This is a genomic window from Janibacter corallicola NBRC 107790 (genome assembly GCF_001570965.1).
GTDB classification, from domain to species: Bacteria; Actinomycetota; Actinomycetes; order Actinomycetales; family Dermatophilaceae; genus Janibacter; species Janibacter corallicola.
Genome location: NZ_BCSR01000005.1, coordinates 56,828 through 111,757, shown reverse-complemented (window position 1 = coordinate 111,757; position 54,930 = coordinate 56,828). Strand labels below are relative to the sequence as shown.

58 protein-coding genes and 1 tRNA gene (2 of these 59 only partly in view) are annotated in these 54,930 nt (G+C 71.6%); 17 read left to right on the top strand and 42 right to left on the bottom strand.

Translation table 11 applies throughout. The annotated features are described in order from the left end of the window. Nucleotides 1-676, top strand: the 3' portion of a protein-coding gene (locus tag JCO01S_RS03890; RefSeq protein ID WP_068250990.1) for an NYN domain-containing protein. The gene continues 176 nt to the left of window position 1, outside the view; only the last 676 of its 852 coding nucleotides appear in the window; its start codon lies off the left edge, out of view; it ends in the stop codon at nt 674-676. Nucleotides 677-709: 33 nt separating this feature from the next. On the opposite strand, the gene JCO01S_RS03885 is transcribed toward JCO01S_RS03890, so the two are convergent. Beyond that, a complete protein-coding gene (locus JCO01S_RS03885; protein WP_068250987.1) occupies nt 710-2,065 on the bottom strand; it encodes an MFS transporter in 1,356 nt (451 codons plus the stop codon). Between the two features lie 257 nt (nt 2,066-2,322). On the opposite strand from JCO01S_RS03885, the gene JCO01S_RS03880 reads away from it, so the two are divergent. Beyond that, nucleotides 2,323-2,679, top strand: a complete 357-nt coding sequence (locus JCO01S_RS03880) for an RNA polymerase-binding protein RbpA (protein ID WP_068250984.1) — start codon at nt 2,323-2,325, stop codon at nt 2,677-2,679. A gap of 63 nt (nt 2,680-2,742) precedes the next feature. Here the strand turns inward: JCO01S_RS03880 and JCO01S_RS03875 are convergent, their stop codons facing one another. Genes JCO01S_RS03875 through JCO01S_RS03860 form a run of 4 tightly spaced genes read right to left on the bottom strand, consistent with a single transcriptional unit; the run spans nt 2,743 to nt 6,017 of the window. After that, nucleotides 2,743-3,252, bottom strand: coding sequence for an FxsA family protein (locus JCO01S_RS03875; RefSeq protein ID WP_068250982.1), 510 nt, complete (start codon nt 3,250-3,252; stop codon nt 2,743-2,745). Beyond that, nucleotides 3,249-4,037, bottom strand: coding sequence for a polyprenol monophosphomannose synthase (locus JCO01S_RS03870; protein WP_068250979.1), 789 nt, complete (start codon nt 4,035-4,037; stop codon nt 3,249-3,251). Before JCO01S_RS03870 ends, JCO01S_RS03875 begins: the two co-directional genes overlap by 4 nt. Continuing rightward, nucleotides 4,030-5,598, bottom strand: coding sequence for an apolipoprotein N-acyltransferase (gene lnt / locus JCO01S_RS03865; protein WP_068250977.1), 1,569 nt, complete (start codon nt 5,596-5,598; stop codon nt 4,030-4,032). Before lnt ends, JCO01S_RS03870 begins: the two co-directional genes overlap by 8 nt. After that, nucleotides 5,595-6,017, bottom strand: a complete 423-nt coding sequence (locus tag JCO01S_RS03860; RefSeq protein WP_068250973.1) for an Lrp/AsnC family transcriptional regulator — start codon at nt 6,015-6,017, stop codon at nt 5,595-5,597. Before JCO01S_RS03860 ends, lnt begins: the two co-directional genes overlap by 4 nt. 36 nt (nt 6,018-6,053) lie before the next feature. On the opposite strand from JCO01S_RS03860, the gene JCO01S_RS03855 reads away from it, so the two are divergent. Then, on the top strand, nt 6,054-6,989 hold the full coding sequence (locus JCO01S_RS03855) for a 5'-3' exonuclease (RefSeq protein ID WP_068250970.1): 936 nt from the start codon (nt 6,054-6,056) through the stop codon (nt 6,987-6,989). 24 nt (nt 6,990-7,013) lie between these two features. Here JCO01S_RS03855 and JCO01S_RS03850 read toward each other — a convergent pair whose 3' ends face one another. The 12 genes from JCO01S_RS03850 to dop form a co-directional block, all read right to left on the bottom strand. After that, entirely contained in the window at nt 7,014-9,800 is a 2,787-nt protein-coding gene (locus JCO01S_RS03850; RefSeq protein WP_068250967.1) for a DEAD/DEAH box helicase, read from the bottom strand. Between the two features lie 35 nt (nt 9,801-9,835). Next, nucleotides 9,836-10,624 (bottom strand): twin-arginine translocase subunit TatC, encoded by a 789-nt coding sequence (gene tatC, locus JCO01S_RS03845; RefSeq protein WP_068251050.1) that lies wholly within the window; start codon nt 10,622-10,624, stop codon nt 9,836-9,838. A gap of 66 nt (nt 10,625-10,690) precedes the next feature. Beyond that, the gene (gene tatA / locus JCO01S_RS03840; protein ID WP_068250965.1) at nt 10,691-10,954 is read right to left on the bottom strand and encodes a Sec-independent protein translocase subunit TatA; all 264 of its coding nucleotides are present in this window, start codon (nt 10,952-10,954) and stop codon (nt 10,691-10,693) included. 65 nt (nt 10,955-11,019) lie between these two features. Beyond that, nucleotides 11,020-11,982, bottom strand: a complete 963-nt coding sequence (locus JCO01S_RS03835; RefSeq protein ID WP_068250961.1) for a helix-turn-helix transcriptional regulator — start codon at nt 11,980-11,982, stop codon at nt 11,020-11,022. Further along, entirely contained in the window at nt 11,982-12,968 is a 987-nt protein-coding gene (locus tag JCO01S_RS03830) for a helix-turn-helix transcriptional regulator (RefSeq protein ID WP_068250958.1), read from the bottom strand. Before JCO01S_RS03830 ends, JCO01S_RS03835 begins: the two co-directional genes overlap by 1 nt. Before the next feature lie 51 nt (nt 12,969-13,019). Further along, on the bottom strand, nt 13,020-13,406 hold the full coding sequence (locus JCO01S_RS03825) for an FKBP-type peptidyl-prolyl cis-trans isomerase (RefSeq protein WP_068250955.1): 387 nt from the start codon (nt 13,404-13,406) through the stop codon (nt 13,020-13,022). A 47-nt stretch (nt 13,407-13,453) separates the two neighbouring features. Beyond that, the gene (locus JCO01S_RS03820; RefSeq protein WP_157074465.1) at nt 13,454-14,467 is read right to left on the bottom strand and encodes an FKBP-type peptidyl-prolyl cis-trans isomerase; all 1,014 of its coding nucleotides are present in this window, start codon (nt 14,465-14,467) and stop codon (nt 13,454-13,456) included. A gap of 92 nt (nt 14,468-14,559) precedes the next feature. Then, the gene (gene pafA, locus JCO01S_RS03815; RefSeq protein WP_068250949.1) at nt 14,560-15,948 is read right to left on the bottom strand and encodes a Pup--protein ligase; all 1,389 of its coding nucleotides are present in this window, start codon (nt 15,946-15,948) and stop codon (nt 14,560-14,562) included. Nucleotides 15,949-15,957: 9 nt separating this feature from the next. Beyond that, nucleotides 15,958-16,671, bottom strand: a complete 714-nt coding sequence (gene prcA / locus JCO01S_RS03810) for a proteasome subunit alpha (RefSeq protein WP_084342599.1) — start codon at nt 16,669-16,671, stop codon at nt 15,958-15,960. After that, nucleotides 16,668-17,492, bottom strand: a complete 825-nt coding sequence (prcB, locus tag JCO01S_RS03805) for a proteasome subunit beta (RefSeq protein ID WP_068250947.1) — start codon at nt 17,490-17,492, stop codon at nt 16,668-16,670. Before prcB ends, prcA begins: the two co-directional genes overlap by 4 nt. Continuing rightward, complete coding sequence (locus JCO01S_RS03800; protein ID WP_068250945.1) at nt 17,489-17,686, bottom strand: ubiquitin-like protein Pup; 198 nt, start codon at nt 17,684-17,686, stop codon at nt 17,489-17,491. The genes prcB and JCO01S_RS03800 overlap by 4 nt, the downstream gene beginning before the upstream one ends. A gap of 31 nt (nt 17,687-17,717) precedes the next feature. After that, nucleotides 17,718-19,214, bottom strand: coding sequence for a depupylase/deamidase Dop (dop, locus tag JCO01S_RS03795; RefSeq protein ID WP_068250941.1), 1,497 nt, complete (start codon nt 19,212-19,214; stop codon nt 17,718-17,720). A gap of 43 nt (nt 19,215-19,257) precedes the next feature. Between dop and JCO01S_RS03790 the strand changes: the two genes are divergently transcribed. Genes JCO01S_RS03790 through JCO01S_RS03780 form a run of 3 tightly spaced genes read left to right on the top strand, consistent with a single transcriptional unit; the run spans nt 19,258 to nt 21,616 of the window. Next, the gene (locus JCO01S_RS03790; RefSeq protein ID WP_169796891.1) at nt 19,258-20,217 is read left to right on the top strand and encodes an alpha/beta hydrolase; all 960 of its coding nucleotides are present in this window, start codon (nt 19,258-19,260) and stop codon (nt 20,215-20,217) included. After that, nucleotides 20,214-21,209 (top strand): alpha/beta hydrolase, encoded by a 996-nt coding sequence (locus tag JCO01S_RS03785; RefSeq protein WP_068250937.1) that lies wholly within the window; start codon nt 20,214-20,216, stop codon nt 21,207-21,209. The genes JCO01S_RS03790 and JCO01S_RS03785 overlap by 4 nt, the downstream gene beginning before the upstream one ends. Next, nucleotides 21,206-21,616, top strand: coding sequence for a DUF3054 domain-containing protein (locus tag JCO01S_RS03780; RefSeq protein WP_084342597.1), 411 nt, complete (start codon nt 21,206-21,208; stop codon nt 21,614-21,616). Before JCO01S_RS03785 ends, JCO01S_RS03780 begins: the two co-directional genes overlap by 4 nt. 244 nt (nt 21,617-21,860) lie before the next feature. On the opposite strand, the gene arc is transcribed toward JCO01S_RS03780, so the two are convergent. The 3 genes from arc to JCO01S_RS03765 are packed head-to-tail and all read right to left on the bottom strand — an operon-like array spanning nt 21,861 to nt 25,712. After that, entirely contained in the window at nt 21,861-23,519 is a 1,659-nt protein-coding gene (arc, locus tag JCO01S_RS03775; protein ID WP_068250934.1) for a proteasome ATPase, read from the bottom strand. 58 nt (nt 23,520-23,577) lie between these two features. Continuing rightward, nucleotides 23,578-24,594 (bottom strand): tRNA (adenine-N1)-methyltransferase, encoded by a 1,017-nt coding sequence (locus JCO01S_RS03770; protein WP_068250933.1) that lies wholly within the window; start codon nt 24,592-24,594, stop codon nt 23,578-23,580. A gap of 11 nt (nt 24,595-24,605) precedes the next feature. Further along, the gene (locus JCO01S_RS03765; protein WP_068250932.1) at nt 24,606-25,712 is read right to left on the bottom strand and encodes a site-2 protease family protein; all 1,107 of its coding nucleotides are present in this window, start codon (nt 25,710-25,712) and stop codon (nt 24,606-24,608) included. Nucleotides 25,713-25,863: 151 nt separating this feature from the next. Between JCO01S_RS03765 and metH the strand changes: the two genes are divergently transcribed. The 3 genes from metH to JCO01S_RS03750 are packed head-to-tail and all read left to right on the top strand — an operon-like array spanning nt 25,864 to nt 31,204. Continuing rightward, nucleotides 25,864-29,511 (top strand): methionine synthase, encoded by a 3,648-nt coding sequence (gene metH / locus JCO01S_RS03760; RefSeq protein ID WP_084342605.1) that lies wholly within the window; start codon nt 25,864-25,866, stop codon nt 29,509-29,511. Next, nucleotides 29,512-30,381, top strand: a complete 870-nt coding sequence (locus JCO01S_RS03755; protein ID WP_084342596.1) for a RecB family exonuclease — start codon at nt 29,512-29,514, stop codon at nt 30,379-30,381. After that, entirely contained in the window at nt 30,347-31,204 is an 858-nt protein-coding gene (locus tag JCO01S_RS03750) for a PAC2 family protein (RefSeq protein ID WP_068250921.1), read from the top strand. The genes JCO01S_RS03755 and JCO01S_RS03750 overlap by 35 nt, the downstream gene beginning before the upstream one ends. Nucleotides 31,205-31,238: 34 nt before the next feature. Here JCO01S_RS03750 and mshC read toward each other — a convergent pair whose 3' ends face one another. Genes mshC through JCO01S_RS03730 form a run of 4 tightly spaced genes read right to left on the bottom strand, consistent with a single transcriptional unit; the run spans nt 31,239 to nt 34,523 of the window. Next, nucleotides 31,239-32,480, bottom strand: coding sequence for a cysteine--1-D-myo-inosityl 2-amino-2-deoxy-alpha-D-glucopyranoside ligase (gene mshC / locus JCO01S_RS03745; RefSeq protein WP_068250918.1), 1,242 nt, complete (start codon nt 32,478-32,480; stop codon nt 31,239-31,241). Between the two features lie 23 nt (nt 32,481-32,503). Then, nucleotides 32,504-33,271, bottom strand: a complete 768-nt coding sequence (locus JCO01S_RS03740) for an SCO1664 family protein (protein WP_281189166.1) — start codon at nt 33,269-33,271, stop codon at nt 32,504-32,506. Nucleotides 33,272-33,291: 20 nt separating this feature from the next. After that, the gene (locus JCO01S_RS03735) at nt 33,292-33,810 is read right to left on the bottom strand and encodes a DUF3090 domain-containing protein (RefSeq protein WP_068250917.1); all 519 of its coding nucleotides are present in this window, start codon (nt 33,808-33,810) and stop codon (nt 33,292-33,294) included. After that, the gene (locus JCO01S_RS03730; RefSeq protein ID WP_068250915.1) at nt 33,807-34,523 is read right to left on the bottom strand and encodes an MSMEG_4193 family putative phosphomutase; all 717 of its coding nucleotides are present in this window, start codon (nt 34,521-34,523) and stop codon (nt 33,807-33,809) included. Before JCO01S_RS03730 ends, JCO01S_RS03735 begins: the two co-directional genes overlap by 4 nt. A 49-nt stretch (nt 34,524-34,572) precedes the next feature. Between JCO01S_RS03730 and JCO01S_RS03725 the strand changes: the two genes are divergently transcribed. Beyond that, complete coding sequence (locus JCO01S_RS03725) at nt 34,573-35,574, top strand: magnesium and cobalt transport protein CorA (RefSeq protein WP_068250913.1); 1,002 nt, start codon at nt 34,573-34,575, stop codon at nt 35,572-35,574. A 7-nt stretch (nt 35,575-35,581) separates the two neighbouring features. Here JCO01S_RS03725 and JCO01S_RS03720 read toward each other — a convergent pair whose 3' ends face one another. Continuing rightward, on the bottom strand, nt 35,582-35,872 hold the full coding sequence (locus JCO01S_RS03720; RefSeq protein WP_068251038.1) for a primosomal protein: 291 nt from the start codon (nt 35,870-35,872) through the stop codon (nt 35,582-35,584). A 38-nt stretch (nt 35,873-35,910) separates the two neighbouring features. Here JCO01S_RS03720 and JCO01S_RS03715 point away from each other — a divergent pair, with 38 nt between their 5' ends. Continuing rightward, nucleotides 35,911-36,111, top strand: a complete 201-nt coding sequence (locus tag JCO01S_RS03715) for a DUF5703 family protein (protein ID WP_439645687.1) — start codon at nt 35,911-35,913, stop codon at nt 36,109-36,111. A gap of 12 nt (nt 36,112-36,123) precedes the next feature. Here JCO01S_RS03715 and JCO01S_RS03710 read toward each other — a convergent pair whose 3' ends face one another. The 4 genes from JCO01S_RS03710 to JCO01S_RS03695 form a co-directional block, all read right to left on the bottom strand. Further along, entirely contained in the window at nt 36,124-37,449 is a 1,326-nt protein-coding gene (locus tag JCO01S_RS03710) for a M20/M25/M40 family metallo-hydrolase (protein WP_068250908.1), read from the bottom strand. A gap of 33 nt (nt 37,450-37,482) precedes the next feature. Beyond that, entirely contained in the window at nt 37,483-38,265 is a 783-nt protein-coding gene (locus tag JCO01S_RS03705; RefSeq protein ID WP_084342595.1) for an alpha/beta hydrolase family protein, read from the bottom strand. Between the two features lie 70 nt (nt 38,266-38,335). Further along, nucleotides 38,336-38,421, bottom strand: a tRNA-Leu gene (locus JCO01S_RS03700). Nucleotides 38,422-38,524: 103 nt separating this feature from the next. Beyond that, complete coding sequence (locus tag JCO01S_RS03695; RefSeq protein ID WP_068250901.1) at nt 38,525-38,926, bottom strand: VOC family protein; 402 nt, start codon at nt 38,924-38,926, stop codon at nt 38,525-38,527. A 112-nt stretch (nt 38,927-39,038) separates the two neighbouring features. Between JCO01S_RS03695 and JCO01S_RS03690 the strand changes: the two genes are divergently transcribed. Beyond that, nucleotides 39,039-39,575: a YbhB/YbcL family Raf kinase inhibitor-like protein gene (locus JCO01S_RS03690; protein WP_068250899.1), complete on the top strand. Its 537-nt coding sequence runs from the start codon at nt 39,039-39,041 to the stop codon at nt 39,573-39,575. Nucleotides 39,576-39,587: 12 nt separating this feature from the next. Here JCO01S_RS03690 and JCO01S_RS03685 read toward each other — a convergent pair whose 3' ends face one another. The 5 genes from JCO01S_RS03685 to JCO01S_RS03665 are packed head-to-tail and all read right to left on the bottom strand — an operon-like array spanning nt 39,588 to nt 43,069. Next, nucleotides 39,588-40,448, bottom strand: coding sequence for a TrmH family RNA methyltransferase (locus tag JCO01S_RS03685; RefSeq protein ID WP_068250897.1), 861 nt, complete (start codon nt 40,446-40,448; stop codon nt 39,588-39,590). A gap of 11 nt (nt 40,449-40,459) precedes the next feature. Beyond that, on the bottom strand, nt 40,460-41,185 hold the full coding sequence (locus tag JCO01S_RS03680; protein ID WP_068250894.1) for a sulfite exporter TauE/SafE family protein: 726 nt from the start codon (nt 41,183-41,185) through the stop codon (nt 40,460-40,462). Continuing rightward, nucleotides 41,182-41,955 carry a sulfite exporter TauE/SafE family protein gene (locus JCO01S_RS03675; protein WP_068250892.1) on the bottom strand — a complete coding sequence of 258 codons (774 nt, stop codon included), beginning with the start codon at nt 41,953-41,955 and terminating at the stop codon, nt 41,182-41,184. The genes JCO01S_RS03680 and JCO01S_RS03675 overlap by 4 nt, the downstream gene beginning before the upstream one ends. 49 nt (nt 41,956-42,004) lie before the next feature. Continuing rightward, nucleotides 42,005-42,265 (bottom strand): hypothetical protein, encoded by a 261-nt coding sequence (locus tag JCO01S_RS03670; RefSeq protein ID WP_068250889.1) that lies wholly within the window; start codon nt 42,263-42,265, stop codon nt 42,005-42,007. 18 nt (nt 42,266-42,283) lie between these two features. Beyond that, nucleotides 42,284-43,069, bottom strand: coding sequence for an ABC transporter ATP-binding protein (locus tag JCO01S_RS03665; RefSeq protein WP_068250885.1), 786 nt, complete (start codon nt 43,067-43,069; stop codon nt 42,284-42,286). Between the two features lie 38 nt (nt 43,070-43,107). Here JCO01S_RS03665 and JCO01S_RS03660 point away from each other — a divergent pair, with 38 nt between their 5' ends. Next, nucleotides 43,108-43,863: an Rv1486c family protein gene (locus JCO01S_RS03660; RefSeq protein ID WP_068250882.1), complete on the top strand. Its 756-nt coding sequence runs from the start codon at nt 43,108-43,110 to the stop codon at nt 43,861-43,863. A gap of 78 nt (nt 43,864-43,941) precedes the next feature. Beyond that, nucleotides 43,942-44,697, top strand: coding sequence for a phosphoserine phosphatase SerB (gene serB, locus JCO01S_RS03655; RefSeq protein WP_084342593.1), 756 nt, complete (start codon nt 43,942-43,944; stop codon nt 44,695-44,697). A 10-nt stretch (nt 44,698-44,707) separates the two neighbouring features. Here the strand turns inward: serB and fabI are convergent, their stop codons facing one another. Then, nucleotides 44,708-45,463, bottom strand: coding sequence for an enoyl-ACP reductase FabI (gene fabI / locus JCO01S_RS03650; protein WP_068250876.1), 756 nt, complete (start codon nt 45,461-45,463; stop codon nt 44,708-44,710). A gap of 23 nt (nt 45,464-45,486) precedes the next feature. After that, nucleotides 45,487-46,197 carry a 3-oxoacyl-ACP reductase FabG gene (gene fabG, locus JCO01S_RS03645; RefSeq protein ID WP_068250870.1) on the bottom strand — a complete coding sequence of 237 codons (711 nt, stop codon included), beginning with the start codon at nt 46,195-46,197 and terminating at the stop codon, nt 45,487-45,489. Between the two features lie 155 nt (nt 46,198-46,352). On the opposite strand from fabG, the gene JCO01S_RS03640 reads away from it, so the two are divergent. The 3 genes from JCO01S_RS03640 to JCO01S_RS03630 are packed head-to-tail and all read left to right on the top strand — an operon-like array spanning nt 46,353 to nt 47,640. After that, complete coding sequence (locus tag JCO01S_RS03640; RefSeq protein ID WP_068250867.1) at nt 46,353-46,634, top strand: DUF3099 domain-containing protein; 282 nt, start codon at nt 46,353-46,355, stop codon at nt 46,632-46,634. Next, nucleotides 46,631-46,852 (top strand): hypothetical protein, encoded by a 222-nt coding sequence (locus JCO01S_RS03635; protein WP_068250864.1) that lies wholly within the window; start codon nt 46,631-46,633, stop codon nt 46,850-46,852. Before JCO01S_RS03640 ends, JCO01S_RS03635 begins: the two co-directional genes overlap by 4 nt. Further along, nucleotides 46,852-47,640, top strand: coding sequence for an SURF1 family cytochrome oxidase biogenesis protein (locus tag JCO01S_RS03630; RefSeq protein WP_068250862.1), 789 nt, complete (start codon nt 46,852-46,854; stop codon nt 47,638-47,640). Before JCO01S_RS03635 ends, JCO01S_RS03630 begins: the two co-directional genes overlap by 1 nt. A gap of 36 nt (nt 47,641-47,676) precedes the next feature. On the opposite strand, the gene JCO01S_RS03625 is transcribed toward JCO01S_RS03630, so the two are convergent. The 6 genes from JCO01S_RS03625 to JCO01S_RS03600 form a co-directional block, all read right to left on the bottom strand. Further along, nucleotides 47,677-49,557 (bottom strand): ABC transporter ATP-binding protein, encoded by a 1,881-nt coding sequence (locus tag JCO01S_RS03625; protein ID WP_084342603.1) that lies wholly within the window; start codon nt 49,555-49,557, stop codon nt 47,677-47,679. Between the two features lie 74 nt (nt 49,558-49,631). Continuing rightward, nucleotides 49,632-50,300 (bottom strand): sirohydrochlorin chelatase, encoded by a 669-nt coding sequence (locus JCO01S_RS03620; RefSeq protein WP_068250857.1) that lies wholly within the window; start codon nt 50,298-50,300, stop codon nt 49,632-49,634. A 64-nt stretch (nt 50,301-50,364) separates the two neighbouring features. Further along, nucleotides 50,365-51,102 carry a phosphoadenylyl-sulfate reductase gene (locus JCO01S_RS03615; RefSeq protein ID WP_068250854.1) on the bottom strand — a complete coding sequence of 246 codons (738 nt, stop codon included), beginning with the start codon at nt 51,100-51,102 and terminating at the stop codon, nt 50,365-50,367. Further along, nucleotides 51,099-52,787 carry a nitrite/sulfite reductase gene (locus tag JCO01S_RS03610; RefSeq protein ID WP_068250851.1) on the bottom strand — a complete coding sequence of 563 codons (1,689 nt, stop codon included), beginning with the start codon at nt 52,785-52,787 and terminating at the stop codon, nt 51,099-51,101. The genes JCO01S_RS03615 and JCO01S_RS03610 overlap by 4 nt, the downstream gene beginning before the upstream one ends. Before the next feature lie 48 nt (nt 52,788-52,835). Further along, entirely contained in the window at nt 52,836-54,434 is a 1,599-nt protein-coding gene (locus JCO01S_RS03605) for an ABC-F family ATP-binding cassette domain-containing protein (protein WP_068250848.1), read from the bottom strand. Between the two features lie 93 nt (nt 54,435-54,527). Continuing rightward, on the bottom strand, nt 54,528-54,930 hold the 3' portion of the coding sequence (locus JCO01S_RS03600; protein ID WP_068250845.1) for an acVLRF1 family peptidyl-tRNA hydrolase. 161 nt of this gene lie beyond the right edge of the window; 403 of the gene's 564 nt are visible here — the last part of the coding sequence; its start codon lies beyond the right edge, outside the window; the stop codon is at nt 54,528-54,530.

Genomic DNA, 54,930 nt, shown 5'->3' with positions numbered 1-54,930 from the left:
GCAACGCAACGCCATCCAGCCGGTGCAGCAGTTCGCCTACACCGTGGGGAAGAACTCCACCGACTCGGCGCTGATCATCGACGCCATGGACCTGCTCTGGCAGGACAACGTCGAGGCCTTCGCGCTCATCTCCTCCGACTCCGACTTCACCCGGCTGGCGACCAGGCTGCGCGAGTCCGGCAAGCGGGTCTACGGCCTCGGGATGCGCAAGACCCCGGAGTCGTTGCGCCGGGCGGTCGACCAGTTCATCTACCTCGAGCTCCTCCAGGAGCAGGCCCGCGACCGGGACGAGGAGCCCGACCCGGAGACGGACGAGCAGGAGCCGCAGCCGGGCATCAACCTCGAGTCGGCGCTGACGAAGGCGATCAACGCCACCTCCGGGGACGACGGGTGGAGCACGCTGGGCACCGTGGGCCAGCACCTGAGCCGGGCCCACGCGGACTTCGACCCGCGCACCTTCGGTCACCAGAAGCTCTCGACGCTCGTCGAGGAGCAGCCCTACCTCGAGACCCGCTCCGAGGGCTCCTCCCGGCAGGTGCGCCTGCGCACGCGCAAGCGGGCACCCGCCAGGTCCGCCACGACCAGGAAGGCGGCCGGAACGACGGCCAGGAAGAGCTCGAGCGGCACGGCGAAGAAGACCACCGGCACGAAGGGGGCGTCCCGCGCCTCGGGATGAGCGCGGGCCACGCGGCGCACCGACCCCGCCCCGTCACGACTGCCCGATGGGCCGCTCCTCGGGCGCGCGCACGGGCAGGAGCACGGCGAGTCCGGCCACGAGGACCAGCGCGATGCCGAGGATGCCCCAGTACTGGGTGTTTTCCTGCCCCGTCATCCGGGCACCGAGCCAGATCGCCGCGGCGAAGGCGGCCGGCGAGATGAAGGAGACGACGCGACCCGTCGTCGCGTAGAGGCCGAAGATCTCCCCGCTGTGCCCCTCCGGGATGACCCGGGCGAGGAAGCTGCGCGACGCCGCCTGCGCCGGCCCGACGAAGGCGGTCATCGCCAGGCCGAGGGTCCAGAAGACCATGGGTCCGCCGTCGTGCAGCAGGAAGACCCCCATCCCCAGGACGACGAGGGTCACGAGGGAGATGACGATGACCTGCTTCGGGCCCAGGCGGTCGTCCAGCAGGCCGAAGGCCATCGTGCTCACGCCGGCGAGGATGTTGGCCGCGGCACCGAAGACGATGACGTCGCCGGCCGACATGTCGAAGGTGCCGGCTGCGAGCACCGCGCCGAACGCGAAGACGCCTGCGAGGCCGTCACGGAAGAGTGCCGAGGCCATGAGGAAGTACACCGTGTGCCGGGACTCCCCCCACAACCCCTTCAGCGACTGCCAGAGCAGCCGGTAGGAGTCGGCCACGCCGACGCGCGGGGCGCGCTCCTGCGGCTGGTCCTTCAGCACCACGAAGGCCGGGATGGTGAAGAGGAGGATCCACAGCCCGCACACGAGCATCGAGACGCGGATGTCCAGGGCGTCACCGTCCCCGACGCCGAAGAGACCGACCTCCGGCTGGATGAAGGCGAAGTAGATGACCAGGAGCACGAGGATGCCGCCGAGGTAGCCCATCCCCCACCCGAAGCCGGAGACCCGGCCGACGTTCTTCGGGCTCGCGACCTGCTCGATCGAGGCGTTGTAGTTCACGCCGGCGATCTCGGAGACGATCGAGCCGGCGCCGAGCAGGACGAGCCCGAGCACGAGGTAGGAGGGGTCGGGCGCGACGAAGAAGAGCGACGCCGACAGCAGCGCCAGGAGCCAGGTCTGGACCCGCAGGTTGCGCACGGTGCGCCCGGAGCGGTCCGAGTTCTGCCCGAGCACCGGAGCGAGCACCGCCACGAGCAGGCCGGCCAGGGCGGTTGCCACGGCCAGCGCGGTCGACGTGGTGTTCGTGTCACCGAAGCTCTCGCTCGTCAGGTACACCGAGAAGACGAAGGTCGTGATGACCGTGTTGAAGGGCTGGGCCCCCCAGTCCCACATGGCCCAGCCGAGCACTCGAGCGCGCCCCCCGTCCTGCTCGGCACGAAGGGCGCTGGTCGACCCCGTCACTGTTGGTGGAGAAGCGCTCACACCGGGAGGTTACCCGGCGGTCGGGGTCTCCGGCGTCACCGTCCGGTGTGCGTATCCGGACGGAATTCGCTAACCTGTGGGGTCGGGCCCTGATCGGCACCACGCCGATCAGCCAGGGGGACCACCGTCGGTCCCGGCGCCCACCCGCACGGCAATGACGCCCACGCACGGAACATCGACCGCCTGCGTGGCGTTGTGTCCTGTGTGGGCGGCGGTCAGGGGCCGAACACCCGAGAGACACCAGGGAGACTTGCACAATGGCAGAGCGCACGCTGCGCGGTACGCGCATGGTCAGCTTCAGCATGGAGACCACGGACAATGTCGTGCTCAGTGACCGGCAGATGACCACCTACCTCTGTGAGAACGGTCACAAGACGGAACTGCCCTTCTCCGTCGAGGCCGACATCCCCGGCACCTGGGAGTGCCGCTGCGGCAAGCTCGGCAAGCTCGTCGACGGGCCGGAGCCGGACATGAAGCCGGCCAAGCACGTGCGCACCCACTGGGACATGCTGCTCGAGCGCCGCTCGATCCCGGAGCTCGAGGAGCTGCTCGAGGAGCGGCTGGAGCTGCTGCGAGCCAAGCGCGGCGAGAAGCCGAGCAAGCGCAGCGCCTGAAGAAGCAGACCTGACGAAGGGGGCCCACCGCCGGTGGGCCCCCTTCGCGCGTGTCCGTGGGTCCTAGTCGTCCTCGACGATCTCGCCCTCGACGACGTCGTCGTCACCGCCGGGGCGACGCCGCTCCTCGCGGCGCACCCGGACCTCACCGCCCACGCCGGCCACGATGAGGCGACGGGCGACCACCACCTCGAGGCCCATCAGGGCCAACGGCCGGGTGAAGGGCAGCGCGAGCAGCAGCCCGATGACACCGGTGACGTAGCCGGGGAAGAGCATCAGTGCCCCGCCGATGAGCACGAGCGCGGCGTCCGCGATCTCCCGGTTCGGCACCCGGCCCTCCCGCAGCGCCTCCCCGAGCGCTCGCCAGGTCCGCATGCCCTCGCGGCGGATGAGCCATCCTCCGACGACGCAGAAGGCGACCACGCCGAGCACGGCGAGCAGCACGCCGATGTACTTGGCGAGCCAAACGAGCACCACCAGCTCGATGATCGGCACGAGCACGACGAGCAGCGCGATGAGCGAACGTCGCCACGGTCGGCGGCGGCGAGGGCTCTGCCCGGGCAGCGCGGTCACAGCCGGTGCCAGGTGGGCTCGCGGTCCAGGAGGCCCAGGACCTGGTCGCGCCGGTGGGCGATCCCCCACCGGGTGATCCGCCGCATCGACTCACGCACGACGTCACCGTCCATCTTCGAGTCCCCGATCTCCCGCTCGATGAAGGCGATCGGTACCTCGACCACGGTCAGGCCGGCCCGGACGGTGCGCCGGGTCAGGTCCGTCTGGAAGCAGTAGCCGGTCGATTCCACGTCGTCCAGCCCGATGGTCCGCAGCGTCTCCGCCCGGTAGACGCGGTAGCCGGCGGTCGCATCCCGCACCGGCATGCCGAGCAGGGCCTTGATGTAGAGGTTGCCGAGCAGGCTGATCGCCTTGCGGTCCGCCGGCCAGTTCACGACCGACCCGCCACGGACGTACCGCGAGCCGATGACCAGGTCGGCCTCGTCGGCGGCGACGAGCAGCGCCGGCAGGTGCTCGGGGCGGTGGGACCCGTCGGCGTCCATCTCGACCATGGCGTCGTAACCGCGCTCGAGCGCCCACCGGAAGCCGGCGATGTAGGCGGCGCCCAGGCCCTCCTTGCGCTCGCGGTGCATGACGTGCAGCTGCCGGTCCGCGGCGGCCAGCTCGTCGGCGACCTTCCCGGTCCCGTCCGGGGAGTTGTCGTCGAGGACGAGCACGTCCACGGCAGGGGTGGCCGCCCGCACCCGCTGGATCAGGCCGGGCAGGTTCTCCCGCTCGTTGTAGGTCGGGATGAGCACGACGACCCGTTCGATCACGGGGCGGCGCGGGGATGCTGTCTCAGGCACCGGTGGTGGCTTCCTCGTTCCGGGACGACTCGGGGTGTCCCTCGAGCCTACCCGTCGGTCGGCGCAGCAGTCGCCACCCCACCGCGAGCAGCAGCAGCCCGCCGGAGGTCCACTCCACCCACGGCCCGAGCCGGTCCGAGACCGTCAGTCCGGAGCGCAGCACCACGTCGTCGACCGGCTGTGCGGCGGTGAAGAGCTCGGTGGTCGGGGTCGTCGTCCCGTCGGGGTTGATGAAACCGGAGACCCCCACCGTCGAGACGTGCGCGACCGAGCGGCCGTGCTCGATGGCCCGCACCCGGGAGATCGCGTACTGCTGGGTGGACTCGGCGGAGTACCCGAAGGTGGCGTTGTTCGTCTGCACCACGAGCAGGCTCGGGTCGCCCTGCTCCTCGGCGTGGCGCACCGCATCGCGCATCAGCCCGTCGTAGGCGACCTCGAAGCAGATCGTGGGGATCGCGGTGAAGCGGCCCTCCTTGCCCTGCACCTCGAAGGCCACCGGGTGGTCCCCCTTCGCGAAGCCGGCCCGGACGAGGTCGACCTTCGAGCTGAAGAGGCGGTAGAAGTCCCGGTGCGGGACGTACTCGGCGAAGGGTACGGGGTGCTGCTTGACGTAGCGCTCCGGAGGCCCTCCCCCGGGCCGGTAGAGCAGTGAGGCGTTGGAGACCTCGGGCAGCGGCTCGTTGAGGATCGCGCCCACGATGAGCGGCGCGTCCACCGCCCGGACCGCCCGCTGGACCTGCGCGGCGGCATCGGGGTTGCGGATCGGGTCGATGTCCGAGGCGTTCTCCGGCCAGATGACCAGGTCCGGGTCCGACTCGCCCTTCGCCAGCTCGAGGGTGCCCTTGACGTGGTTGTCGAGCACCTGGCGCCGCTGGGCGTTGAAGTCCAGGCCCGCCCGCGGCACGTTGCCCTGCACCATCCCGATGCGGGCGGTGGACTCCCCGCCGGTCGGCACGGGCACCATGATCGACCCGAGTGCGGCGGCGACCGCCAGTGCCAACGCCACCACCGGCGGCCGGCGGGTCAGCACGAGCAGGACGATCGGCACGGCGAGCAGGGCGACCACGAAGGTGACCAGTGGTGCTCCGCCGATCGCGGCCCATCGGGCCAGGGGCGAGTCCGACTGGCTGAAGGCGAGCCGGGCCCAAGGGAAGCCGCCGTAGGGCCAGGAGCCGCGCACGTACTCCTGCAGCACCCACATGACGGGGATGAGCAGCGCCGCGGGCAGCCGGTGGCCACGCCGGATCAGCGGCGCCTGCACCCAGGCCAGCACGGCCGCCATGACCGCCACGTAGAGCGACTCGGTGATGGCCAGGGCGAACCACGGCACCTTGCCGACGAAGATGCCGGACCAGCTCAGCGTCGGCAGGAAGCAGGCGAGCCCGGCGACGAGACCGATGAGGGCGCCCACGCGGGCGCGCACGTCCCAGAGGGCCAGACCGATCAGTGCGACGCCCCCGACCGCGGCGATCTCGATGTCGTGGTCGGGGAAGGAGAGCCACAGCAGCAGTCCGCCGACGAGGGCGATCGGCAGCCGGACGGCGGGAGAGGAGTACCTCACTCCCACGGCGTCGTCAGCACGATGGTGGTCCTCGTGGAGACCCCTCCCTGGGAGCGAACCCTGGAGAGCAGCTCCTCCAGGTCCTGCGGGGTACCCACACGCACGCGCAGCAGGTAGTTGGAGTCGCCGGCCACCGAGTAGCAGGCGTCGATCTGGGCGATGCCGCGCAGCCGGTCGGGGATGTCGTCGGGGTCCCGGGGATCCAGCGGCGTCACCGAGACGAAGGCGGTGAGCGGCGTCCCCAGGGCGGCGGGATCCACCTGCGCGGTGTAGGAGGTGATGATGCCGCGCTCCTCCAGCCGCCGCACCCGCTGGTGGACGGCGGACGTGGACAGCCCCACGGCCTTCCCCAGGTCCGTGTAGCTGATGCGTCCGTCCTCCCGGAGGAGGTCGATGATGCGTAGGTCCGCCGCTTCCATGCGCCAACACTATGTGACACCCGTAGGGTCGTGCTCATGCCGACCACCCCGAGCGAGCGCCTTCTCCTTCTCGACTCCGCATCGTTGTACTTCCGTGCCTTCTACGGGGTGCCCCCGCGCGAAGGGGGACCCTCCGGGCTGCCGACGAATGCCGTGGCCGGCTTCCTCGACATGATCGCGACGCTCGTCACCCGCTACCGCCCCACGCACCTCGTCGCGTGCTGGGACGAGGACTGGCGGCCGCAGTGGCGGGTGGACGCGATCCCGACGTACAAGGCACACCGGGTCGCCGAGGACCCGGAGGACGGCGAGGCCGTGCCCGACGAGCTCTCCCCGCAGGTCCCGGTCATCATGGACGCGCTCGACGCCATCGGCATCACGCGTGTGGGCGCGCCCGGCTACGAGGCCGATGACGTCATCGGGACACTGGCGGTGCGCAACCGGGGCCGGATGCCGGTCGACGTCGTCACCGGTGACCGGGACCTCTTCCAGCTCGTCGACGACGACGCGGCGACCCGGGTGCTCTACACCGCCCGTGGCGGCGTACGGGACCCCGACGTCATCACGCAGGCGGTCCTCCGGGAGAAGTACGCGGTGCCCACCGGCGACGCGTACGTGGACATGGCCGCGCTCCGCGGCGATGCGAGCGACGGGCTGCCCGGGGTGAAGGGCATCGGGGAGAAGACCGCCGCCGCCCTCATCCACGAGCACGGCTCGCTCGCCGGGGTCCGTGAGGCCCTCGCCGCCGGCGATCCGCGCATCAAGGGCGCGCGGCGCACCCGGCTCGAGGAGGCCTCCGACTACCTGGACGTCGCGCCGCTCGTCGTCCGGGTGGCCCACGACGTGCCGATCGGTGACATCGACCCGCACCTGCCCGCGGGCATCGTGGATCCGGCCGCGATGAGCCGGCTCGCCGTGGAGCACGGCCTGACCGGCCCCTTCAACCGGGTGGCCGCCGCCCTCGACGGCTGATCACCCGGCCCGGGGCGAAGGGGGTCAGTCCAGCCGATCGGCCGCGACGACGCCCCGCATCACCTTGTCGACCGCCTTGCGGGCCACGCCACGCAGGTGCGGCTGCGGTGCCGCGTCGCCGATCTGGTCGAGCAGGTCCACGATCTGCTTGCAGCGGCGCACGAAGTCCCCGGCCGTGAGGTCCGAGCCGGAGAGCACCTCATCGAGCCGCCGGCCACCCGCCCACCGGTGGACCGCCAAGGCGATGCCGGCATCGGGTTCACCGGTCCGCATCAGGGCGTGCTCGCTCTCCAGGTCCTCCAGCTCGCTCCAGCGACGGACCATGTCCTGCCAGGCGTCGGCGACCTCCTCGGTCGGCATCCGCGGGAAGGCGTCCTCCTCGTGCCGCGGCTCGTGCACGAGCATGGAGACGACCGCGGCCAGCCCGGCGGGGTCCAGCCGGTCCCAGGCACCGCCCCGCAGGCACTCCGCGGCGAGCAGGTCCTTCTCGGTGTAGAGGCGGCGCAACCGGGAGCCGAGCTCGGTGACGTTCTCACCCTCGGCATCGAGGTACCCGAGGCCGGCGAGCACGACGCAGATCCGGTCGAAGGTGTGCGCGACCGAGGTCGTGCGGTTCTCCACCTTTCGCTGCAGCGCACTCGTCTCGCGCTTCAGCTTCCACCACCGCTGCGCCCACCGGGCGTGCTGCTCCCGGTCGGGGCAGTCGTGGCAGGGATGGGCCTTCAGCTCCCGGCGGAGGGCCTCGATCCGGCCGTCCTCCCCCTTCGCGCTCTCCCTGGCGTGCCGGGTCACGCTCGGTGCGTCCTCGTGGGGCGCCTTGATCCGGAGCGTGGCGGCGAGGTCGGCACGCTGCTTGGTCGACTTCGGGTTGAACCCCTTGGGCACCGCCAGACGGCCGAAGGGGGTGACCGGCCCGTCGAGGTCCGCGGCCGTGAGCCGGCGCACCTGCTTGTGCTCGGTGAGGACGCTCGGGGCGGTGGACTCCCCCTTGTAGGAGCGCGGCGGGGCGATGACCAGGGCCAGGCCCGAACGGCGTCCACCGATGCGCACGATGTCACCGACCCGCAGCTCCTCCAGCGAGACCGCGATCTGCGCGCGCCGGTTGGCCGAGCGCCGCTTGGCGCCCTCCTTCTCGAGGTCGCTGATCCGGCGGCGGATGGTCGCGTACTCCCGGAAGTCCCCCCGGTCGCAGTGCATGGCCTCGGCGTAGGCATCGAGGGACTCCTGCTGCTCACGCACCCTGCTCGCGATGCCGACGACGGCCCGGTCGGCCTGGAACTGGGCGAAGGAGGTCTCGAGGATCTCCTTGGCCGTCTGCCGCCCGACCTGGGCCACGAGGTTGACCGCCATGTTGTACGTCGGCCGGAAGCTCGAGCGCAGCGGATAGGTGCGCGTCGAGGCCAGGCCCGCGACCGAGACCGGGTCCATGCCGCGGCTCCACACCACGACCGCGTGCCCCTCGACGTCGATGCCACGCCTGCCGGCCCGCCCCGTCAGCTGGGTGTACTGCGCCGGGGTGATGTCGACGTGCGCCTCGCCGTTGAACTTCACGAGCCGCTCGATCGCGACGGTGCGCGCGGGCATGTTGATCCCGAGTGCCAGGGTCTCGGTGGCGAAGACCGCCTTGATCCGGCCGTCGGTGAAGAGCTCCTCGACGAGCTCGCGGAAGAGCGGCAGCATCCCGGCGTGGTGGGCGGCGAAGCCGCGGGAGATCCCCTCGACGAAGGCGTGGTACCCGAGCACGTCGAGGTCCTCGCCCTCGAGCACGGCGACGGCGTCCTCGACGTGGCGGCGGTTGCGCTCGCCCTCCCGGTCGGAGACGAGCCGCACGTCGTTCCGCAGCAGCTGGGTCACCGCGCCCTCGCAGCCGGTGCGACTGAAGATGAAGGTGATCGCCGGCAGCAGTCCGTCGCGGTCCAGCTCGCGGATCACCTCGGTGCGCGAGGCCGCGCCGCCGAAGCGCCCTCCCCCGCGCTGGCCGCCCCGGCCCCGGTGGCGCTCCCGGCCGCGTCGTCGATCCCGGCCGCCGCGGCCACCCCGCTCGAAGCCCTCCCCGGTCTCGCGCACCCGGGCCCGGATCGCGTCGAGCAGCTCCGGGTTGACCCGGGCCGGGTCGTCGGCGCCACCTGCCTCGTCGACGAAGAGGTCGTACATGTCCCGTCCGACCATCATGTGCTGCCACAGCGGGACCGGCCGCTCCTCGGAGACCACGACCTCCGTGCCACCGCGCACCTGCGAGAGCCATTCGCCGAACTCCTCGGCATTGCTGACCGTCGCGGAGAGGGCGATGACCTGCACGGCGCGTGGGAGGTGGATGATGACCTCCTCCCACACGGCGCCACGGAAGCGGTCGGCGAGGTAGTGCACCTCGTCCATCACGACGAAGGAGAGCTCGTCGAGGGTGCTGGACCCGGCGTAGATCATGTTGCGCAGCACCTCGGTGGTCATCACGACCACGGGTGCCTCACCGTTGATCGAGGTGTCGCCGGTGAGCAGCCCGACGGACTCCTGGCCGTGCCGCGCGACGAGCTCGTGGTACTTCTGGTTGCTCAGCGCCTTGATCGGCGTGGTGTAGAAGGCCTTGCGTCCCCGGGCGAGCGCGAGATGGACGGCGAACTCGCCGACGACGGTCTTGCCGGCGCCGGTGGGGGCGGCGACGAGCACCCCGTACCCGGACTCGACGGCCTCGCAGGCGTCCGCCTGGAAGCGGTCGAGGTCGAAGTCGAACCCGGACGCGAAGGAGGTGAACTCGCTGCGCCCTCGGGCCTGCCGCCGACGTGCGGCGGCGTATCGCTCGGCGGGGCTGGACATGCCCCCACGCTATGTCAGGCCGGCCCGACTACCCATCAGGTCATGGGTGAGGCCTCGTCATCGGGCAGGTCGGACCAGTCGGGTTCCTCCCCACGCGCGATCCGCCGCCGGTCCATGAGCAGGCAGGCGCCGACGGCGCCGAAGTAGAGCACGCACAGCGGACCGGCCATGAGGAACATCGTGAAGGGGTCCGGCGTCGGTGTGATGATCGCCGAGGCCACGAAGATCAGCAGCACGGCGACCCGCCAGGACTTCAGCAGGGTGCGCCCGGAGAGGACCCCGACCGCGCTGAGGCCCACGAGGAAGACCGGCAGCAGCCACGCCGCGCCGAAGGCGAGGATGAACCGGATGACGAAGGAGAAGTAGTCCCCTGCCTGCTGGATGTTGGCCGACTTGTCGTCGTCGGGGGTGAACCCGAAGAGGATGACCAGTGCCTTCGGCAGGGTGTAGTAGGCGAAGACGCAGCCGGTGAGGAAGAGGGGCAGGGCGGTGAGGAAGACCCCCGCCGAGATCTTCTTCTCCCGCTTGGTCAGCCCCGGCAGCAGGAAGGCCCAGATCTGCCAGACCCAGACGGGACTGGAGATGATCACGCCGACGAAGAGCGAGATCGACAGCTGCGTGGTGAAGGCGGTCGTCGCGTTGCCGAAGTTCAGCAGCGCGGCCGCGCTGTCCGGGTTGGACTCCCGGTACTCCTCGAAGGGCAGCGTCAGCTGGTCGTAGATCGGGGCGTAGAAGGTCCACGCCACGATCGCCCCGGTGACGATCGCCGCCGCCGAGAGCATGAGGCGGTTGCGGAACTCGAGGAGATGCTCCTTGAGGGGCATCCGCCCCTCGGGGTTCTTGGGCGTGCGGTGGCGTCGGGCCATTCGGTCGTGTGGCGGTGGAGTCGCTCAGGCGCTCGGGCCGGACTGGTTCTCCGTGCTCGAGTCCGCCTCATCCGTCGTGGTCGACTCGGAGTCGGTGCTCGGGGCGCTCTCGCCCTTCTTGGCGGACTCGCGTGCCCGGTCCTCCTCCTTCATCTCACTCACCTCGGCCTTGAAGACGCGAGCGGACTTGCCGATGCTGCGGGCGGCGTCCGGCAGCTTCTTGAAGCCGAAGAGCAGCAGGATGACCAGGACGATCAGGAGGATCTCCATGGGTCCCAGATTGGGCATGATGGACCTTTCTTCGGTGCGGGCCCCTCCAGTGTACGGCCGCCCCCTCGGCCCCGGACACCAGTTCAGCGGGTGTACCCGGCCAGCGCTCCGGCGGCGTGCCGGGCGACCGACTCCCGCAACCCCTGCGGCTCCAGCACCTCGGCCGCGCCCCCGAGACCGAGCACCAACCGGCGCACCAGGCCCTCGTGACTCGTCGGCAGGGTGACGAGGAGGTCCTCCCCCTTCGTCTCCCGGTGGGTGACCGGGTAGTACTCGGCGACCCAGTGCGCTGCAGGACCCAGCCGCAGCAGCACCGGGACGTCGCCGGCCCCGGCCTGGTAGGCGCCCGCGCTGAGGTCGCGCGCGGTCACTCCCTCCGGTGGCTCGGCGGGCTCCTCGAGCAGTCGCGCGGCCTCGATGCGGTCCACGCGGAAGAGGCGCACGTCGCGGGCCCGGTGGCACCAGCCCTCGAGGTACCAGTGGCCCTCGACGTGGGCGAGGCGCATCGGGTCGACGTCGCGCTCGGTGCGTTCGTCGCGGCTCGGTACGTGGTAGCCCAGGTGCACCCGGCGCCGCCCGGTCAGGGCCTCCCGCAGCGTGGCCAGGACCGCGCCGTCCCTCGCCGACTCCTCTGGCGCGACGAGCACCCGATCGGCCCCCGGCACCGCCCCGGTGGCGGCCTCGAGCTTGCCGAGGGCCCGTTCGACGGCGTCGGTCTCCCCCGCGCCGGTGGCGGCGAGGGAGCGCAGCCCGACGATGAGCGCGATGGCCTCGTCGACGGTCAGGCGCAGCGGGCGTTCGATGGTCTCGGCGTTCTCGACGAAGACGCGGCCGCCCTCGTAGCTGGCCTCGATGAGCTCGTCCGGCATCGGGCCCGCACCGCAGAGGAAGAGCAGGTCCAGGTCGGCCCGCAGCTGGGTCTGCGAGATGCCCAACCCGGCAGCCGCCTCCTCGATCTCGATCCCCTGCCGGCTCACGAGCCACGGGACCATGGTGAGCAGCCGCTGCACGCGGCTGGTCGCGGACTCCACGGGTGGCCGTGCCATCAGCGTCCTCCCTGGTGTGTTGCGCGCGCCGAGCGCAGCCGGTCCACGACGGCCTCGCGCAGCTCGGCGGGCTCCGCCACGACGACATCGGCGCCGTAGCCGGCGATCTCCTGGGCGAGCATCTCCACGTCGCCGTCGTGGAGCTCGAGACGGTCCCACTGCTCGTCGAGCGAGCTGGTCCCCGTGGCGCGCCGTCGCAGGCCGTGCCCGGTGCCGACGCGCACGCGCAGCACGGAGCGGTCCACCACCTGCTCCCCGGTGGCACTGCTGGCGATCATCCGCGTGGGGTCCAGGTCAGCAGGGCGCTGCACGGTCGGGGTCTCGCCGGTGACCCTCACCGTGGAGGCGACCCGCGAGAGGCGGAAGACGCGCGCGTCCGCTCGGTCCAGGTCATGCCCGACGAGGTACCAGCGGCCGCGCCAGGCCGTGAGCGCCCAGGGCTCGACGTGGCGGGCGTGGCTGCCGCCCTCCCCGGGCCGGGCGTAGTCGAAACGCACCGTCGCAGCAGCGATGACGGCGTCCTTGAGATCGTCGAAGGCGGGTTCGCCACCTCCCAGGCGCAGCTCCAGACCCGCGAAGGGGGCCTCGCTCCCGTCCTCACCGGCCACCACCTTGCGCCACGCGGTGGCGGCGGGACCACCCATCGCGGCGTGCGCCCAGGCCCGGCTGGCCAGGCCCACGACCGCCAACTCGTCCGCGGCCAGCTCGACCGGCGGCAGCGCGTAGTCCCGCTGGTCGATGCGGTATCCCAGCTCCTCGTCGAGCGCGCTGATCTCCTCGGTGACCAGCGGGATGCCCATGGCCCGCAGGTCCTCCTTGTCCCGCTCGAACATCCGGTCGAAGGCCTCGTCGGACCCGACCGCCCGGTAGGCCTCGACCATCCGGCGGATGCGCTGCTTGGGGACGGGGATCCGCGCAGCGAGCAGCGCCATCGTCAGGTTGAGCAGGCGCTCGGTCTTCGCCTGCGGGGTGTTCGGTGCCGCCACGGCCGCTCCCTTCGTCAGGGGCAGGCTAGTCTCCTGCCGACGGGGGTCGACTCAGCCGGCCTTGACGAGATCGACGACGAAGATGAGCGTCTCGCCCGGCTGGATGACGTCGCCGGCGCCACGGTCGCCGTAGCCCAGGTGCGGCGGGATGGTGATGCGGCGGCGCCCGCCCTCCTTCATCCCGATGAGGCCCTGGTCCCAGCCCTGGATCACCTGGCCGATGCCAGCGGTGAAGGCCAGGGGCTGGCCCCGGTTCCACGAGGCGTCGAACTCCTCGCCGGTGGAGTGGGCGACGCCGACGTAGTGCGCCTGGATGGGCGAGCCCGGCGTGACCTCGGCGCCGTCACCGACGGTGATGTCCTCGACGACGAGCTCCGACGGCGGTGCGTCGCCGGGGAAGTCGACCTCGGGCTTGGTGGTGTCGGGGTCGAAGGGCATGGTCGGTGGTCCTTCCTGTGGTGGGAGTGGTGCTCTGTCTGCTGTGCTCAGGCCTTGCCGAGGACGTCGACGGTGAAGACGAGGGTCGAGTTCGCCTTGATCGGGCCCTGCGCCTGGTCACCGTAGGCCTCCTTCGGCGGGGCGACGACGAGGAGTCGGTCCCCGACCTTCGCGCCCTGGAGCGCCTTGTCCCAGGCGGGGATCACCGACCCCTGACCGACGGGGAAGGTGAAGGGGCTGCCCCTGTCCCCCTTCTTGGAGGAGTCGAAGACCTTGCCGTCGTCCCACGTCACCCCGGTGTAGTGGACGTAGGCCATGTCGCCCTTCTCGATCGTCGGGCCGTCACCCTTCTTCAGGTGCTCGACCTGCAGCTTCTTCGGCTTCTTCGCGTCCTTGGGGATGGTGATCTCGGCGGGCTTCTTCGCCGACCACTTCACCTGCGGCATGCCCTTCTTCGGCGCCACGTCCTTGCCGTCGGCCGCCTTCGGCAGCACGCCCCGCACGTCGAAGACGACGATGAGGTTGTCCTTGCCGTTGATGCCGAACTGCTTGTTGCCCTTGGGCCCGAAGACGTCCTCGGGCGGGAGGACCGCCACGCCCCGGGTGCCGATCGTGCGGCCGTTCATCACCTTGATCAGGCCGGCCAGGCCCTGGGGCTGCTCGGTCAGGGGGAGGTAGGTCGCGCCCTCGCCATAGGTGCTGGAGCGCTTCAGCGGCTTGCCGTTGCCCTTGAACATCGCGACGTCGACCTTGGCGAAGTCGCCGATGCCGAGCTTCTCGCCCGAACCCTTCTTGAGCACGTCGAGGGTGGTCTGGGAGACCGTGACCGGGTCCTTGACCGACACCTTGGGACCCGTGTCGCCCTTCGGCGGGGTCACCTTGATGCTCTCGAGCGCGTCGAGGTCCTTCTGCTTCGGCTCGGCCAGCGTCGTCGGTCCCGACTTGGGCGTGTCCTTCGTCTTGCCCGAGGAGGAGTCCCCGTCGTCGGAGCCGCACGCGGAGAGCAGCATCAGGGTTGCGGTGGCCGCGGCGACGGCGGTGGTCAGGCGAGCTCGGGGCATCGACACAGGGTGGACCTTCGGGGCGTGGGGGTCGGGCAGTGCTCACCCTAACCACCACGGCTGTGCGACATTCGCCGCAGGGTCGGCCCGGGTCACACGTGCCCGGCGCCGCGCCCCTGCTCCATGGACTCGATGAGCCGCTCCACGCGGGCGTCCACGGCGACGAAGGGGTCCTTGCACAGGACCGTGCGCTGGGCCTCGTCGTTGATCTTCAGGTGCACCCAGTCGACGGTGACGTCGCGGGAGTGCTCCCGGGCGACCCGCACGAAGTCGCCCCGCAGCTTCGCGCGGGTGGTCTGGGGCGGCACGTCGACCGCCTCCGCGATGTCATCGTCGGTGACGACGCGAGCGACCTTGCCGGCGCGCTGCAGCACGTTGTGCACCCCGCGGCCCGGGTTGATGTCGTGGTAGGCGAGGTCCAGCTGGGCCAGCCGCGGGTCGCCGATGTCGAGACCGTGCCGGGCGGCGTAGGCGTCGAGCAGCCGGTACTTGATGACCCAGTCGATCTCGGTCCCGACCGCGGCGAGGTCCTGGGTGCGCACCGCCTGCAGCGTGCGACCCCAGAGGTCGAGCACCCGGCGGCTCACGTCGTCCTCGATGCCCTCCCGCTCGGCATACGCGCGGGTGCGCTCGAAGTACTCCTCCTGGATCTCCAGGCCGCTCATCCGTCGCCCGTCGGCGAGGCGGACCGGGGTCGTGCCGGTCATGTCCAGGCTGATGTCGCGGATCGCCCGGATCGGGTTGTCCAGGGCCAGGTCCGGCATCGCCACGCCGTCCTCGAGCATCCGCAGCACGAGGTGGGCGGAGCCGACCTTCAGCAGCGTCGTCGTCTCGGTCATCGTCGAGTCGCCGACGATGACGTGCATCCGGCGGTACTTCTCGGCGTCGGCGTGCGGCTCGTCGCGGGTGTTGATGATGGGCCGGGACCGGGTGGTGGCCGAGGAGATGCCCTCCCAGATGTGGTCCGCCCGCTGGCTCACCGAGAACTGCGTGCCCCGGCTGCTCGACATCAGCTTGCCCGTCCCGGCGATCAGCTGGCGGGTGATGAGGAAGGGCAGCAGCCCCTCGGTGACCGACGCGAAGTCACCGGTGCGCTCGACGAGGAAGTTCTCGTGGCAGCCGTAGGAGTTGCCGGCCGAGTCGACGTTGTTCTTGAAGACGTAGATCTCGCCGCCCACCCCGTCCTCGGCGAGGCGTCGTTGCGCGTCGTCGACGAGGTCCTGGATGATCAGCTCCCCCGCGCGGTCGTGGGCGATGAGGGTCGCCAGGTCGTCGCACTCCGCCGTGGCGTACTCCGGGTGGCTGCCCACGTCGAGGTACAAGCGGGAGCCGTTGGCGAGGAAGACATTGCTCGAGCGGCCCCAGGCGACCACCTTGCGGAAGAGGTAGCGGGCGACCTCGTCCGGCGTGAGCCGTCGGTGCCCCTCGGAGACGGCGGTGATGCCGAACTCCGTCTCGATGCCGAAGATCCGTCGTTCCACGTCTGCAGGCTAGCCAGTGCTCGGGGACGACCCGGTGATGCTCGCGCCACTGACGCGCCGGAAGCACCGCCGTTCGCGGGTGCGGTCGAGCACGGCGACCTCCAGGTTCTCCGCCGGGATCCTGCTCACGGGAGCGTCGTCCCCTTCGCCCCGGACGGAGAGCACCTGCACGGCGAGGTCGTAGGCCTCCCGCAGGCCCATCCCGGTGCGCCACCCTTCGCGGAGCATGGCGTTGAGGCGCTCGCTGTCCCCACCGATGGCCACGAAGCCGAACTCGTCGGCCACGGACCCGTCGTAGGTCAGGCGCAGGATCCGGTCGGTCTCCGCGGTGGCGCCCACCTCGGCGACGACGATCTCGACCTCGTAGGGCTTCTGGTCCTGGGTGAAGACGGTCCCCAGGGTCTGGGCGTAGGCATTGGCCAGGGCGCGGGCGGTCACGTCGGTGCGGTCGTAGGAGTAGCCGCGCAGGTCGGCGTACCGGATGCCGGCGACCCGGAGGTTCTCGAACTCGTTGTACTTGCCGACCGCGGCGAAACCGATCCGGTCGTAGATCTCGCTGACCTTGTTCAGCGACCGGCTGCTCGGGTTGTCCGCGACGAACAGGACACCCTCCTCGTGGCCGAGGACGACCACCGAGCGACCGCGGGCGATGCCGGCCCGGGCGAAGTCCGCCCGGTCCTTCATCACCTGCTCGGGCGAGACGTAGAAGGGGGGTTGGGTCACCGGGCACCTCCGGGATCGTCGCTGCGGTCGGCGAGGATCGCCCGGACGACGGTCTCGGTGCGCTCGTCCGCCAGGAACCGGTAGCCGTCCCGGTCCACGAGGCCGACCATCGGCCAGATCCGGCGGTGCACGTCCGGACCACCGGTCGCCGAGTCGTCGTCGGCGGCGTCGTAGAGCGCCTCGAGGCCGCAGCGCACGGCCTCGTCCTCGCTCATGTCCGCCCGCCACAGCTTCTTCAGCGCGCCACGGGCGAAGAGCGAGCCGGAGCCCACGCTGTGGTGCTGGTGCTCCTCGTAGCAGCCACCGGTGACGTCGTAGGAGAAGATCCGCCCGGCCCCGCGCGCCCTGTCGAAGCCGCCGAAGACCGGCACGACGCCCAGTCCCTGCATCGCGAGGCCGAGGTTGGCGCGGAGCATCGTCGCGAGCCGGTTCGCCCGGCCCTGGACGGACATGTCCACGCCCTCGATCTTCTCGTAGTGCTCCAGCTCCACCTGGAAGAGGCGCACCATCTCGACGGCGACCCCCGCCGCCCCGGCGATCCCCACGAGCGAGGACTCGTCGGCGGCGAAGACCTTCTGCATGTCACGGTTGGCGATGAGGCTGCCCATCGTCGCCCGCCGGTCCCCCGCCATGAGCAGGCCGCCGGACCACACGAGCGAGACGATGGTCGTGCCGTGGGTGGTCTCGACCCGCTCCGCGGGCAGCGCGCGCCCGTCCGGCAGCAGCGCCGGCGCGTGCCGCCCGACGAACTCGGTGAACGAGGCGCCCCCGGCCGTGAGGAAGGCCTCCGGCAGGCGTCCCGCCGCGGACGGGTCCCTCACTGGCCGCCCTTCTGCACGAAGCCCTTGACGAACTCCTCGGCATTGGACTCCAGGACGCCGTCGATCTCGTCGAGCACCGAGTCGACCTCCTCGTCACGGGCAGCGGCATCCGCCGAGACCTGGCCGAAGTCGTCCTCCTCCGGGCCCTCGTCGCCGCCACCGCCGTGCTGCGGACGGATTCGCTCCTGTGCCATGAGTTGCTCCTTCGTCGGTCCTGTGTCGAGCCTATGCCCCCAGGTCGGTCACGAGGTCCTCGAGGTCACCCTTCGAGAGGAGTGCCTCGGTCCGGGACCGGTCGCTGCCCAGGGGATCGGTGAGCGACACCCTCGTGACCCGCCCGGAGCGGGGCAACCGCACGACGAGGCTGTCCCACGACGCGGAGACGATGTCCTCGCCGAAGAGCTCCACCGCCCGGCCGCGCAGCCACGCCCGGGTCCCCTCCGGTGGGGTGCGGACGGCCGCGGCGACCTCCTGGTCGGTGGTCAGCCGGGTGATCCGCCCCGCGGTCTCCAGCTTGTGGAAGATCCCCTTGTCGGCGCGCACGTCGGAGAACTGGATGTCGATCGCGGTCAGGCGCGGATCGTCCCAGGAGAGGGAGTCCCGCTCCCGGTAGCGCTCCAGCAGCGCCAGCTTCGCGACCCAGTCGATGTCCGCGACCGCGTCCATCGGGTCCCCGGACAGCAGCTCGAGCAGCCGCTCCCAGTGCGCCAGCACCTCGTCGGTCTCCGGATCGCTGCCCTCGCGCTCGACGAAGGCGGTGACCATCTCGAGGTACTCGGTGAGGATCTGCACCGCCGTGAGGTCCCGGCCGTCGCGCAGCCGCACGCTCGCCTGCAGGGTCGGGTCGTGGGAGAGCACCTTCAGCGCCTGGACGGGGTGGAGGACCTCGAGGTCGCGGTCGATCGCGTCGGCCTCGATGAGCCGCAGCACGAGCGAGGTCGAGCCGACCTTGACGAGGTTGGCCACGTCGGCCTGGGTGGCGTCGCCGATGATGACGTGCAGCCGGCGCCACACGTCCGGGTCGGTGTGCGGCTCGTCGCGGGTGTTGATGATCGGCCGCTTGAAGGTCGTCTCCAGCCCGACCGTGGCCTCGAAGAAGTCGCTGCGCGAGCTGATCTGGTACCCGGGGTGCTCGCTCTCCTGGCCGATGCCCACGCGACCGGAGCCGCACAGCACCTGCCGGGCGAGGAAGAAGGGGGTCAACCCCGAGACGATCCGCTCGAAGGGGGTGGACCGGGTCACGAGGTAGTTCTCGTGGGTTCCGTAGGAGGAGCCCTTGCCGTCGGTGTTGTTCTTGTAGAGGTTGATGCCCGGCGGCCGCTCGGCGAGCCGCCCGACGGCCTCCCGCATGACGAGCACGCCCGCCCGGTCCCAGACCACCGCGTCGCGGGGTGTGGTCACCTCGGGCGAGGAGTACTCGGGGTGGGCGTGGTCGACGTAGAGGCGGGCGCCGTTGACGAGCACGACGTTGGCGAGCGTGGGGTCCTCGACGTCGGTCAGCTGCGACTCGTGCGCACGCTGCCGCGGCAGCTCGAAGCCGCGCGCGTCGATGAGCGGGTGCTCGTCGCTGTAGTCCCAGGCCCCGTGCGCCGCGCGCAGCCCGTGGGCCCGCGCGTAGGCGGTGACGACGTCACCGGAGGTCACGACCGGGTTGGCGTGGGGGTCACCGGGTACCGCGATGCCGTACTCGGTCTCGATGCCCATGACGCGACGCACACTCATGGCCTCAGGGTAGGCCGCGCCCGGGACGTGTTGAATGGGTGGCGTGAGCACGCAGACATGGATGCCCTGGCGCACCCGGGTCCTGGACCTGCTGACCCGGTCGGCCCACACGGCCGAGGAGATGACGCCCGCCGAGTTGAAGCGGATGCGCGGGAGCGTCCCCCTTCGCCCACCGGCCACGTGGATCATCGGCTCCCCCGCCGACGGTGTCACGAGCGAGGACCACCGGGTGACCGCGCGCGACGGCTTCCGGATGCGGGTGCGCGTGCACCGCCCCGACGTGCCCGGCCCGCTCCCGCTGCTCGTGCACTACCACGGTGGCGGTTTCGTCATCGGCAACATCGGGATCTACGACCCGTACCTGACGCAGGTGGCCGCGAGGGCGCAGGTCGTGGTCGCGACGGTGGGCTACCGGATGGCGCCCGAGCACCGCGCCCCCTCGGCGGTGCACGACTGCCGGGACGCGACGGCCTGGGCGTTGGAGTACGCCGACCAGTTCGGGGTACGGACCGATGCCGTCGGTGTCACCGGTGACTCCGCGGGCGGCAACCTCGCGGCGGGGATGGCCCAGCACCTGCGCGACGAGGGTTTCACCGGGCTGCGCCACCAGGCGCTGGTCTACCCGGCCCCCGACCTCACCGACCGCGAGGTCGTCGGGCTGGACCGGCACTACCCGATCCTCACCCCCGAGATGATGCGCTCCTTCCGCAGCGTCTACCTCGACGGGGCCGACGACCGCGACCCCGCGCTCTCCCCCGCCCTCGGCCAGCTGGACGGCCTCGTCCCGGCCCTGGTGCAGACGGCGGAGGCGGACCCCCTTCGGGAGGACGGTGAGGCCTACGCGGAGGCGATGTGCGCTGCCGGCGTGCCGGTCCGCCACACCCGCTACCGCGGTGCGCCGCACGGCTTCGTGAACTTCCCCGGCCTCACGTCCGCGGGCTACCCGGCCACCGAGGAGCTCATCGGCGAGGTCCGCCACCACCTGCACGGGGCGGCGGCGTGAAGCGGCCCTACCCCGGCATGGCCCCGCTGACCACGGCCCTGACCGTCTACCTGGACACCGTCGGACGGCGCCCGATCGAGGAGGCGACCCCGGCCGACATCGCCGCCTCCCGGGCGCAGGTGTACCCGACCTTCCCACCCTTCTCCTGGATCACCGGCAGCATCACGAAGGGGGTGACCGTCACCGAGGAACCGGTCACCACCGACGAGGGGGTGGGGCTGCCGGTTCGCTGGTACCGCCCCTCCGCACCCACGCCGCGGCCCCGACCGCTGCTGGTCTACTTCCACGGCGGGGGCTGGGTGCAGGGCTCGACGCGGATGTACGACCCGCTGTGCAGCTTCCTCGCCGAGCGGGTCGATGCCGTCGTCGCGAGCGTGGACTACCGGATGGCACCGGAGCACCGGGCCCCGACCGCCGCCCGGGACGCGATCGCGTTCACCCGCACCCTCGCCGGGCGCGAGGACGCCCGTCACGACCCCGACCGCATCGGGCTGGTCGGCGACTCCGCCGGGGGCAACCTCGCGGCGGTCGTCGCCCAGCAGCTGCGCGACCTGCGGCGTGGGGGCCGCCCGGTCATCCGCCACCAGGCGCTGATCTACCCGGCGACCGACCTCACGCTGGCCTCCCCCTCGATCCGGGAGCACGCGCACGCGCCGATCCTCACCGAGGCCGGGATCGAAGCCTTCCGCCGGCTCTACCTCGGTGGGGAGGACGGGTTCTCCCCCAGCGACCCGCTCGTCTCGCCGCTCTTCGGGGACCTCTCCGGGGCGGCACCCGCGTTGGTCCAGACCGGTGAGCTGGACCCGATCCGGGACGACGGCTTGCGCTACGTGCGCGCCCTGGAGACCGCCGGGGTCCCGGTCCGCGGCACGACCTACGTCGGCGTCCCGCACGGCTTCGCGTCCTTCCCGGGCGCGACGCCCGTCGGGGCCCAGCACCGCGCCGAGCTGGTGCAGCAGATCCGGACGCACCTGCAGGAGGAGGAGACATGAGCGACCCGGAGACGACCGCGACCTTCGACCCGCCCGCGCGGTTCCCCACGCGGGTGGTGCTCACGGCCGTCATCGACGTGGTCGTCGTGGCCGTCTTCACCCTCGTCGGACGGGCCACGCACGCCGAGCCACTCGACCCGGGGGCGTGGTGGCACACGGCCTGGCCCTTCCTCGCCGGCCTGGCGCTCGGCTGGGGCGCGGTGCTGGCCGCCACCCGTGACTGGCCGACCCGGCTCACCCAGGGGGTGCCCGTGTGGATCGCCACCCTGCTCGGCGGGATGGTGCTGCGCGCCCTCACCGGTCAGGGCACCGCGACCCCCTTCGTGCTCGTCGCGAGCATCTTCCTCGCCGTCACCCTCATCGGCTGGCGGGTCGTGGCCTGGTTCGTCCTGGACCGGGAGCGCTAGAGGTACCGGCCCGGACCCGGCGCCGGCGCCGTCTCGCTCTCCCGCTGACCCGGGCCGAGGTGATTCGCGGGTACGACGGGCACTTGCCCCACCGCGTCCACCGCGAACCCCGCCCACCAGCGACGTGGCGCGGCGCAGCGGCGTGAGTGCCCGTCGTACCCGCGAGTCACATCCGCGTCGTCGTGCCGGTGGCCGGCCTCGACACCCCGGAGCTCATCGACACGGTGCGCCGGGGGCCGGGGCGTCAGAGGTACTGGCCGGTCCGTGAGCCGGTGTCGATCGAGCGACCGGGCTCGGCGCCGCCGACCTTGCCGCCGACGAGGGTGCGGACGTAGGTGATGCGCTCGCCCTTCTTGCCCGAGATCTTCGCCCAGTCGTCGGGGTTGGTCGTGTTCGGCAGGTCCTCGTTCTCCTTGAACTCCGCGAGGCAGGCGTCGAGCAGGTGCCCGACCCGCAGGCCCTCGGTCCCCGTCGTGATGAAGTCCTTGATCGCGGCCTTCTTCGCGCGGTCGACGATGTTCTGGATCATCGCCCCGGAGTTGAAGTCCTTGAAGTAGAGGATCTCCTTGTCCCCGCCGGCGTAGGTCACCTCGAGGAACTGGTTCTCGTCGTCCTCGCTGTACATCCGCTCGACGGCGGCATCGATCATGCCCTCGACGGCCGCGTCGGCGTCCCCGTCGTGCTCCTCGAGGTCCTCCGGGTGGACCGGCAGGTCCGAGGTGAGGTACTTGCCGAAGATCTCCTTGGCGCCCTCGGCGTCGGGCCGCTCGATCTTGATCTTCACGTCGAGCCGGCCCGGGCGCAGGATCGCCGGGTCGATCATGTCCTCGCGGTTGGTCGCACCGATGACGATGACGTTGTCCAGGCCCTCGACACCGTCGATCTCGGCGAGCAGCTGCGGCACGATGGTCGTCTCCACGTCGGAGGAGACCCCCGACCCGCGGGTGCGGAAGAGGCTGTCCATCTCGTCGAAGAAGACGACGACCGGGGTGCCGTCACCGGACTTCTCCCGCGCCCGGTGGAAGATCAGCCGGATGTGGCGCTCGGTCTCGCCGACGTACTTGTTGAGCAGCTCCGGGCCCTTGATGTTCAGGAAGTAGGCGGTGCTGGACTCCTGCCCGTCCCGCTCGGCCACCTCGCGGGCCAGCGAGGCCGCCACGGCCTTGGCGATCATCGTCTTGCCGTTGCCCGGCGGCCCGTAGAGCAGGACCCCCTTCGGCGGCTTGAGGTGGTGGCGCTCGTAGAGCTCGGAGTGCAGGAAGGGCAGCTCCACGCTGTCCCGGATCGCCTCGATCTGGGGCGCGAGGCCACCGATGTCCTCGTACCCCAGGTCCGGGACCTCCTCGAGCACGAGGTCGGCCACCTCGGCCCGCGGGATGAGCTCGAGGGCGATGTTGCTGCGCTGGTCCACCAGCACCGCGTCCCCGACACGGACGCCACCGTCGGTGAGGCGGCCACCGGTGCGCATGACCCGCTCCTCGTCCTGGCGCATGAGCACGAGCAGCCGCGAGTCGTCGAGGACCTCCTTGACGACCACGACGTCGCCGCCCGGGTCCTCGGGATGCACCGAGACGATGTTCATCGCCTCGTTGAGCAGGGCCTCGCGGCCCACCGCGAGCTCCTCGGACTCCACCGCCGGGGAGACGGCGACGTGCATCTTGCGGCCCCCGCTGAGGACATCGGCGGTCTGGTCCTCGTGGACCGCGACGATCACGGCGTAGGACGAGGGCGGCTGGGCGAGGCGCTCCAGCTCCTCCCGCAGCGTGACGATCTGCTGCCGGGCGTCCTTGAGCGTTCGCACGAGACGCTCGTTCTGCGAGCCGACCGTCGCGGCCTGCGACTTCTGGCGGGCGAGCTCGTCCTGCAGCTCGCGCAGCTGGGCGGGGGTCGGTTCGGTGGTCATGCCGGTCCTCTCCTTCCACCTGGTGCGGTGGGTCCGTGCACCAGTCTCCCCCTTCGCCTCATCTGGGGCTCGGGGGGACCACTCCTCGAGCCAGCTTGCGCACCCGCTTCGGAGAGGAGACCCGCTCCCCCACCGCCTCGGGTGTCCACTCCGCGTCGTCGGCGCCGGGTGGCTGCTCGGGGGTACCGGTGCCCGGGTCCTCCTCCTGGGCGGAGTAACCGCGGCCGGGACGGCGCTTGCGGTCCGGCGGGCGGACGCCCGGGGCCAGCCGCCGCGTGCTGATGAGGAAGCCGGTGTGCCCGTGCATCCGGTGCTGCGGCCGCACCGCGAGACCCTCGAGGTGCCAGCCGCGCTGCAACGACTCCCAGGCCGCCGGCTCGGTGAAGGTGCCGTGGTCGCGCATCGCCTCGGCGACCTTGCTCAGCTGGGTCGCCGTGGCCACGTAGCAGATGAGCACGCCGCCGGGGGTGAGCGCGTCCGCGACGACGCCGAGGCACTCCCAGGGGGCGAGCATGTCGAGCACGACCCGGTCGACCTCGCCCGGCTCGACGGCCTCGGGGAGGGCCTCGACCAGGTCCCCCACGGTCACCGTCCACGCCGGGTGGTCGGTGCCGAAGAAGGAGCGGGCGTTGGCCTGCGCGATGTCGGCGAAGTCCTCCCGGCGCTCGAAGGAGAGCACCCGGCCGGTGTCGCCCACCGCGCGCAGCAGCGACATCGAGAGTGCGCCGGAGCCGACGCCGGCCTCCACGACCGTCGCCCCGGGGAAGATGTCGGCCATCGTCACGACCTGCCCGGCGTCCTTGGGGTAGACCACCGCCGCACCACGGGGCATCGACATGACGTAGTCCGAGAGCAGCGGCCGCAGGGCGAGGTACTCCGTACCGGAGGTGTTCGTCACCGTCACGCCGTCCGGCGAGCCGATGAGGTCGTCGTGCGCGACGTGGCCGCGGTGGGTGTGGAACTGCTTGCCCGGCACGAGGGTGATCGTGTGCATCCGGCCCTTGGGGTCGGTCAGCTGCACCCGGTCCCCCTCCTGGAAGGGGCCGCGTCGGTAGGGGGCTCCGGTGGCGGTCATGGGGCGCGAGTCTAGTTGTGCCGCAGGGCCGCGTTGACCCGCTCCGCCCGCGCGACCCCGGCGAGCACCCCGCCGCGGGTGACGGCCACGACCCCGGACCCGGACTCCTGGAAGGCGCGGACGAGGTCCATCGCGGCGTCGCGGGGGCCCAGCTCCGCGGTCCAACCCACGGGCGCCTGGGCGGTCACGGCGGAGACCGGCGTGACCGCCACCGCGGACGGCGGCACCGAGCGCAGCGCCTCGTGGTCGACGAGGCCGAGCGGGTGGCCGGTGGCGTCGACGACGACGGGCAGGGCACGAAGGGAGGTCAGCTCGGCGACCGGCCGGTCGGCGGCGATGGGCGCGGCCGGCTCGACGAGGGCCGCGACGTCGACCTGCCCGAGGGCCTGCAGGGCGTGCCCGTGGGCGATCGCGGAGCTCGCCCCGGACCAGAGGAAGGCGGCGATGATCGCCGTCCACACCGCGAGCGTCAGGTCCGGTGGGCTCCCCCGCAGCTGCGGCAGGAGCAGGACGAGCACCGCGAGCACGACGACGAGGACCCGGCCGGACCACCCCGCGACGACCCGGGCCCTGCCCTGCTCGCCCGTGGCGGCCCAGACGAGGGACTCCACGATCTGGCCGCCGTCGAGCGGCAGGCCGGGCAGCAGGTTGAAGACGGCGAGCGCACCGTTGACGAAGGCGGTGCCCGAGAGCAGCGTGACCACGACCGGTGAGCTGCTCACGGCGGCGCCGGCGAAGGCGAGGGCGCCGACGATGCCGTTGGCCAGCGGCCCGACGACGGCGATCGCCGCTGCCGACCAGGCGGTGCCATTGCGGGCGTCGAAGGCGGTGTGCCCACCCCACAGGTCGGCCACGACCCGGTGGACCGTGTGCCCGAAGACGCGGGCGACCAGCGCGTGGGCCGCCTCGTGGGCGAGGACGCTCACCAGCAGGGCGACGGCGTAGGCGGCGGCGATGAGGTATCCGGTGACGGTCCCGAAGCCGCGGGCCAGACCCGGCCCGACGATGACGAGCACGAGCACGCCGAGGACGAGCCAGGACCAGCCGAGGTAGATCGGGACGGACCCGATGGTTGCGAGCCGCAGGCCCCGCACGCTCGTCTCGGAGGGCTCGGCCATGACCAGACCCTAGGCGACGCAGCGCCAAGGTGATAATGGGTGGTGGACCACCCACCCCCGTCCCGACAGGAACTCCACGTTGTCCGACGCCGACCTGCGGCCCGATGCCCACGCCGACCTGACCGAGGCCCTCCGGGAGCGCGTTCTCGTCATGGACGGGGCGATGGGCACGATGCTCCAGCAGCTCGACCTCTCGGAGGCGGAGTTCCGCGGGGAGCGCTTCGCCGACTGGCCGAGCGACCTCAAGGGCAACAACGACCTGCTCTCCCTCACCCAGCCCGACCACGTGCGGGCCATCCACCGCCGCTACCTCGAGGCCGGCGCGGACCTGATCGAGACCAACACCTTCAGCGCGCAGCGCATCTCGCTGGCCGACTACGGCATGGAGGAGCTCGCCCACGAGATCAACGTCGCGGCCGCGCGGCTGGCCCGGGAGTGCGCGGACGAGGCGATGGCGGCGGATCCGGATCGGCCCCGCTGGGTCCTCGGGGCGCTCGGGCCGACGACCCGCACCGCCTCGATCTCCCCGGACGTCAACGACCCGGGGATGCGCAACATCACCTTCTCCCAGCTCGCCGAGGCCTACCTGGAGCAGGCCCGCGGACTGGTCGAGGGCGGCGCGGACCTCCTCCTGCTGGAGACGATCTTCGACACCCTCAACGCCAAGGCGGCGATCTTCGCCCTGGAGACCCTCTTCGAGGAGAAGGGGCGCCGCTGGCCGGTCATCATCTCCGGCACGATCACCGACGCCTCGGGACGGACCCTGACCGGCCAGACCACCGAGGCCTTCTGGAACTCGATCCGGCACGCCCGACCGCTGGCCGTCGGGCTGAACTGTGCCCTGGGCGCGGACGAGATGCGCCAGTACGTCGCCGAGCTGGGCCGGGTCGCCGACACCTTCATCTCGGCCTACCCCAATGCCGGGCTGCCCAACGCCTTCGGCGAGTACGACCAGGACCCCGAGTACATGGGGTCGGTCGTCTCCGAGTTCGCGACCTCCGGCCTGGCCAACATCGTCGGCGGCTGCTGCGGCACCACCCCGGAGCACGTGGCCGCCATCGCGAAGGGGGCGGCCGGCGCCGCTCCGCGCACGCCGGCGGAGGTGGAGCCGGCGCTGCGCCTGTCCGGCCTGGAGGCCTTCAACGTCACCGACGCCTCGCTCTTCGTCAACGTCGGTGAGCGCACCAACGTCACCGGGTCGGCGCGCTTCCGCAAGCTCATCGAGGCCTCGGACTACCCGGCCGCCCTGTCGGTGGCCCGCCAGCAGGTCGAGAGCGGTGCCCAGGTCATCGACATCAACATGGACGAAGGGATGCTCGACGGCGTCGCCGCGATGGGCACCTTCGTCAACCTCGTCTCCTCCGAGCCGGACATCTCCGTCGTGCCGATGATGATCGACTCCTCCAAGTGGGAGGTCATCGAGACCGGTCTGCAGCGCACCCAGGGCAAACCGATCGTCAACTCCATCTCGATGAAGGAGGGGGTCGCCCCCTTCGTCGAGCAGGCGCGGTTGTGCCGCAAGTACGGCGCGGCGGTCGTCGTCATGGGCTTCGACGAGACGGGACAGGCCGACAACCTGCAGCGGCGCAAGGAGATCGCCGAGCGGGCCTACCGGATCCTCACCGAGGAGGTCGGCTACCCCGCCGAGGACATCGTCTTCGACCCGAACATCTTCGCCCTGGCCACCGGCATCGAGGAGCACGCCGCCTACGGCACCGACTACATCGAAGCCGTCCGGTGGATCAAGGAGAACCTCCCCGGCGTCCTCGTCTCCGGGGGCGTCTCGAACGTCTCCTTCAGCTTCCGGGGCAACAACCCCGTGCGGGAGGCGATCCACGCGGTCTTCCTGTACCACGCGATCGCGGCCGGCATGGACATGGGCATCGTCAACGCCGGCGGTCTGGTCCCCTACGACACCCTCGACCCGGAGCTGCGCGAGCGCATCGAGGACGTCGTGCTCAACCGTCGGGAGGACTCCACCGAGCGGCTCCTGGAGATCGCCGAGCGCCACCGCGGAGGCGGGGAGAAGGAGGAGGCCGCGAACGAGGAGTGGCGCGAGCTGCCCCTTCGTGAGCGGATCACCCACTCCCTCGTCAAGGGGATCGACGACCACGTCGTCGACGACACCGAGGCACTGCGCCAGGAGCTGGAGGCCGAGGGACGCCAGCCCCTGGAGGTCATCGAGGGCCCGCTCATGGACGGCATGGGGGTCGTCGGCGACCTCTTCGGGGCCGGGAAGATGTTCCTGCCCCAGGTCGTGAAGTCCGCCCGGGTGATGAAGAAGGCCGTCGCCCACCTCATCCCCTACATCGAGGCCGCCAAGCTGCCCGGGGAGGAGGGCCACTCCAAGGGGCTCGTCGTCATGGCCACGGTCAAGGGCGACGTGCACGACATCGGCAAGAACATCGTCGGGGTGGTCCTGCAGTGCAACAACTACGACGTGCACGACCTCGGCGTCATGGTGCCGATGCAGCAGATCCTCGACACCGCCCGCGAGGAGGGCGCCGACGCGATCGGCCTCTCCGGCCTCATCACCCCCTCCCTCGAGGAGATGGTCGCCGTCGCCTCCGAGATGGACCGGCAGGGCTTCGACATCCCGCTCCTCATCGGCGGCGCGACGACCTCCCGGGCCCACACCGCGGTCAAGATCGATCAGCAGTACGACGGCCCGGTCGTCTGGGTCAAGGACGCCTCGCGGTCGGTGCCGGTGGTCAGCCAGCTGATGAGCAAGACCGGCCGGGACCTGCTCCTCGAGGAGACCCAGGCCGACTACGAGGCGCTGCGCAAGCGGCACGCCGCCAAGCAGGGTGGTCGCCCGCTGCTGACCTACGAGGAGGCGATGGCCGCGCGCACCCCCATCGACTGGGAGGTCGACCACGCGCACCTGCACGACGTGACCCCCACGCGGCTGGTCTTCGAGGACTACGACCTGGCCGAGCTGCGGGAGTTCTTCGACTGGCAGCCCTTCTTCAACGCCTGGGAGATGAAGGGCTCCTTCCCTGACATCCTGAACAGCCCCACCCACGGCGAGGTCGCGCGCAAGCTCTACGACGAGGCCCAGGTGATGCTCGACACGATCATCGAGGAGAAGTGGCTCACCGCCAACGGCGTCATCGGGCTCTATCCCGCCAACTCCGTCGGTGACGACATCGAGATCTACACCGACGAGTCGCGCACCGAGGTCGCGCACACGTTGCACATGCTTCGTCAGCAGGGCAAGCACCGGCCCGGGGTGCCCAACCGCAGCCTCGCGGACTACGTCGCCCCCAAGGAGAGCGGCGTGCCCGACTGGATGGGCGCCTTCGCGGTGACCGGTGGCCTCGGTGCGGCCGAGCGCATCGCCCAGTTCAAGGCCGAGAACGACGACTACAACGCGATCCTGCTCGAGGCGCTGGCCGACCGTTTCGCGGAGGCCTTCGCGGAGCGGCTGCACGCCCGGGTCCGGCGCGAGTTCTGGGGCTACGCCCCCGACGAGGACCTGGACAACAAGGCCCTCATCAAGGAGCAGTACCAGGGCATCCGGCCCGCCCCCGGCTACCCGGCCTGCCCGGACCACACCGAGAAGCGCACGCTGTGGCAGCTGCTCGACGTCGACGAGATCGGCATCGAGCTCACCGACGGCATGGCGATGTGGCCGGGCGCGGCGGTGTCCGGCTGGTACTTCGGGCACCCCGACAGCCAGTACTTCGTCGTCGGACGCCTCGGGCGAGACCAGGTCGAGGACTACGCCGAGCGCAAGGGCTGGACGATGAAGGAGGCCGAGCGCTGGCTGGCCCCGAACCTGGGGTACGAGCCGTAAGTGCCCACCCCCACGATCTCGCCCTCGCGGGCCGCCGACTTCAAGCAGTGCCCGCTGAAGTACCGGCTGCGCAGCATCGACCGCGTCCCCGAGGCGCCCTCCCCCGCCGCGGCGCGCGGGACGCTCGTGCACTCGGTGCTCGAGGAACTCTTCGAGCTGCCGGCGGAGCAGCGCACCCCCGAGGCAGCGGTCGAGCTGCTCCCCGGGTGCTGGGAGGCCCTCGTCGCGGAGCGACCGGAGCTGGCCGAGATGCTCCGCGAGCGGGAGAAGGGGGACGAGACCTGGTTCCGCGAGGCGGAGCGGCTCGTGCAGCGGTGGTTCACCCTCGAGGATCCCTCGAGGCTCGAGCCGTCTGACCGTGAGCTGAAGGTCGAGGTCGAGGTCGACGGCCTCGTCATGCGGGGCATCGTCGACCGGCTCGACGTGGCGCCCACCGGTGAGGTGCGCATCGTCGACTACAAGACGGGCCGCGCCCCCTCGGAGCGCTTCGAGGGGCAGGCGCTGTTCCAGATGAAGTTCTACGGTCTCGTGCTGTGGCGCCTCACCGGGCGGGTGCCGGACCTGCTGCAGCTGGTCTACCTCGGCGACGGACAGGTCGTGCGCTACGCCCCCGACGAGGCCGACCTGCGCGGCCTGGAGCGCAACGTCCGCGCGGTCCACGAGGCCATCGAGCGGGCGATCGAGGAGCGTACCTTCCTGCCCCGGCCCTCCCGGCTGTGCTCGTGGTGTGACTTCAAGCCGCTGTGCCCCGCCTTCGGTGGCACCCCGCCGGAGATGCCGCGGGAGGTGGACCGGGTCCATGGCGCGAGTGGGTCCGCGTCGTACGCTGATGAGCGTGATCGAGATCCAAGACCTGCCGGAGCTGCGTGACCCGGTGATGCTCGTGGCCTTCGAGGGCTGGAACGACGCCGGTGAGTCGGCCTCCCGGGTCATCGAGCACCTCGGCGAGGTGTGGGACGCGGAGACCGTCGCCGCCGTCGACCCGGAGGACTACTACGACTTCCAGGTCAATCGCCCGCGCATCATCCGGCACGGCCCCGCGCGCGGCGTGCAGTGGAACACCACCCAGGTGCAGCTGGCCTCCCCGGAGGGGCTCGGACGTGACGTCCTGCTCGTCACGGGCGTCGAGCCCTCCTTCCGGTGGCGCGCCTTCACCACCGAGATCCTCGACCTGGGCCTGGACCACGGGGTCGGGACGGTCGTGACCCTCGGTGCCCTGCTCGCCGACGTCGCGCACACCCGCCCGATCCCGGTCACCACGGCGACCGAGGACGAGGCACTCGCCCGGGAGCTGGACCTGGAACCCGCCCGCTACGAGGGACCGACGGGCATCACCGGGGTCTTCGCCGACGGCGCGCACCAGGCCGAGATGACCTCGATCTCGGTGTGGGCGGCGATCCCGCACTACGCCGCCCAGGTCCCCTGCCCGAAGGCCTCGCTCGCCCTGCTGACCGTCGTCGAGGACCTGCTGGACAGCGTCGTCGACCACGGGGAGCTCGAGGAGGAGTCCCGGGCCTGGGAGCGGGGCGTCGACGAGCTCGCGAACACCGACGAGGAGGTCGGCGAGTACGTCTCGGCGCTCGAGGAGGCGCAGGACACCAGCGAGCTTCCCGAGGCCAGCGGCGACGCCATCGCCAAGGAGTTCGAGCGCTACCTGCGACGCCGCCGCGACGGCGGCCCGGGCCAGGCCTGAGCGGGAGGCGCGGGACCCACCCGCTCCGGGCTGACTAGAGCCGGATGCCCAGGAGTGCGTCGACGGCGCGGGCCATCTCGCCGGGAGCGGAGCGCACGTCACCGCCCTCGGTGAGGGAGCGCTCGCACCACCGGTCCACCGCGACGAGTGCCGTCGGGGAGTCCAGGTCGTCGGAGAGGGCCTCGCGCACCTCGGTGATCGCCTCGGTGGCGTCCGGTCCACCGTCGGTCGACATCGCCCGGCGCCACCGCTCGAGGCGCTCCACCCCGGCGGCCAGGTCCTCGTCGGTCCACTCCCACTCACCCCGGTAGTGGTGCCCGAGCAGCACGAGCCGGATCGCGACGGGGTCCACACCCTGGGCCCGCAGGCCCGAGACCCGCACGAGGTTGCCCTTGGACTTGCTCATCTTCTCGCCCAGGTACCCGACCATCGCCTGGTGGGCGGTGTGGGTCGCGAAGGGACGATCGCCGGTGATCGCCTCCGCCTGGATCACCGACATCTCGTGGTGCGGGAAGACCAGGTCGGTCCCGCCGCCCTGTACGTCGATGCGCCCGCCGAGGTGCTCCATCGCGATCGCGGTGCACTCGATGTGCCAGCCGGGTCGACCGGGCCCCAGCAGACCGCCGTCCCATGCCGGTTCGCCCTCTCGCTCGCCCTTCCACAGCATCGGGTCCAGCGGGTCGCGCTTGCCCTTCCGCTGCGGGTCCCCGCCGCGCTCGGCGGAGAAGGCGAGCATGGTCTCCCGGTCGAGGTGGCTCAGCTCCCCGAGGCCGCCGGCGGCCGCCAGGTCGAGGTAGGTGTCACGCACCCCGTCCTCCTCGACCTCGTACGTCTTGCCGAGGTCCACCAGACGCGTCACGGAGGCGATGATCGTGTCCATCGCCTCCATGACGCCGACGAAGTGGTCCGGCGGCAGCACCGACAGGGCGGTCATGTCCTCCCGGAAGAGGTCGACCTGCTCCTGCCCCAGGGTGCGCCAGTCCACGCCGTCCCGGGCGGCCCGCTCGAAGAGCGGGTCGTCGACGTCGGTGACGTTCTGCACGTAGCTGACCCGGTGTCCGTTCACCCGCAGCACCCGGTGCACGAGGTCGAAGGTCACGTAGGTCGCCGCGTGCCCCATGTGGGTCGTGTCGTACGGGGTGACCCCGCAGACGTACAGGCCCGCCCGGTCACCGGCCTCCACCGGCGCCACCTCGTCGCGGGCGACGTCGTGGAGGCGAAGGGGGACCGCGGTCCCCGTGACCTTGGGTACGTGCAGGGTTGGCCAGGCTCTCACGACGACAGCCTACGAGGTCGCGGTCACAGCGGTGGCCAGGGGATGGCCGGCCACCCCTCGGAGGGCGCGGGGTGGACTCCCGTCGCGAGGAGCTCGCCCACCCGGGCGGTCAGGGCGTCCAGCTCCACGGGCGTGATGAGGTCGACCAGCTCCTCCCGCACGGCCTCCTCCTCGAGCGCGGCCGCGAGCCGGGAGAGGCGGGCGGTCTCCTGCTCCGGCAGTGGCTCGCCGGCCCAGCCCCACAGCACGGTGCGCAGCTTCGGGTCCTCGTGCAGGCTCACGCCGTGGTCGATGCCCCGGAGACCGCCGTCGGCGAGCAGGATGTGGCTGCCCTTGCGGTCGGAGTTGTTGATGACCGCGTCGAGCACCGCCATCGAGCGCAGCCGTGGGTCGTCCGGGTGGGAGACGACGAGCGGGTCGCCCTCCTCGTCCTCACCGCCGAGCACGACGATGTTCCCCTCGGGAACGTCGTCCGGCCGGGTCACCGAGACCGGGCTCGGTGCTGGGCGCTCCACCTCACCGACCCACTCCTGCACCGCTCCCGGTCCGAGCGGGCCGTCACGCAGCACTGTCGGCGGCACGAGTCCGAAGCCACCGAGCTCATCGATCCGGCAGGTCGCGACCTCACGCGCGGCGAGGGAGCCGTCCGGGAAGTCCCACAGCGGGCGCTCGCCCCGGATCGGCTTGTACACCACCGTCCGGGAGCGGCCCTGCGCCTCCACCCGCGCGACGGCGGCGTAGTTGCTGGCCAGCGGGTGGCGGCCGATGAGGACCAGCTCGCCAGTGCGCAGCCACTGCGTGTCCGGGCCGCTCAGCGCTTGTACCCGTTCGCGCGCGGGCAGATGTGCCCCTCGGGGTCGACCGGGCCACCGCAGAAGGGACAGGCGGGGCGCCCGGCCCGCACGACGGTCTCGCAACGGCGCGCGAAGGCACGGGCCTGCGCCGGGCCGAGCGTGACCCGCAGCGTGTTGACGACGTCGTCCTGCTCCGTCTCGTCGGGGTCGCGGTCGTGGGCCTCGATCACGAGCACGTGCCGGTCCTCGTCCCACGAGAGCGCGAGGGCGCTGACCCGGAAGTCCTCCTCGATCGGCGTGTCGAGGGGCGCGTTGTCCGCGGCCTCCGCAGCGGCGGCCACCGTGGCCTCGGCGCCGGCCACCTGATCGAGGAGCTCCCCGATGCGCTCGGCCAGTACCTGGGCGTGGAGCTTCTCGAGGGAGACCTGCACCCGGCGGTCGCCGTCGCTGGCCTGCACGAAGAAGGTCCGCTGGCCGGGAGCGCCCACCGTTCCCACGATGAAGCGCTCCGGTGGGTCGAAGTCGACGAGGGTCATGCGTCCGACCCTAGCCCCGCACCGCCACCGACGGCGGCGTCCCCGGAGGGCTCCGTGTCCTCGGTGGGCTTCGGCGGGTGCAGCGTGGACACCCCGGTGTCGTTGCTGCGCAGCACCATCGGGCGGGTGCGGGTGAAGTGGACGACCGAGACCGAGGCCGGGTCGACGTGCCATCGCTGGAAGTGGTCCAGCGGCGTGGCGGCGGCGTGTGCGAGCACCGACTTGATGACGTCACCGTGGCTGACCATCGCCCACACCGCCTGCTCGCCGTGCTCCTCCGTCACCCGGGCGTCGATCCGCGTGGCCGCTGCGGCGGCCCGTTCTGCCATCGCGGCGATCGACTCCCCCTCGTGCTCCGAGGACGACGGGAAGGCGGCACGCGAGGGTTGGTCCTGCACGGTGCGCCAGAGCGGCTCGGAGGTCAGCTCCTTCAGCGGGCGCCCGGTCCAGGAGCCGTAGTGGCACTCCCCCACCTCGGGATCCACCTCGGGGGTCAGGTCGTGCGCCCGGGCGAGCGGGGCCGCGGTCTGCCGGCACCGGCCCAACGGGCTGGTCACGAGGTGGACGAAGGGGGTGTCCCCCAGCCGGTCGACGAGCTCCTCGGCCTGCCGGCGGCCGGTGTCGTCGAGGTCCACGCCCTCGAGCCAGCCGGCGAGGACCCCCTTCGTGTTGGCCGTGGACCGACCGTGCCTGATGAGGATGCAGTACGCCACACCGTCAGCCTACGTCTCACCCGCTCCCGCCGGCTGAGACGATGCCCACGTGATCGTCGACCAGGCCCGCTACTCCGGTGGCCGCAGAGTGCCCTGCGAGGACATCGGCAGCGCACTGGCGCAGATCCGCGACGGCGACGCCTCGGACTTCCTGTGGATCGGGATGAAGGACCCCTCCCGGGAGACCTTCGCCCGCGTCTCCGACGAGCTCGAGCTGCACCCGCTCGCGATCGAGGACTCCGTCAAGGGTGACCAGCGACCGAAGATCGAGCGCTACGGCGACGGCTACTTCATGGTGCTGCGCCCGCTGCGCTACGTGGAGGAGACCTCCGACGTGGAGTCCGGGGAGCTCATGGTCTTCCTCGGCCCCCACTCGATCGTGACCGTCCGACGCGGTGAGGCCACTCCGCTGGCCGGGCTGCGCTCGAGTCTCGAGGCGGACCGCACCGCCCTGGAGCACGGCCCCTGGGGCGTCTTCCACGCGATCATCGACCACGTCGTGGACCGGTACCTGATCATCGAGGACGAGCTGCAGCAGGACCTCGATGCCATCGAGTCCGGCGTCTTCTCCACCGACGGGAAGGTCGAGACCAGCGACATCTACGCGCTCAAACGCGAGGTACTGGAGTTCAAGCGGGCCACGCTCCCGCTCGCCCGGCCGGTCGCGGGACTCGCCGACCAGCGCTCACCCGTCCCGACCGAGGAGCTGCGACTGCTCATGCGCGACGTCAAGGACCACCTGTCCCTGGCGATCGACAACACCGAGTCCCAGGACCGGCTGCTCTCGGACGTGCTCAGCGCCCACCTCGCCCAGGTCGGGCTGCAGCAGAACCAGGACATGCGCCGCATCTCCGCGTGGGCGGCGATCCTCGCCGTGCCGACGGCCATCGCCGGGATCTACGGCATGAACTTCGACGGGATGCCCGAGCTGAGCGCATCCGTGGACCTCGCCGGCCACACGCTGCACTACGGCTACCCGGTCGTGCTGCTCGTGATGCTCGGGACCTGCGTGCTCCTCCACCGGCTCTTCAAGCGCTCCGGCTGGCTGTGAGCTCCGCTCAGCGGTCGTCGTCCTCGTCGTAGTCCTCGTCGTCGAGTCCGCCGTAGGAGTCCTCGTCATCGTCGTCGTACTCGTCGTCGACCATGAACTGCTCGTCGACGACGACGAGCGGGGTCATCTCGCTGGTGGCGTCGTTCAGGGCGTCGTCATAGGCCTCGAAGGCGTCGGCGAGGTCCTCGTACGCGGCGACGACGATGGGGTCGTCCTCGCCATTGCGCTGCATCGAGGCCTCGAGGTGACGTTCGAAGGCAGCGATCAGCTGGTTGAGGGCGGGGCGCGGGTCGCTCATGCCCCTGACGGTACCGCCCATGGGGGAGAATGGCACCGATGCCCGAGTACGAGTTCCGCACGATCCTCTTCCCGAAAGAGGCGCAGCGCTCCGACATCCGTCAGGAGCTGGCCGACCACGCCGAGTACGGGCGTTGGGAGCTGCACCGCACCGTGGTCTACCTCGGGGGCGCGCGCAGGACCTGGTTGCGTCGCAAGATCATCCGCGTCCCGCGCCCGGCCTCGCTCCCGCCGCGCTGAGGCCGTCCCGGGTCAGCAGTCCCCGATGAGTCGCCACAGCACGCGCGCGCCGAACTCGAGGGACTCCAGCGGCACCCGCTCGTCGACGCCGTGGAACATCGGCGCGAACTCCAGGTCCGCCGGCAGCCGCAGCGGGGCGAAGCCGTACCCGGTCACGCCGATCGTGGACAGCGCCTTGTTGTCGGTGCCGCCGGAGAGGCAGTACGGCAGGATCGTCGCCTCCGGGTCCTCGCTGAGCAGCGCGGCGCGCATCCGCTCGACGAAGTCCCCCTCGAAGGGCGAGTCCAGGGCGATGTCCTTGTGGTCGATGAGCACCTCGACGTGCTCACCGGCGAGGTCACGGATGGTCTGCAGCAGGTCCTCGTCGTGCCCGGGCAGGAAGCGGCAGTCCAGCGCGGCGGTGGCCTCCTGCGGGATGACGTTGTGCTTGTACCCGGACTCCAGCATCGTCACGTTCGCGGTGTCCTGCAGGGCTCCCCGCACGAACCCGGCCGCCGGCCCGATGCGCCCGAGCAGCTCCTCGATGTCCTCGTCGCTGTAACCGATGCCGGTGAGCTCGGCGAGCCCGTCGAGCAGGCCGCGCACCGAGGCGACGTACTCCCGGGGCCACTTGTGGGCGTCGATCCGGGCGATCGCCTCCGCGAGGTGGACGATCGGGTTGTCATCGGTCGGGACCGACCCGTGGCCGGCGGTGCCCGTGGCGCGCAACGTCAGCCACGCGATGCCCTTCTCCGCGGTCTGCAGGAGGTAGGCCCGGCGGTCCTCCCCCTTCGCGTCCTCGACCGTGACGCTGTAGCCGCCGACCTCGGAGATCGCCTCGGTGATCCCGTCGAAGACCTCCCGGTGCTGCTCGACCATGAAGTGGCTGCCGAGCACGCCGCCGGCCTCCTCGTCGGCGAAGAACACGAAGAGGACGTCCCGGGGCGGGACGGTCCCGGTCCTGGCGAGGTGGCGGGCGGCCGCGAGCATCATCGCGACCATGTCCTTCATGTCCACCGCACCGCGGCCCCAGAGGCAGCCGTCCTCCTCCACCGCGTCGAAGGGGGGATGTGTCCAGTCCTCGGCGTGGGCCGGCACGACGTCGAGGTGCCCGTGGATGCACAGCCCGCCCCGGTCCCGGTCCGCTCCCGCGAATCGGACGGCCACCGTGGTGCGCCCGGGCTCGGACTCGAAGACCTGGGGCTCCAGCCCGACCTCCCGCAGCTCGGCGACCACGTAGTCGGCCGCCTCGCGCTCCCCCGGCCCGTCCTTGCCGGGCCCGTAGTTGCTCGTGTCGATCCGCAGGAGGTCCCGGCAGATCCGCACGACCTCCTGCTCGGGTGCGGTCATCTCGCTCATGCCCGGCAGCCTACGTTCCCGCGGGGACGGGGGTCAGTCGATCTCCGGGGTGAAGGTCTCCGGCAGGTAGGGGTCGGCCCAGGCCGCGATGAGCTGGGCGGCCCGCCGGGCGTGGCGCGGCTTCGTCAGCAGGTGGTTGGCGCCGTCCAGTGCGATGAAGGACTTGGGATGACGCGCAGCCCGGAAGATGCCGTTGGCATTGGTCAGCTCGACGAGCTCGTCCTCCGGTGAGTGCAGGATGAGCAGCGGACGGTCCAGATTCCGCGCGGCGTCGCTGATCCCGGTCTCGCGCAGGTCGCGGACGAAGTCCCGCGAGATCGTGATCCGCTTGCCGGCCAGGACGACCTCGGCGCTGCCCTCGCTGCGCACCTGGTCGAGGATCCCCTCGAAGAGGTGGATCACGTGCTCCGGGCTCGCGGGGGCGGCGATGGTGGCCACGGCCGCGACCTCCGGGACGTCCAACGCCGCGGGGATGACCGAGGCTCCGCCGAGCGAGTGGCCCACGAGCATCGTCGGGGCGCCGTGGTTCTCCCGCAGCCAGTCGGCCGCCCGCACGATGTCGGCGACGTTGGAGGAGAAGGTCGAGCCCGCGAAGTCGCCGCCGGAGTCCCCGAGCCCGGTGAAGTCGAAGCGCAGGACGGCCATCCCCCGCGCGGTCAGCTCGGCGGCGACGCGCTTGGTCGCGGGGTGGTTGCGGCCACCGGTGAAGCAGTGCGCCATCACGCCGTAGGTCTCCGGCTCCTTCGGTGGCAGGTCCAGGGTGCCGACGAGGGCCTCTCCCCCGGACCCGGTGAAGGTCATCTCGAGCGAATCCATGCGCCGAGCATGGCAAAGATCGGCCGCCGGGACGACGAGAGGCCCCGGTCGAAACCGGGGCCTCCTTCGGTGTCCGAGGGGGGACTTGAACCCCCATGCCCTAATACGGGCACTAGCACCTCAAGCTAGCGCGTCTGCCAATTCCGCCACCCGGACGAGTGATCGCGACCGGTGGTGGGATCCACCGGGGCAACGACGTGAAACTCTACACGCGGAAGGCGGCTGGCAAAAATCTGCACGCGACCGCCGCGTCGACGTCTCAGGTGGAGGACTCCGAGTCCCCCACGTAGATGCAGAAGAGGTGGCCCGCGGGGTCGATGACCACCCGCTGGCCCTCCTGCGGCTGGTGCTCCGAGAGCAGCCCGCCGAGCCGCAGCGCGGACTCGGTGGCGGCCTCCAGGTCGCTCACCTCGATGTCCAGGTGCATCTGGATCTGCTGCTGGTCCGGTTGCGCGGGCCAGACCGGGCGGGAGTGGTCCTCGACCTTCTGGAAGGCGAGGTAGACGTGCCCCTGGTCGGGAGCGATCGTCACCCAGTCGTCCTCGTCGCTGTGGATGCGCCAGTCGAGCACCTCGGCGTAGAAACGTCCGAGCGCGCGGGGATCCGGGGCGTCCAGGACCGTGCCGAGGTAGTCGTGCGGTGGGCGTCTGCCAGTGAGCATGCCGACCAGCCTGCGGGTTGCCGGGCCCGGAGGCAAGCACGGTGAGACCTGTGCCACGTGCGGAGACCACTGGTCCTTCCCTGTGGGCCGGCCTTTTCCTAGGGTCGGGGGCATGGACCTTTCGCGACCCACCGCACCGGACCCCTACGAGATGCTCCCGACGGTGGCCTCATTCACGGTCACCAGTGAGGGTTTCACCGACGGCGGGACACTGCCGGACGCCCAGGTCGGCGCCGCCGGCAACCGCAGCCCCCAACTGTCCTGGTCCGGGGCCCCCGAGGGCACGAAGAGCTTCGCGGTCACCTGCTTCGACCCGGACGCCCCGACCCCGGCCGGCTTCTGGCACTGGACCGTGCTGGGCATCCCCGCCGACGTCACCTCGCTGCCCGAGGACGCAGGGGCCGAAGGGGGCACCGGCCTCCCGGAGGGGGCCTTCATGACCGCCTCGGACATGGGCACCAAGGCCTTCGCCGGCGCGGCCCCGCCCCCCGGTGACGTCCCGCACCGGTACGTCTTCGCGGTGCACGCCCTGGACACCGACGAGCTGGGCCTGGACGACTCCGCGACCTGCACGGTGGCAGCCTTCACCTACCTCGGCCACACCCTCGGGCGCGCCGTCATCGCCCCGACCTTCCAGCAGCCGGCCTGAGGCCGGCTGCCCTCAGCGGGTGGCGTAGAAGGCCACGGCGGAGGCCGCCGCGACGTTGAGCGAGTCGACACCGTGCATCATCGGGATCGTCACGCGCAGGTCCGCCTGCCGGGCCGTGCGCGGGTCCACGCCGGGCCCCTCGGTGCCCAGCACGAGCGCCAGGGCCGGCGGGTCCCGCCGGACGAGGTCATCGAGGGTGATCGCGTCCTCGGTGAGGGTGAGCGCCGCCGTCGTGTAGCCGTGCTCGCGCAGCAGGTCGAGCGCCTCGGGCACCGGCCCGGTGCGCGTCCACGGCACGTGGAAGACGTTGCCCATGCTCGTCTTGATCGCGCGCCGGTAGAGCGGGTCGGCGCAGTTCGGTGTCACGAGCACCGCGTCGACGCCCAGGGCCGCGGCATTGCGGAAGGCACTGCCGACGTTGGCGTGGTCGACGAGCCCCTCCAGCACCGCGACGCGCCGCCGCGTGGGCGGATGCGCGCGAAGGGGGCCGGAGTCGCCGCCACCACCCCTCGCCGCGATCCCGGCCAGCACCTCCTCCGGCGCCGGCAGCTGCGGACGGTGCATCGACGCCAGGGCGCCCCGGTGGACGTTGTAACCGGTGATGCCCTCGATGACCGCCGCGGACCCGGTGTAGACGGGGACCCCCTTCGCCTCCGCGTCGGCGACGAGGTCCGCGAGGTCGGTGAGCCACCGCTCCCCCATGAGGAGTGCTCGCGGCCGGTGACCGGCCGCGAGCGCACGGCGGATGACCTTCTCGCCCTCGGCGATGTAGAGGCCCCCGGCCGGCTCGAGGGTGCGGCGCAGCCTGACGTCGGTGAGGCCGACGAAGTCGCGCAGCCGGGGATCGTCGGGATCGGTCACGTGGAGGGGCACGGGTCCCGACCCTAGAGCAGGGTCTGGGCGATGACGCCCACGCTCGCCACGACGCAGAAGCCGAGGACGATCCGGCGGAGCACGAACCCGGAGAGGCGGGCACGGACCGGGCCGGCCGCCAGGTACCCGAGGACGACGAAGGGCAGCCACACGAGCGAGACCCGCAGCTGCTCCGCGCTCACCTGGCCGGCGATCGCCAACCCGACGAGGCCCGCTCCGGTGCCGAAGACGAAGAAGGCCGCCAACGTGGCCCGCAACCGGTTCGGCGGTTCGTGCTGCAGCACGAGCGCCATGAAGGGGCCACCGATCGCGGCCGCGGTGCCGGAGACGCCGCTGATGGCCCCGGCCGCCATGGCGTTCAACCGTGTCGGCCGCACCTCCACCGCGACGACGGAGACGAGCACGGTGATGAGGATGAGCACACCGACGAAGAGCGCGATGACGTCGGCCGAGGTCAGTGCGACGACCAGCACCCCGAGTGGAGTGGCGGTGAAGCGAACCGCGAGGGACCAGGCCAGCGGTCGCCAGCTGATCGTGCGGGGCCCGATCAGCAGCTGGACGGCGGGCAGGAAGATGGCGCAGACGAGGAGCGAGACCGGCATGAGGTCGGGACGCAGCACGACGATGGCCGGCGCCGAGACGACCGCGATGCCGAAGCCGATCGAGGACTGGACGAAGGCACCGATGCCGACGACCAGGCCCAGGAGGAGCACCGTCGGCTCGAGGAGCTCGCTCACGGGAAGAACACGAACTTCACCAGACCGGCGAGGCCCACGAGCACGATGACGCCGCGCAGCACGGGTGGTGGCAGTCGTCGGCCGAACTTCGCCCCGAGCACGCCGCCGACGACCGCTCCCACGGCGACGAGCGCGACGATGCTCCAGTCGACGAGGTCGGGCGCGGCGATGATGAAGACCAGGGAGCACACGGCGTTGACGATCGTCCCGAGGGCGTTCTTCAGCCCGTTGAGGGACTGCAGCGGCTCGGTCGCGAGCACCGAGAGGAGACCGATGAGGATGACGCCCTGGGCCGCCCCGAAGTAGCCGCCGTAGACGCCGGCGAAGAGGACCCCGCCCATGAGCGCGACGGCGTGACTGACCGGTGTGCGGGCCCCCTCCTCGTGGTTGGACTTCGCCCACTCCTGGAGCCGGGGGCCGAGCACGACGAGCAGGACGCCGATCGCGATGAGCACGGGCACGATGGCCTCGAAGGCGTCCGGTGGCAGCCAGAGCAGCAACAGCGCGCCGATGATGCTCCCGAGCACGGACATCGGGACCAGCTGCATGGTCCGGCGGAACATCCCCTTCAGCTCGGGGAGGTAGCCGATGGTGCCGCTGATGCCGCCGAAGACGAGGCCGACCGAGTTGGAGATGTTGGCGCTCACGGCGGGGACACCGAGCGCGAGGAGGGTCGGGAAGGTCACGAGGGTGCCGGATCCGACCACGGTGTTGATCCCGCCGGCCCACACCGCTGCGAGCACGACGACGCCCATCTCCCACCACGACACCCGCACAACTCTAGAGGCGGACCACGCTCCGGGCGTGTCCGGGTGCGGCTCAGCGGGGGCGGTGCGGACCCCCTTCGTCACGGACGGCGAGCACGCGCGGCCGCACGAGGAGCAGGAGCAGCAGCGCGACCACCACCGCGACGAGGACCTGGACGAGCACGGACGCGCCCAGGGCGGCCGTGAGGGCGCCGCAGAGCGCGCCGGTCGCCAGCATGACGAAGAGGAAGTCGACCAGGACGGCCTCGACGAGCACGAGCAGGAGGCCGACGAACATCCAGACCAGCCAGGGGTTCTGTCCCAGGAAGTCCACGGCTGCCCCGACGTCTGCTCAGGTGCGGGCGCGGGCGGACCAGCGGTCCCCGTGGCGCTGCAGCTCCAGGTCCATGTCGAAGGTCCTCGCGAGGTTCTCCTCGGTGAGCGTCAGCTCGAGTGGCCCCTGTGCCACGACGCGGCCCCCGCGCAGCAGCAGGACGTCGGTGAAGTTCGGCGGGATCTCCTCCACGTGGTGGGTGACCATCGTCAGTGCCGGCGCGGTGAGGTCTGCGGCGATGTCGCCCAGACGTGCGACGAGGTCCTCCCGACCGCCGAGGTCCAGACCGGCGGCGGGCTCGTCGAGGAGCATCAGCTCCGGGTCGGTCATCAGCGCACGCGCGACCTGCACCCGCTTGCGCTCCCCCTCCGAGAGGGTCCCGAACGTGCGCTCGCCCAAGTGCGCGACCCCCATGCTCTCGAGCAGCTCGTCGGCGCGGTCGTGGTCGAGGTCGTCGTACCTCTCCCGCCACCGGCCCGTCACGCCCCAGGAGGCCGTGACGACGACGTCCCTGACGTTCTCCCGGGCGGGGATCTGGCGCGCGAGGAGGGCCGAGACCAGGCCGATGCGGGGCCGCAGCTCGAAGACGTCGACCGCTCCGAGGACCTCGTCGAGGATGCCGGCGACGCCCTTCGTCGGGTGCATCCGGGCGGAGGCCACCTCCAGGAGGGTGGTCTTGCCGGCACCGTTGGGACCGAGGATCACCCAGCGCTGGCCCTCCTCGACCTCCCAGTCGATGTCCTCGATGAGACGGGTCCGGCCCCGGACCACACTCACTCCGGCCAGTGCGAGGACGTCACTCATGGCACCGACCCTAACCGGCGACGCCTACCATCTGTGCAATGCCCGAGTTGCCAGCCTCCGTCCGCGTCGCCTTGTGGGCCACCCACGCGTGGAGCGGCGCGATCAGCGTCCCCGACGCGGTGCGTCGTGCCCTGCCGGACGTCGACCACACCCAGGGCCTGCTCGATCAGCTGACGGTCTGGCGCGACCTCGGCGAGGCCGCGGTCCTCGTGGCCCTCCCCTCCGCCGGCGCCACGTCCGGGCTGCCCGGCTGCGGGCCGGTCGCGAGGGCGGACGCGGTGGATGCCGGCGAGGCGCTGTACGTCGCCGCCCTCGGCGGACTGCTCGTTCCGCACCACGGCAGCTATGGCTCCCAGGGCGCCCGTGCCCACCGGATCGACTGGATGGGCCACGACGCCGACCCGGTCCCCGCGCACCGGCTCGAGGCACTCGAACCCTCCCAGCTCGAGCGGCACCTGCGGCGACGGATGCTCGCCGCCATCGACGAGCTCGAGACGGCGGGAGCCACCCCGTGGGCCGACGACGTGGCCCGGGACGTCGCCGAGGAGCGGCTGGGGACCGACTGGGCGCTCCCGCCGGATCTCGGGGACCGAGCCCGCAAGGTCATCGTGCTCGCCGGCAGCCTGTCACTGGCGACCTCGGTCGGCATGGGTACCTCCGGGGCCCTGACCTCCGCGGACGACAACCGCCGCGCCGACGTGCTGCGCGCCCTCCACGGCGACTGCGAGCGGACCCTCGCGGACGCGACGAATGCCGCCTGCGCCGAGATGGCCGGGTGGGTGCCGGCGCGTTGAACGGGCCGGTCCCACACCGGCCGGGGTCACCGACGGCGGGTCCGGATGGCCTCCGGGCCGCGCCATAGACTCGCGGGCATGACCGCTGCGCACCCACGAGGCCCCCTCACCGGAGACGAGCCCATCGCCCTCGTGATGGACGTCGACTCCACCCTCATCCGCGAGGAGGTCATCGAGCTCCTCGCCGAGCACGCCGGCACCGCTCGCGAGGTCACCGAGGTCACCGAGGCCGCCATGCGCGGGGAGCTGGACTTCGAGGAGAGCCTGCGCGCCCGCGTCGAGACGCTCGCGGGGCTGCCGGTCTCGGTCCTCGACGACGTGCGCGCGGCCGTGACGCTCACCCCCGGCGCCCGCACCCTGGTGGCCTCGCTCGTCGAGGGCGGGCACACGGTCGGGCTCGTCAGCGGCGGCTTCGTCGAGATCGTCGACGACCTCGCCGAGGAGCTCGGCATCGAGACGGTGCGCGCCAACGTGCTCGAGGTGGCCGATGACCACCTCACCGGCCGCGTGACCGGGGAGGTCATCGACCGTGCCGCGAAGCGCACCTTCCTCACCCGCCTCGCCGCTGCTGCGGGGATCGGGATGGACCGCACGGTGGCGGTCGGCGACGGCGCCAACGACCTGGACATGATGGCGAGCGCCGCGGTGGGGATCGCCTTCTGCGCCAAGCCCGCGGTGCAGGCACGGGCCGACGTGACCGTCACCGAGCCGGACCTGCGCCGGGTCCTCGACGTGATCGGTGTGGCGGCGGTGCCGCAGCCGGACGACGAAGGCGGAGTACTGCGGTGGAGAGAACGCCAGCGCTCGCAGGGGGGTCACCCCCTTCGAGGATGAGCGAAGGGGGTCAGGTCCCCATCGCGTGCACGCCGCCGTCCACGTGCACGATCTCCCCGGTCGTGGCCGGGAACCAGTCCGAGAGCAGGGCGGTGCACGCCTGTGCCGGCGGCACCGGGTCGCCGACGTCCCAGCCGAGCGGTGCGCGGTCGTCCCAGGACTCCTCGAAGCGCTCGAAGCCCGGGATGGACTTCGCGGCGGTGGTGCGCACCGGGCCGGCGGCGACGAGGTTGCAGCGGATCCCCTTCGGCCCGAGGTCGCGGGCGAGGTAGCGGTTGGTCGACTCGAAGGCCGCCTTGGCCACCCCCATCCAGTCGTAGACCGGCCAGGCGAAGGTGGCGTCGAAGGTCAGCCCGACGACCGAGCCGCCCTCGCCCATCCGGGGCGCGGCCGCGACGGCGAGGGCCTTGAGGGAGTACGCGGAGACGTGCAGCGCGGTCGAGACGTCCTCCCAGGAGGCCTCGAGGAAGTTGAAGGCGCCCTCGGGTGCGAAGCCGATGGAGTGCAGCACCCCGTCGATGCGCTCCGCGTGCTCACCGATCCGGTCGGCGAGGGCCGCGAGGTGCTCCTCGTCGGTGACGTCGAGCTCGATGACCGGCGCCTCCTGCGGGAGGCGGCGGGCGATGGTGCGCGTGATCTTCAGCGCCCGGCCGAAGCCGGTGAGGATGACCGCGCCGCCCTGCTCCTGGACCAGTCGGGCCACGTGGAAGGCGATCGAGGACTCCATGAGGACCCCGGTGATGAGGAAGGTCTTGCCGGTGAGCATGTGCTGCCTTTCGTTCTGTGTCGTCAGTGGCCCATGCCGAGGCCGCCGTCGACCGGGAGGACCGCCCCGGAGACGTAGCCGCCGTCGTCGGAGGCGAGGAAGGAGACGGCGCCGGCGATCTCCTTCGGGTCGGCGAAACGGCGCGCCGGGATCGCCGCCTGGTACTCCTTGCGGGTCTTCTCGGCCAGCTCCCCGGTCATGTCCGTCTCGACGAAACCGGGGGCGACGACGTTCGCGGTGATGCCGCGCGCGCCGAGCTCGCGGGTCACCGAGCGGGCCAGGCCGACGAGCGCGGCCTTGGAGGAGGCGTAGTTGGCCTGGCCCGGCGAGCCGTAGAGGCCGACGACGCTGGAGAGCATGATGATCCGCCCGAACCGGCCACGGACCATGGACGTCGTCGCCCGCCGCACGCAGCGGAAGGTGCCGTGCAGGTTGGTGTCGACGACGGTGGCGAAGTCCTCGTCGCTCATCCGCATGAGCAGCGTGTCGCGGGTGACACCGGCATTGGCCACGAGGACCTCGACCTCTCCCCCGAGCTCCTCCTTGGCCGCGGTGAAGGCCGCGTCCACCGAGTCGGTGTCGGTGATCTCGCAGGCGAGCACCCGCAGGCCCTCGACCGGATCGCCGGAGCGGGAGGTGACGACCACCGAGTGACCGTCCTCCTGGAGCCGTCTCGCGATCGCCTCGCCGATGCCACGGTTGCCGCCCGTGACCATGACCCGTCGCCCCGTCATCGCACTCCTTCACTCTGCTGTCCGGTGTGTCCCGGCTCACGTCACCCCCGACGCTAGATCACTACCGCCCGGTAGTCGGAAACCGACCACGCAGCAGGGAGGCGCCGGGGGTCACCTGATCGGGCCCTCCGGGTGGTGGCGAGTAGGCTGGAGAGGTGCAGCACGCCCACGTTCCCTCGGTCACGGACGCACCGGTTCCGCTCCGTGATGAGCAGAGGCGTCGGATGTACCAGTACCTGGCGACGATGGGTCTGCGCACCGCCTGCTTCATCGGTGCCTACTTCTTCGACGGCTGGCTGCGCTGGGTCTGCGTCGCCCTCGCGGTCGTGCTGCCGTACATCGCCGTCGTGATCGTCAACGCCGTGCGTCCCCCGGACCCCGCCGAGGGCATCACCCCCGTGGACTCGCGGCAGCACCGACTGGAGAGTGGCCGATGACCGCCCCCGCCGAGGACCTCGTCTGCAGCCGCAAGGGATGCCGCGCCGCCGCCACCCGGGCGGTGCTGTGGCGCAACCCGAAGATCCACGACGAGAGCCGCCAGAAGGTCTGGCTCGCCTGTGACGAGCACGAGTCCTTCCTGCAGGAGTACCTCGCCAAGCGCAGCTTCCCCGTGCGCACGTGCGCGGTCGAGGCGATCCCTCCCGACGCCGGCTGATGCTGCGACGACTCCTGACGGTGAGATGGCTCGGCTGGCTCGCCGCACTGGTCCTCGTGTCCATCGCGTGCGTCCTGCTCGGGATGTGGCAGTGGGGTCGCTACGAGGACAAGGCGGCCAATGCCGACCGGGTCACGGCCCACTACGAGGCCGACCCCGTCGGCGTGAGCACGGTCCTCGGCACCGACCCGATGCCGATCGCGAAGGAGTGGACCCGGGTGCGGGCGACCGGCCACTACCTGCCGGAGCAGCGCCAGATGGTGCGCAACCGCCCGCTCGACGGGACCTACGGCTACGAGGTGCTCGTCCCCCTTCGCCTCGATGACGGGTCGGTCCTCGTCGTCGACCGGGGGTGGGTCCCCAACAGCCCGAAGGGGGCCGACGTCATCCCCCCGGTGCCTCCGGCCCCGGAGGGCGAGGTGACCGTCACCGGCTGGCTGCGCCAGGGCGAACCGAGCCTGGAGCGGGACATGCCGGCCGGCCAGCTCGCGAGCATCCGGCTGCCCACCGTCGCGGACCGCCTCGGCGAGCCGGTCCTCGGCGGGTACCTGGAGCTGCAGTCCGAGGACCCGGACGTCCCACGCCCCAAGGCCCTGGAGGCACCCGACACCGGCACCGGCCCACACCTGGCGTATGCCATCCAGTGGTGGCTCGGCCCACTCGGCCTCGGGACCTTCTTCGTCATCGCGCTGCGCCGGGAGGTCGCCGGCGAGCAGGACGGCTCCGAGCGACCAGCGAGGCCCCCCAAGCCGAAGAAGGTGCGCATCTGGGACGAGGAGGACGGCTGAGTCGTCACGCCGGCACCGCCCCGTCGGGCACGGCGCTCACACCCCGGCCACGGTCTCCTGGTCGGCGTACTGGGTCCGGTACAGGTGGGCGTAGGTGCCACCGGCGGCGAGCAGCTCCTCGTGGGTGCCGCTCTCCCGGACCCGGCCCCCGTCCACGACGACGATCCGGTCCGCGCCACGGATCGTGGACAGCCGGTGGGCGATGACCAGTGCCGTGCGCCCCTCCAAGGCCCTGTCCAGGGCCCCCTGGACCGCGACCTCGGACTCGCTGTCCAGGTGCGCCGTGGCCTCGTCGAGCACGATGACCGAGGGCGACTTCAGCAGCAGGCGGGCGATGGCGAAGCGCTGCTTCTCCCCGCCGGAGAGCCGGTGGCCACGGTCGCCGACGACGGTGTCCAGGCCCGAGGGCAGGGACTGCACGAGGGGCCAGATCTGGGCAGCCTGCAGGGCCGCGACCATCTCCTGCTCGGTGGCCTCCGGCTGGGCGTAGGCGAGGTTGGCCCGGATGGTGTCGTGGAAGAGGTGCGCCTCCTGGGTGACCATGCCGATGGTCTCCCCGACAGAGGACTTCGTCGCGTGGCGCAGGTCCGTGCCCCCGACGCGCACCGTGCCGCTGCTCGGGTCGTAGAGCCGGGCGACGAGCGAGGTGATCGTCGTCTTGCCGGCTCCGCTGGGGCCCACGAGCGCCACCAGCTGACCGGGCTCGGCACGGAGGGTGACCCCGTCGAGGACGGGGCCGGATCCGCTGCGGTCACCGGTGGCGCGGGCCTCGAGCGAGGCGATGGAGATCTCGTCGGCGCCCGGGTAGCCGAAGACGACGTCCTCGAGCTCGACGGAGAGCGCCCCGTCGGAGGGCAGGTCCACCGCGTCCGGGGCCTCCGTGACCGTCGACCGGAGGTCGAGCACCTCGAACAGCCGGGCGAAGGAGACGAGCGCGGTGAGGACGTCGACGCGCACGTTCGAGATCGCGGTGAGCGGGCCGTACAGCCGGGCGAGCAGCGCGGCCAGCGCGAGCAGGGTGCCGACGGTGAGCCCGCCACCGACCGCCATCAGTCCCCCGACGCCGTAGACCATCGCCGTGGCGAGGGAGGCGAGCGCGGTGAGCATGACGAAGAAGGCGCCGCGGTTGACCGCGATCTGCACGCCGATGTCGCGCACCCGCGTGGCCCGGGTGTCGTACTCGGCGACCTCCCGGGCGGGCTGCCCGAAGATCTTCACCAGCAGTGCCCCCGCGACGTTGAAGCGCTCGGTCATCTGGGTGCCGAGGTCGGCGTTGAGGTTCATCTGCTCGGCCGACAGCCGCGCCAGCCGCCGTCCCATCCACTTCGCGGGGAGGACGAAGAGCGGCACGAGCGCGAGCGCGGCGAGGGTGAGCTGCCAGGACAGCGAGACCATGGCTCCGATGATCAGCACGAGCGAGATGACGTTGCTGACCACGGAGGAGAGCACCGTCGTGAAGGCCTGCTGGGCACCGATGACGTCGGAGTTCAGCCGCGTGACGAGCGCCCCGGTCTGCGCCCGGGTGAAGAAGGCGATCGGCTGGTCGAGCACGTGCTCGAAGACCTCGACGCGCATGTCGCGGATGAGTCCCTCACCGATCTTCGCCGAGAGCCACCGCTGGGTCAGGGTGCTCGCGGCCTCGACCACGGCGACGAGCGCGACGAGCAGCGCCAGCACGATGACGACCGAGCGGTCCCCGGGGATGACGCCGTCGTCGATGAGGCGCTGCAGCAGCAGCGGGCTGGCCACGACCGTCGCCGACCCGAGAGCGGTCAGGACGAGGAAGCCGATGATGATCCGGGAGTAGGGCCGGGCATGGCCGAGCACCCGACGCGCGGTGCCCTTGGGCAGGGGGTCGCGGTCGGCTGCTTCCCGTTGGCTCATGCTGCGCATGAGCGCCCACGGCGAACCACCCATCGACATGCACGTCCTCCTCTCCCTCTCGCGGAGGACAACCGTGACCGAGCGCGCGGTGTTCCCGCGGAGCGGGATCAGCAGGCCGGCTGCAGGGCGAAGGGGGCCGAGCCCGCCTCGGCGGCCCGGTGCCCGACCAGCGCCGTCACCGACTCGGTGTCCGCCAGTCCGCCGGGGACGAAGGGAGCCCCTGCCCTTGCGGCGAACCGTGCCACCAGGTCGTGCAGGACCCCTTCGGCGAGGACGAAGGGGATGACCACCCGGCCCTCCGCGAGGCCCGGCTCGGGGGCCGAGAGGGTCGTGCTGGACCAGGAGGCGGGGCCGTGCGTCTCGACCAGCTCCCGCAACCCGGACGCGGCGTGGCCGGAGCTGCTGCCCCCCGCGACGAGGAGCGCCGGCGTGTCCACGGGGTGACCGGCACCGAGCAGACGCTCCGCGACCGCTTCCAGGAGGAGCCGGTGCCCACCGAGGGGCCGGGCCCGACGCACGTCGGCTCCCCCGGTGGCGAGCCGGGCCACGGCCCCGGGCAGGTCCACGCGGGCGTGGTGGGCGGGCGTGACGAGCAGCGGGACGAGCCCCACCCGACCGGAGAGATCCGCGGCGACGGCCTCCGGGCGCGGCAGGTCGTGCTCGAGGAAGGCCAGCCGGGTCGGCCCGATCCGCACGCTGACGCGTGCGCGCAGCCGGTCCAGCGTCTCCGCATGCCGTCGGTCCGGGGACCCGTGGGCCAGCAGCACCGTGCTCATGTGCCCACCCGCGCGGCGGCCGGGGCCGCGGCGACGAGGGTGACCGGGCCGGGTGCCGCCGCAGTCACGTGTGCAGACCGCACTCGACCTTGTCGGTGCCCGACCAGCGTCCCGCGCGCGCGTCCTCACCCGGCGCGACGGCCCGGGTGCACGGGGCGCACCCGATGGAGGCGAAGCCGAGCCGGCGCAGCGGGTTGAGGAGGACCCCCTCCTCCGCCGCGAAACGCTCCACGTCCTCCTGGCTCCAGGCGGCCAGCGGGTTGAGCTTGACCATCCCACGGCGGGCGTCCCACCCGACGAGGGAGATGTCGGTGCGCGTGGGCGCGTCCTCCCGTCGCATGCCGGTGACCCAGGCGTCGTACCCCCGGAGCGCCCGCTCCAGGGGCTCGACCTTGCGCATGGCGCAGCACTGGTCGGGCTCCCGGTCGTGCAGCCGCGCACCGTACTCCGCGTCCTGCTCCTCGACGCTCTGCAGCGGCGTGACCGTGCGGATGCGCAGCGCGGGCATCGCCGCGAAGGCGTCACGGGTGCCGAGGGTCTCGGCGAAGTGGTACCCCGTGTCGATGAAGCAGACATCCGCCTCGGACAGCGTCGTCCCGACGAGGTGGACGAGCACCTCGTCCCCCATCGAGGAGGCGGTCGTCAGGCCCTCCCCGAAGGCCTCCTCCGCCCACCGCAGGACGCGGCGGGTGGTCTCCACCCGCCCTTCGTAGGTCTCCCCGAGCTCTCGCTCGGTGGCGGCGAAGTCCCCTTCGCCCCGGGCCGCGAGGTCCTGCAGCCGGTCGTGGACGTCGGTGCTCATCGCAGGTCCTCCTCGTCCGCCCGCCGGGCCCAGCTGTGGAAGGACTCGCCGGCCGCGCGCTGGTCGAGGTAGGCCCGGGCGAGACGCTCGATGTAGTCAGGGAGGTCATCCCCTGCCACCTTGAGGTTGCGGGCCTTCCGGGCCAGGGCGGTGTCCTCGGCCAGGGAGCCACCGAGCAGCACCTGGAAGACCTCCTGGTGGGTGCCGTCGGCTCGCTTCTCCAGCATCCCCTTGAGACCGACGTCACCGACCTGGCTGCGCGCGCAGGCATTCGGGCAGCCGTTGACGTGGATGCTGAAGGGGATGTCGATGTCCGGCAGCCGCTTCTCCAGCTCCTCGACGGTCCACCGGGCACGGTTCTTGGTGTCGGTCAGCGCCAGCTTGCAGTACTCGAGTCCGGTGCACGCCAGGACGTTGCGTCGCCACTCGCTCGGGAAGACGTGCAGGTCGACCTCCTCGAGCCGCCGTGCCACCGATTCGGCCCGCGCCGGCGGGACGTCGAGGACGAGCACCTTCTGGTGCGGGGTGACCCGTACGCGTGCGCTGCCGACCTCCTCTGCGATCTCGGCGACGCGGAATAGCCCCTCCGCCCCGACCCGGCCGCCGACCGTCGTCGCGCCGACCCAGACGTTCCCGTCGTGCTGCTCGTGGATCCCGACGTGGTCCCGGCGGGTGCCCTCGGGGACGGTCGGCTCCGGGCCGTCGACGAGGCGCCGACCGAGGTACTCGGTCTCGAGGACCTCGCGGAACCTCTCCGGCCCCCAGTCCTGGACGAGGAACTTCAGCCGCGCCTTGTTCCGCAGCCGGCGGTAGCCGTGGTCACGGAAGATCGAGGTGACCCCGTGCCAGACCTCCGGGACCTCCTCCAGCGGCACCCAGGCCCCGAGGCGCCGGGCGAGGACCGGCTTGACCGACAGGCCGCCGCCGACCCAGACGTCGAAGCCCGGCCCGTGCTCGGGGTGGACCACGCCGACGAAGGAGATGTCGTTGATCTCGTGGGCGACGTCGTGGCGTGGCGAGCCGGAGACCGCCGTCTTGTACTTGCGCGGCAGGTTCGAGAACTCCGGCTGCCCGATCCACCGACGGCGGATCTCCTCCACCGCCCGGGTGCCGTCGACGATCTCGTCCCTCTCGATCCCGGCGACCGGCGAGCAGAGCATCCCGCGGGGGCAGTCGCCGCAGGCCTCCGTGGTCATCATGCCGACGCTCTCCAGGCGCTCCCAGATCCTCGGGACGTCCTCGATGCGCACGTTGTGCAGCTGGATGTTCTGCCGGTTGGTCACGTCGGCGGTGCCCCGGGCGAAGTCCCGGCTGATCCCGGCGACGACGCGCACCTGGTCGGTGCTCAGCTTGCCGCCGTCGGTGCGGATGCGCATCATGAACCGCTCGTCGGCGATGTCATCCTCGCCGGTGTGGGTGCCGTCGAGGCCCGGCTTGCGCTGGGTGTAGAGACCCATCCAGCGGAAGCGCCCGGTGAGGTCGCTCGGGGCGATCGACGAGAACCCCTGCTGCGAGTAGACGTCGAGGATCCGTTGGCGCACGTTGAGCGCGTCGTCCTCGTGCTTGAGGACCTCGACGTCGTTGAGCGGGGTTCGGTCACCGTCGGCCCAGGCGCCGGTGGCCTTGGTTCGGGTGGGGCGGGTCGTCACAGTCACGCGGATGACGCTACAGCCTTGGTTATTCATTGCATAACTTGCTGTTATGACTGTCTCAGGGAGTGGGCTCCCGACGGGTCACGCGAGGGTGATCAGCTCCCGGTAGTCCGCATTCCAGAAGTCCTCGATGCCGTCCGGCAGCAGGAGGATCCGCTCGGGGTCCAGGGCGTCCACGGCGCCCTCGTCGTGGGTGACGAGCACGACCGCGCCCTTGAAGGTCGAGAGCGCCCCGAGGATCTCCTCGCGGCTGGCCGGGTCGAGGTTGTTCGTCGGCTCGTCGAGGAGCAGGACGTTGGCGCTGGAGACGACGAGCAGGGCGAGCGAGAGCCGGGTCTTCTCCCCGCCGGAGAGGACCCCGGCGGGCTTGTCGACGTCGTCCCCGCTGAAGAGGAAGGAGCCGAGGACCTTGCGCACGTCGGTCTCCCCGAGATCGGGGGCCGCGGACTTCATGTTGGCCAGGACGGTGCGGTCGACGTCGAGGTTCTCGTGCTCCTGGGCGTAGTAGCCGAGCTTGAGCCCGTGGCCCGGCTCCACCCGGCCGGTGTCGGGCGCGTCCGCCCCGGCGAGCATCCGCAGCAGGGTCGTCTTGCCCGCGCCGTTGAGCCCGAGGACGACGACCCGGCTGCCGCGGTCGATCGCCAGGTCGACGTCGGTGAAGACCTCCTGGCTCCCGTAGGAGCGGGAGAGCCCGGACGCGCGAAGGGGGGTCCGCCCGCAGGGGGCCGGGTCCGGGAAGCGCAGCTTGGCCACCCGATCGCTGGCCCGCTCCCCCTCGACGCCCGAGAGCATCCGCTCGGCCCGCTTGATCATCTGCTGCGCGGCGGTCGCCTTCGTCGCCTTCGCCCGCATCTTGTCGGCCTGCTCCAGCAGGGCCCCGGCCTTCTTCTGGGCGTTGGCCAGCTCCCGCTTGCGGCGCCGCTCGTCGGTCTCACGCTGGGTCAGGTAGTTCTTCCAGCTCATGTTGTACTGGTCGATCGTCGCCCGGTTGGCGTCCAGGTGGAAGACACGGTTGACCACGACCCCGAGCAGGTCGACGTCGTGGCTGATGATGACCAACCCGCCCTTGTAGCCCCGCAGGTGGTCACGCAGCCAGGCGATCGAGTCCGCGTCGAGGTGGTTGGTCGGCTCGTCCAGCAGCAGCGTGTCGTTGCCCGAGAAGAGGATCCGCGCGAGCTCGATGCGCCGCCGCTGACCACCGGAGAGGGTCTCCAGGGTCTGGTCGAGGCGCTCCTCCTCGATGCCGAGCGCCGCGGCGATGGAGGCCGCCTCGGACTCGGCGGCATAGCCGCCGGCGGACTCGAACTCCTCCTGCAACCGCGCGAAACGCGCCATGGCCCGCTCGCGGGTGGCGTCGTCGGCGCTGGCCATCCGCTGCTCGGCGGTGCGCCGCTCGGTGACGATGGCGTCCAGTCCGCGGGCGGAGAGGATGCGTTGCCGGGCGGTCACGGTCAGGTCCCCGGTGCGGGGGTCCTGGGGCAGGTACCCGATGCCGCCGGAGGAGGTCACCGAGCCGGCGGCGGCCTGGCCCTGGCCCGCGAGCACCTTGGTCAGGGTGGTCTTGCCGGCGCCGTTGCGGCCCACGAGGCCGACCCGGTCCCCGGGGGCCACCCGGAAGGTCGTGTCCTCGAGCAGGACCCGCGAGCCGACGCGCAGCTCGATCCCGGTGGCTGTGATCACTTCGGTGACTTCTCCTCGCGCGGCAGTGGATGTGCGGCCGTCAGTCTAGGTCCCGCACCGGTGGGCCCCGCGCGGCGCCGGATGGCGCGCGACTCACTCCTGGTCGAAACGCAGGCGCACCGCCCGGGCGCGGCGGGCGGCGTGCTGCAGGACCCGTAGTCGCGGGTCCGGCAGGTCCCACAGGGTGCGGCGCGGCAGCGGCGCCAGGTGGGCCAGCGCGGGCTCCTTCAGGACCTCCTCGGCCAGGCGCCGGTCGCCGCCGAGGACGAGGGCCTCCACGGCCCCCTTCGGCAGGTGCCGCAGGGCGAGGCCGACCACCTTCGCCACGACGGCGTCGGCCTGGTTGCCGCGCCGCCTGGCGTACCGCTGCTGGCTCCACCCGCCGGCCTTCGTCCGTCCCTGGACGTACCCGGTGCCGCAGGTGTGGGAGACCAGCTCTCCCCCGACGTCGCGGCCCACGGCATGGCCGCCGCGCCGCACGAGGACCAGACCGATC

Coding starts and splice junctions, on each gene's coding strand:
- JCO01S_RS03880 (WP_068250984.1), top strand. CDS start 2,323: ATGGCAGAGCGCACGCTGCGCGGTACGCGCATGGTCAGCTTCAGCATG.
- JCO01S_RS03860 (WP_068250973.1), bottom strand. CDS start 6,017: ATGGAAGCGGCGGACCTACGCATCATCGACCTCCTCCGGGAGGACGGA.
- JCO01S_RS03855 (WP_068250970.1), top strand. CDS start 6,054: ATGCCGACCACCCCGAGCGAGCGCCTTCTCCTTCTCGACTCCGCATCG.
- JCO01S_RS03850 (WP_068250967.1), bottom strand. CDS start 9,800: ATGTCCAGCCCCGCCGAGCGATACGCCGCCGCACGTCGGCGGCAGGCC.
- tatC (WP_068251050.1), bottom strand. CDS start 10,624: ATGCCCCTCAAGGAGCATCTCCTCGAGTTCCGCAACCGCCTCATGCTC.
- tatA (WP_068250965.1), bottom strand. CDS start 10,954: ATGCCCAATCTGGGACCCATGGAGATCCTCCTGATCGTCCTGGTCATC.
- JCO01S_RS03835 (WP_068250961.1), bottom strand. CDS start 11,982: ATGGCACGGCCACCCGTGGAGTCCGCGACCAGCCGCGTGCAGCGGCTG.
- JCO01S_RS03825 (WP_068250955.1), bottom strand. CDS start 13,406: ATGCCCTTCGACCCCGACACCACCAAGCCCGAGGTCGACTTCCCCGGC.
- JCO01S_RS03820 (WP_157074465.1), bottom strand. CDS start 14,467: ATGCCCCGAGCTCGCCTGACCACCGCCGTCGCCGCGGCCACCGCAACC.
- JCO01S_RS03800 (WP_068250945.1), bottom strand. CDS start 17,686: ATGGCACAGGAGCGAATCCGTCCGCAGCACGGCGGTGGCGGCGACGAG.
- dop (WP_068250941.1), bottom strand. CDS start 19,214: ATGAGTGTGCGTCGCGTCATGGGCATCGAGACCGAGTACGGCATCGCG.
- JCO01S_RS03780 (WP_084342597.1), top strand. CDS start 21,206: ATGAGCGACCCGGAGACGACCGCGACCTTCGACCCGCCCGCGCGGTTC.
- arc (WP_068250934.1), bottom strand. CDS start 23,519: ATGACCACCGAACCGACCCCCGCCCAGCTGCGCGAGCTGCAGGACGAG.
- JCO01S_RS03770 (WP_068250933.1), bottom strand. CDS start 24,594: ATGACCGCCACCGGAGCCCCCTACCGACGCGGCCCCTTCCAGGAGGGG.
- JCO01S_RS03765 (WP_068250932.1), bottom strand. CDS start 25,712: ATGGCCGAGCCCTCCGAGACGAGCGTGCGGGGCCTGCGGCTCGCAACC.
- metH (WP_084342605.1), top strand. CDS start 25,864: ATGGACGGGGCGATGGGCACGATGCTCCAGCAGCTCGACCTCTCGGAG.
- JCO01S_RS03735 (WP_068250917.1), bottom strand. CDS start 33,810: ATGACCCTCGTCGACTTCGACCCACCGGAGCGCTTCATCGTGGGAACG.
- JCO01S_RS03720 (WP_068251038.1), bottom strand. CDS start 35,872: ATGAGCGACCCGCGCCCCGCCCTCAACCAGCTGATCGCTGCCTTCGAA.
- JCO01S_RS03715 (WP_439645687.1), top strand. CDS start 35,911: ATGCCCGAGTACGAGTTCCGCACGATCCTCTTCCCGAAAGAGGCGCAG.
- JCO01S_RS03710 (WP_068250908.1), bottom strand. CDS start 37,449: ATGAGCGAGATGACCGCACCCGAGCAGGAGGTCGTGCGGATCTGCCGG.
- JCO01S_RS03705 (WP_084342595.1), bottom strand. CDS start 38,265: ATGGATTCGCTCGAGATGACCTTCACCGGGTCCGGGGGAGAGGCCCTC.
- JCO01S_RS03695 (WP_068250901.1), bottom strand. CDS start 38,926: ATGCTCACTGGCAGACGCCCACCGCACGACTACCTCGGCACGGTCCTG.
- JCO01S_RS03690 (WP_068250899.1), top strand. CDS start 39,039: ATGGACCTTTCGCGACCCACCGCACCGGACCCCTACGAGATGCTCCCG.
- JCO01S_RS03665 (WP_068250885.1), bottom strand. CDS start 43,069: ATGAGTGACGTCCTCGCACTGGCCGGAGTGAGTGTGGTCCGGGGCCGG.
- JCO01S_RS03660 (WP_068250882.1), top strand. CDS start 43,108: ATGCCCGAGTTGCCAGCCTCCGTCCGCGTCGCCTTGTGGGCCACCCAC.
- serB (WP_084342593.1), top strand. CDS start 43,942: ATGACCGCTGCGCACCCACGAGGCCCCCTCACCGGAGACGAGCCCATC.
- fabI (WP_068250876.1), bottom strand. CDS start 45,463: ATGCTCACCGGCAAGACCTTCCTCATCACCGGGGTCCTCATGGAGTCC.
- fabG (WP_068250870.1), bottom strand. CDS start 46,197: ATGACGGGGCGACGGGTCATGGTCACGGGCGGCAACCGTGGCATCGGC.
- JCO01S_RS03635 (WP_068250864.1), top strand. CDS start 46,631: ATGACCGCCCCCGCCGAGGACCTCGTCTGCAGCCGCAAGGGATGCCGC.
- JCO01S_RS03630 (WP_068250862.1), top strand. CDS start 46,852: ATGCTGCGACGACTCCTGACGGTGAGATGGCTCGGCTGGCTCGCCGCA.
- JCO01S_RS03625 (WP_084342603.1), bottom strand. CDS start 49,557: ATGGGTGGTTCGCCGTGGGCGCTCATGCGCAGCATGAGCCAACGGGAA.
- JCO01S_RS03620 (WP_068250857.1), bottom strand. CDS start 50,300: ATGAGCACGGTGCTGCTGGCCCACGGGTCCCCGGACCGACGGCATGCG.
- JCO01S_RS03615 (WP_068250854.1), bottom strand. CDS start 51,102: ATGAGCACCGACGTCCACGACCGGCTGCAGGACCTCGCGGCCCGGGGC.
- JCO01S_RS03610 (WP_068250851.1), bottom strand. CDS start 52,787: ATGAATAACCAAGGCTGTAGCGTCATCCGCGTGACTGTGACGACCCGC.